Genomic DNA, 57671 nt, shown 5'->3' on the forward strand with positions numbered 1-57671 from the left:
CTGTAACTTCTAACGAGGCACTTGCTCAGCGCATAGGCTTTTTGCAAAATAGCATAGGCGGGGTGCTCGCGCCCTTTGATAGCTTCCTGCTTATACGCGGGATAAAGACTTTGGGGCTTAGAATGCAGCGGCATTGCGAAAACGCCCTGCAAATCGCGGAATTTTTGAGCACACATAGCGGCGTGCAGAGGGTGTATTACCCCGGACTAGCTAGCGATGAGGGCTACTCTATACACAAGGAGCAAGCGCGCGGCGGCGGGGGAATGATAAGCTTTGAGCTTAAAGAGGGCTATGATTATAGGGAGTTTTTTGCCTCCACGCGTTTGATCGCCCTAGCCGAGAGCCTTGGCGGGGTAGAATCCCTGCTCTGCCACCCAGCCTCGATGACGCACGCCTCTATCCCCGAGCAAATCCGCGCCAAAGTGGGTATCACAGAAAACCTCATACGCCTATCTGTGGGCATAGAATACGCTAACGATCTCATCGAGGATATCGCTCAAGCCATCGAGCGAGCCAAAAGATAGATTTTAGAGTAGATTCTATGCTATACCACAGCATCGCGCAGCTCATCGGCGACACGCCCCTGCTCGCGCTAAACAAACTCCCTATCCCAAACAACAACAAGATCCTTGCCAAATGCGAGTTTTTCAACCCCGCGGGCGGGATAAAAGATCGCGTGGCGTTGCATATATTGCGCAGATTAAAAAGCGAGGGGAGGTTGAGCGCGGATTCAGTCATCATCGAGGCGACTGCGGGCAATACCGGGCTTGGGATCGCGCTCGCAGCTATCGAGCTAGGGTGCCGCGCCCTGCTTATCGTGCCGCAGAATTTCTCGGTGGAAAAGCAGGTATTAATGCGCGCGCTTGGCGCAGAGGTGCTAAACACGCCAGAAAAAGAGGGTATGAAGGGTGCTATGCAAAAAGCCAAAGAGCTGCTTGAGAGCACGCCAAACGCCATAGCCTTTAATCAATTTGACAATCCCCACAACCCAGAGGCGCACTACCTCACCACTGCGCGCGAGATCTACACAGACACGGGGGGCGAGGTGGATTATTTCGTGTGTGGCGCGGGGAGTGGCGGGAGCTTCAGCGGTGTGGCGCGCTACCTAAAGGAGCGAGATCCTAGCATACAAGCCGTGCTAGCCGATCCGCTAGGCTCGCTCATTGGCGGCAACCAACACGAGGTAAAATCCCGCATAGAGGGCATTGGCAATACCTTCATTCCCCAAAGTATGGATACCACGCTCATTGACAAAGTCTATAAGATTAGCGATGAGCAAGCTTATGAGGGATTGCGCCTGCTTGCGCGCACAGAGGGCGTGCTCGCGGGGATCTCATCGGGAGCGTGTATCCACGCGTGCTTGGAGCTTGCCAAAGAAGTGCGAGATGCAACAATCGTAACGATTTTTGCCGATGGGTTTAGTCGCTATTTTAGCCGCGAGCTATTTTAACTATGAGCTTTCTAGCTACGAGCTTTCTAACTATAAGCTTTTTGGCGCGCCCCATTTTTTCTTTAAGGATTGTCTATGCCCACCAAGCCCTTTGTCTCTATCATTATCCCCGCGTATAATGTCCAAAACTACATAGCACAGACTTTGGAGAGCTGCCTAAAGCAGAGATTTGGCGATATAGAGATTATCGTTGTAGATGACTGTGGCAGTGATGGATCTATGGCTATAGCCCAGAGCTATGCCCGCAGCGATACGCGCGTGAAAATCGTGCGCAATAAAGAAAATATGAAGCTTTTTCAAACGCGCGGGGCGGGAGTGCGGGCTGCAAGCGGGCAGTATGTGATGTTTGTCGATGCTGATGATGTGCTAGAGCCCCACGCCGTGGGGCGTTGTGTAGAAGCGATGAAGTCTGTAGAATCTAAGCAGGCTAAGCGAGTGGATTCTAAAAATACAATAGGCTTTAGCTCGGTTTATAGCAAAGGTGTGAGCCCAAGCGGCGTGCCTGACGCGCAGGCACCAAATGGGGTTTTGGATTCTAGAGAATCTATTGTATGTTCGCGCAGCGGAGGCAATGGGGGCTTTGCCTCAAGCCCCGATAGCAATTTGCCAGAGACAAATTGCGATGAAACAATAATGGGGGGGGGGGCTATAGAGACAAGCGCGAGTGGCGTTGATATGATTGTGTTCAATCACAAGCTATGGTATAGCGATCATACGCGCGAGGTGCGCTGCTACAAGCACCGCTACTACCCCAATATCGATATGTTTTATTACTATCTCATCAATATTTCGGGCTTGTGCTGGAATATCTGGGGCAAGCTGATTAGGCGCGAGCTGTATCTGAGGGCGTTTGCGCTCATCGATACGGGGAGCAAGATAAATATGGCAGAGGACGCGCTCGCCTACTTTGCCTGCACGAGCCTAGCGCGCAGTGTCCTCACGCTCGATGAGCCGCTTTTGCTCTATCGTCAGCGGGAGGATTCTATCAGTCGCTTGCACACTCCCCAGCAGCGCGCCCAAAGCCTCCAAGATCACGAGATTGTGAGCCAAACCATCGCTAGCCTAAGTGCAGAGCTAGCCCCGCACGCTTCAGCTATGCAGCGACTTTATATGCGCAAATACCTTAGCAACGCGCTCCTATCCACCCAAAGTGCGCGACTCACACTCGAGAATGTCCCCGCTGATGAGCAATCCCGCCAACGCGCACGCTATCACAAACGCTTTATCCGCGCACACCGCGTGCGCAAGGCTCTCTCACACATCGTGTGGCTATGGGCGAGGCTAAAGGGCGCAGAGCACAGAATCTAGCCTCACACACTAGATGTAAAGCCCGCGTCACTCCCTTTTATTTTTTGTAAATTAAGGCGGGCAGCTAAGCACTCTTTACCTCCCCTCCCCCACCCTCGACTACGCTTTTTATCGGTGCGTCCCGCACGGGATTTTTATTGGATTTTTGCGCTGCAAAAATCAAAGAAAATATGTAGGTGCGATAGCACCAACCGACACTCGCCCTTGTCGTGTGTGGCAAAGCGTAAGCTTCTTTAGAAAAATCAGGAAAAAGGTGGCAGCAGTGCCACCGCTGATTTTTCTAAAGAAACTTCGTTGCACTCTCCCCGTTTGCCGAAAAAGACCCAACGGGTTGCAAGCGTAAGCCACAGCAAAAACGTGGCGCTTTATCTTTTTCGGGGCTAAGGGGAGCGGGGAAGGGATAACACCCCTTTTTCTTTTGCGCAAACAAGCGATTCTGTGAATCTAAACAATATCCGTGAGAATGTGAATCTAAGAAATTTAGAATCTAGCACAGATTCAGAATCTAGATTGTAAATCCATAGCAGATTCTGCTAACCCCTCTCTCTCACATACAGCGCGCTTTGGCTCTTTGGCACGCTTTTGGTTGTGGGGATTTCTAACACCTCGTAGGTTTTGGTGTGCTCGAGATAGGTAAGAGTGATGGTATCGCCCTTTTTGACTTCTTTTGAGCTCTTAGTGGGCTTGCCATTGAGTGCTACCACCCCGCTATCGCACATATCCTGCGCGATTGAGCGGCGTTTGAGGATATTTGTGGTATTGAGGAATTTATCGATTCTCATAACATCTCCTTTGTGGTGTTGTGGGCTTAGCGGATTTTTTGCTTTTTGTGTTTGCCAAGTCGCAAGATGACTGAAGGCTCACGCTCGCTCCAGCCTCTAGAATCTAGCACATACATAGCGCACATTTGCAGTGCATAGCTTAAGTCAAAACGCTTAGTGTGGCGGTTTGCCGATGAGGAAAAAAGCAGCGGGTAGTAGCCCAAAAGGCTTTGGTGTGGGCTCTCGCTCGCCACGACGCGCACGCCACAGCCATTTGGGTAGATAAAGCTAGTGCGTCTAGATCTACGCACAAAGCGTCTATGCGCCCTAGGGATACGCGTAATCGTGCGCAAAGTGGCAAAATCCCTAGCTTCTCTAAGCGTGTGGCGATGGCGATTTTTGGCTTTGTCTATGGGGGCTTGGTTCTCGCACAAAAAGCCGATGGTCGTGTCGGTTTGCGCGAGGATTAGTGGATTATTGGCAGTTGTAGCATTCAACGCTGCGATCCATTTTTTCTTCCACATCGGGGCTTTGGGAGCGGAGGTAATAGGTGGATTTGAGCCCCAGCTTCCACGCGAGCATATAGATATCATTGAGCAGCTTGCCGCCCGCGATTTCTAGGCGGATAAAGATATTTGTGCTTTGTCCTTGATCGATCCATTTTTGGCGCACTGCAGCGGCTTTGATGATTTTAGTCTGATCGATATCATAGGCTGAAGTGTAGTAATTCCACGTATCAAGGTTGAGATTTGGCACGACGACGGGGATGAGCCCGCTTAGGTTTTCCTCAAACCACTTGCGCTTATACACGGGCTCGATGGTTTGTGTCGTCCCCACGAGGATGGAGATCGAGCTCGTGGGCGCGATCGCCATCAGATAGCCATTGCGCATACCTTGCTGCGTGACTTTGGTTTTGAGCGCGCTCCAATCGCAAGTTTGGTTAAACAAATCGCGATTGACGAGCTTCAGGGCTTCTTTGTTAGCCAAGTCGATTGGGAAAATCCCCTTGCTCCAGTTTGAGCCCTCAAACTGCGGATACACGCCCTTTTCCTTTGCCAGATCGCTGCTTGCATTGATGGCGTTGTAGCTGATGAGCTCCATAATCTCATCGATTTTTGCCAAATGCGCATCAGAGCCCCACTCGATGCCCTGTGTCGCGAGCATCTCCGCTTCTCCCATCACGCCTAGCCCGATGGCGCGATTGAGCATATTGGTTACTTTGACTTTGCGATTTGGGTAAAAATTAAGATCAATCACATTATCAAGCATTCTAATAGCAATAGGGAGCACGCGCTCTATGTCCTCTTTGGTGTGGATTTTGCTCAGATTCACACTTGCGAGGTTGCACACGGCGGTATGCCCATCTTGGGCTTTGCGTGAAGTGATAAAAACCTTTTTGCCATTAAGAGAATCTATGCTTGTAATCTTATTTGCCTTCTTGCGCACACCACCATCGGTAAGCACTTCATCGTGCTCCTCAAACTCCGCGAAGCTCCCGTCCTCAAACTCCACTTCCACGATATAGTGATTGGGATTGGTGTTTTGAAAAATCTCGGTGCAGAGGTTGGAGCTGCGGATAATCCCGGCGTGGGCGTTTGGATTGCAGCGATTGGCATTGTCTTTAAAGCACAAAAAGGGCAAACCAGATTCAAAGTAATTAGTCAGAATCTTTTTCCACAATTCCTTGGCGTTGATATGCTCTTTGATGATATTTGGATCTTTTTCGTATTCCTCATAGCGTTTTTCAAACGCCTCGCCATAGAGCTCGGTTAGATCGCGGCATTGGTAGGGATCAAAGAGTGTCCAAAGCTCGTTTGCCTCCACGCGCTTCATAAAGAGATCGCAAATCCACAACGCCGGGAAAAGATCGTGTGTGCGTCGCCTCTCCTCGCCAGAATTTTTGCGCAAATCGATGAAGTCCCCCACATCGGTGTGCCACACTTCTAGGTAGGTAGCGATCGCGCCCTTGCGCGTGCCTAGCTGATCCACGGCAATCGCCACATCATTAGCGATTTTCAAAAACGGCACGACGCCACCCGCGGCATTTTTATGCCCATCGATAAAGCTCCCTAGCCCTCGCACTCGGCTTAGATCCCAGCCAATGCCCCCGCCGTATTTGCTAAGCAGTGCCATCTCTTTATACGCGTCAAAAATCCCCTCGATATTATCAGGCGTGCTACCCACATAGCACGAGCTTAGCTGATGGCGCGTGGTGCGCGCATTAGCCAGTGTGGGTGTGGCGCAGATGACTTCAAACTTAGAGATCATATCGTAGAATCTAATCGCCCACTCGTTTGGATTTTGCTCATTTTGTGCCAAAAACATCGCAATCGCCATAAACATATGTTGGGGCAGCTCTATGGGTTGGTTGTTTTTGTCTTTGAGCAAATAGCGATCATAGAGGGTTTTTATCCCTAGGTAATTAAACTGCAAATCGCGATTTGAATCGATTTTAGAATCTAGTAATTCTAAATCAAACTTTTCTTTTAAGCCTTTGAGAATTTTCCCCTCACTCTCGCCTAGCTCAAAGTAATCCTTGAGCTTTTTATAGCCTGTGTAGCCAGAGACTTTGTGATAGAGATCGTATAAAAACAAGCGTGCTGCGACAAAAGTCCAATTGGGCGCGTCAATATCGATTTTATCGACTGCGGTTTGGATAAGCGTCTTTTGAATCTGCTCCGTGGTGATTTTGTCTTTGAAGTGAATCTTTGCATCGACTTCTAGTTCGCTTTGATTGACGCCTTCTAGCCCCTCGACTGCATTTGCAGTGTATTTTTGAATCTTTGAGATATCAAGCGTTTCTATCCGCCCACTGCGCTTTACAACCGTGATTACATCTAGCATACACACTCCTTACTTATACTGCACAAACTCACTAAAATCAATCCTATATCGCTTGCTTTGGGGCTTAATGCGATAGCCAAAGGCTAGCAGGAGCGTGATTTGCTCCCTCTCTTTATCAAGTCCGAAATACGACTCGAGCTCTTGCTTCTCAAAGCCCTCAATCATACAAGTATCAATCCCCAAATATGAGGCATAATCCATCATAGAAGTAGCGATAATATAGCTCTGCAACGCCGCCCAGTAGCCTATCGTGTAGTCATCATACCCACGCGCTTGCAGATAGCTGCCATATCGCTTTTTATACGCTTCTATCTGCTCGGGTGTTTTTTGCTTGCGTGCAAAGGCGTTTTGCACATAGTTTGTGTGGGCGAGCAAATCGGTTTTGAGCGTTTTAAACACCACGAGTTCTGACGCGCTTGTGATTTGTCGCTGATCCCAGCATAGCGCGCGGATCTCCTCTCGTGCCTTTGTATCCCGCACCACCACTAGGCGCGTGGGCTCCATACCAAAGGAGCTTGGCGCGGCATAGCCCACCTCCAAAATCTCCTCAAACTGCTCTGTGGGGATTTTTTTGCCCTCATCAAACTCCTTGCACGCGTGGCGCATAGCCACACCCTCTAAAAATTTGTTTTTGCATACTGTGTTTTGTGTGTCCATAAATATCTCCTTAATGTGAATTTAGATTCTGTATATGCTATTTTCGTGCCATACGCCTACGCTCGGTAGGATCGAGGTATTTTTTGCGGATTCTGATATTTAGCGGCGTTACTTCTAAAATCTCATCATCCTCTATCCACTCTAGTGCGCGCTCTAGCGTGAGTTCCCGCGGTGGAGTGAGCTTAATGGCATCATCACTCCCGCTTGCGCGCATATTGGTTAAATGCTTTGCTTTAATGGGATTGACATCCAAGTCGTTGTCCCTGCTATGCTCGCCGATAATCATACCCACATAGACTTTTGTCTGTGGCGCAATGAAGAGCACGCCGCGCTCTTGGATATTAAAGAGTGAAAATCCTGTCGCCTCGCCATTTTCCATAGACACAAGCGCGCCATTTTTGCGAGACTCCACACTGCCGCTAAAGGCGCGAAACTCTAAAAATGAGTGATTCATCACGCCCTCGCCCTTGGTATCCGTCAAAAACTCGCTGCGATAGCCAATAAGCCCGCGTGCGGGTATCTCAAACTCTAGCCGCGTGTAGCCATCTCCCATAGGATTCATCGCCTTCATCTCGGCTTTGCGCTTGCCTAGCCGCTCGATAATCGCCCCGCTAAAGTCCTGTGGCGTATCGATGACTAAATGCTCAAAAGGCTCGAGTTTCACGCCATTTTCCTCTTTGATGATAACCTCGGGGCGCGATATGCTAAACTCAAAGCCCTCGCGCCGCAAATTTTCTGCCAAAATCGTGATTTGCAGCTCTCCACGCCCTGAAACGCGGAATTTCCCCTCGCCCATCTCCTCGCATTTCATCGCGATATTTGTCTGCATTTCTTTTAGCAGCCTATCTTTTAGCTTATTAGCCGTTACGTGCTTGCCCTCTAATCCGGCAAGCGGGCTGTCATTGACCGCAAAATACACGCTCATCGTGGGTTCCTCTAGGTGCATAGAATCTAGGGGCATAGGATTAGACGGATCGACGATAGAATCTCCCACATCGATGGTGTTAAATCCCGCTATGGCGACAATATCGCCAGCTTGTGCGGATTCTATCTCAGTGCGTGCAAGCCCTAAGAATCCAATGAGCTTAGTGATCCTGCCATTTTCTTTCTCGCCATCGCTTTTGGCGAGCATTACATTTTCGCCCTTTTTCACTCTGCCATTAAACACCCGCGCAATGCCGATTTTGCCCACATAGTTGTCATAATCAAGCGTAAAAATCTGCATTTGCAGCGGGGATTCACTGCTACCACTAGGTGCGGGGACATATTCTAGTATCGCTTCAAAGAGCGGCTCGAGGTTTTTTTTCTCATCTTCTAGATTTTTTATCGCATAGCCATCGCGTGCCGCGGCGTAGATTACCGGAAAATCGAGCTGATAATCACTCGCCTCCATCGCCACAAAGAGATCAAACACCTCATCAACCACCCTATCGGGCTCGGCAGCGGGCTTGTCTATCTTATTTACCACGACTATGGGGCGGATCCCAAAGCTTAGAGCCTTTTTGACGACAAACTTCGTCTGGGGCATCACGCCCTCTTGCGCATCCACGAGCAGTAGCACGCCATCGACCATTTTTAGCACTCGCTCGACTTCTCCGCCAAAATCCGCGTGTCCGGGCGTGTCTATGATATTGATTTTCGTGCCTTTGTAGTTGATAGCGGTGTTTTTGGAAAGGATCGTGATACCGCGCTCGCGCTCTAAGTCGTTAGAATCCATTACGCGCTCATCGATTTGCTCTCGCTCGCTAAAAGTGCCTGATTGGGTGAGTAGCCCATCGACTAGGGTTGTTTTGCCGTGATCGACGTGGGCGATAACTGCGATGTTTCGTATGTTTTGCATAGGTAGTCTTCTTTCGTTCTTGGAGTAAGTGAAAGCGCAATTGTATAAAACGCTCTCTTAAAATTTTCTACTTTTTTCTAAAGCTTTTGCAAATATTTTATCATTGCTTATCTGTATGGCGCACTTCACACCCATTTCACTTTTTTGCCCTACACTGCGCGCTAGATTCTATGGCTTTGAAGGAGTGGCTTTGAGGTGGTTTGTGGTATTAGGCGTGATGGCATTTTGTGCGTGCTCTACCAAGCTCCCCACTACTGAGGAATTGCAGAGCCAAACCCATATCCCCCAATCCTTTGCTAATCTCAAAAACCCCGACACCCACGCAAGCGACGCGCTCAAGCAGTATCTACAGGAGCACACGCCCATACAGAGATTTTACACGCTCTTTGACGATGCGCAGCTCCACGCGCTCCTAGATATCGCCCTAGAGCGCAATACCAATGTGCTCATTATGGCTTCACGCCTAAAGCAAGCCAAATCGCAAGTAAAAATCAACACCGCCTCAATGTTCCCAACCATAAACGGCAATATCGGCACAAACTACACCGACAGACGCACACAGAGCCAAAGCCTCCTTGTCCGTCCGGGCACAAACTCCACGAGCGCCAATCTCTCCCTAAGCTGGGAGCTCGATCTCTTTGGCAAGCTCAACGCCCTGCGTCAATCGAGCAAAAAAGACGAGCAAAGCGCGCAAGCCAACCTACAAAACGCCCAAATCTCGCTCCTAGCCGAGGTGAGCACGCTGTATTTTACCCTGCGAGATAATGCCTACAATATCGCGCTAAGCACCCAAATCCTTGAAAACCTACGCGAGATAGAATCTATTGGCGAGCAGCAATACCAAAAGGGCTTAATCGATATCAATACCTACAAAAGCCTCAAAGCCACGCTTATCACGCAGCAAAACACTCTAGAATCCCTGCGCTACACCTATGAGCAAAACAAAAACGCGCTATTGGTGCTGCTGGATATAAACGATGGGGATTTGCGCGAGATTGTGCAGTTTTTGGATACGCCCAAGGACTTGCCCACGATCGCGCGCTTTGATGTGCAGAGCATACCAAGCGAGGTGCTGCTAGAGCGTCCCGATGTACGCTCTAGCGTCTTTGCGCTCCACTCGCAGCTCTATAAGGTTACCAACGCCAAAGCCGCGCGCCTCCCTACCATCTCGCTCAATGGCTCCATAGGGCAGATTCTCTATAGCAATGTCGCGGCAAATTCGCTCGTGTTTCAAATCGCTAATTCCATCGCAGCACCGCTTTTAAACCGCGTGAGCCTGAGAGAAAACCAAAAGATTCAGCAAGAGCTTAGCAAGGAGGCATTTCACACACTCCAAAACACCATAAACACCGCGCTTAGCGAGATAGAAAACGCGCTTTTTGATAGGGATTCTAAACAGAGGCAAGTGCGCAATAATAAAGCCGTGCTGGAGCTTAGTAAGCAGGCTTATGAGAGCGATGTCGCGCAGTGGGAGCGCGGCGTGATAGATTTGAGCGCGTTTTTGACAAACAAAAATGCCCATCTCTCTACGCAGGCGCAGTATTTTAGCTCCCAAGTGAGTGAGATTTTGGCTATGGTGACGCTGTTTAAGGCGTTTGGGGGGGCGGTGTATGTGGGCGATTATTCTTTGCAAGAAGGGCATTCAGCTTTTAGCGATAAATCGTTGATTCTGCGCTCGGTGCTCGGTCACTACCGCTTAGGTAGCTCCCTGCACCCCTCGCTTGGCTCTGCTGATGTGAGCGTAGCGAAACGAAAAAACAACGATTTCTCATCCAAAATCTTAGAATGCCAAGGGGCAAGCCAAGATTCAAAGACAAATCTACAATCCCAAGAGGAAGGCACGCTCGGTTTGTCTGCTAACCTTCCAAAAAATCCGCAAAGCTTACACAGCCACACCGCGTTTGTTGCGATAGCAACCAACCCACACTTGCACATGACTAATTTTTTTGTTTGCAATAGCGAGCTCACACAATCCGCACAAGGCGGGACAAAGCCAAGCGTAGAATCTCAAGTAGATTCAGAATCTAAGGCGGAGAATTTAGGAAACACAGAATCTAGCCCAACAGATTCTAAAGGAATTACAGAATCTAAAGAGATTCTAAACAATGAACAAAGGCAAAGCCCAAGCGGCGTAGAACCTAGCACAGATTCAGAATCTAGATTCAAGGTTTTGGAGTTAGATTCAGAATCTAGTTCCACGGAATCTAACACAGATTCAAAACCACGCGCGCAATCCATTCCAAAAAACTCAAACCACAATCCACAAACACAAAGCTTGCAAAACCTCGCACTACACCACTAGGAGCTCACAATGAACGACATTTACACAACCCTCAATCCTCCCAAAAAATACCTAAACCCCAAGTGGCTCATCGCCTCTGCGTTTCTCATCGCCCTTGTTGCGGGCGTGGCTATATATTTTTGGAAATTCCACACGCCTGCTATCAAGTATGAAACCATCACGCCCACGCAAGGTGCGATCCAATCGAGCATATCAGCCTCTGGCTCGCTCTCGCCAACCAATGAAGTGGAGATAGGCAGCGTGATCTCGGGTATCGTGCTCGAAGTGCTCGTGGAGGAGAACGATCGTGTGCAAAAGGGGCAGATCCTCGCACGCATAAATCCCGAGACGATCAACCAAGAAATCGCGCGCTACAAGGCACAGCTAAACTCCGCCAAGGCGCAGCTTAGAGCGAGTGAGCAAACGCTTGTGGATAAAAAGTGGAATTATGACAGGCTGCTTGATGTGTATGAGAGCACAGGCGGCAAAGCCCCCTCCAAGCTCGAGCTCCAAAATGCCAAAACCGCCTACACTTCCGCGCGCTCGGATGTGGATATCAAAAAGGCTTCTATCATCGAGATAGAGACAAGCATACAAAGCGCGAGTATCGATCTCAAAAATTCCAATATCGTTACGCCCATTGATGGCGTGATTTTGACCAAAAGCGTGGAGGTAGGGCAAAGCGTGGCGGCGAGTTTCCAAGCCCCCGTGCTCTTTAAAGTCGCCGAGAAACTCGAAGAGATGGTGCTAAAGGCAAATATCTCAGAAGCAGACATAGGCAAGATTAAAGAGGGGCAGGAAGTGAGCTTTAGCGTAGATGCCTATCCCGATAGGACATTTAGAGCAAAGGTGAATAAAGTCAATTTTGGCTCGGGCGATGGGAGCTCTAGCTCCAGCTCTTCTAGCTCCTCAAGCAGCTCTAGCGCCTCATCAGAGATCGTGAGCTATATCGCAAGGATTGAGGTGGATAATAGGGATTTGTTATTGCGCCCCAATATGAGCGCGACTGCTGATATCATCATCGCCAAAGCCGAGAATGCCCTGCTTGTGCCAAGCAACGCGCTGTATTTTGATCTCAATAAAGCCCTGCAAAAGGCAATGCCTACAGAATCTAAGTCCATAAGCTCGCTCTTTGCCCCGCCTCGCCGCCCCAAGCCCCAAACACAAGGCAATAGAGCAAGTGCTAGCAAAGTGGGCACGCTATGGGTGCTAGAGGGCGGCACACCCCAAGCCGTGAGTGTGGAGGTGGGCATCTCTGATGGGCAATACACACAAATCCTAAGCGGGATTGACGCACAAAGCAAAATCATCACCGCTATCAAGGCAAAATAAGAGGGGGCGAGGTATGCAAGAGGGTATGCAAGAATTTATCGCGTTAGAGGATATACATAAGACTTATGGCAAGGGCGAAAATGCCTTTGAAGCCCTAAAGGGCGTGAGCCTAGAGATAAAACAGGGCGAGTTTATCGCGCTTATGGGACCTAGTGGCTCGGGCAAATCTAGCCTCGCAAATATCCTAGGCACGCTCGATGTGGGCACGCGAGGGCAGTATAGATTCTGTGGGGTGAGTGTGTTTGGGCTCACGCAAAACCAACGCGCCCTTTTGCGCAGGAACTACATAGGCTTTATCTTTCAGGGCTTTAATCTCCTCGCGCGCACCACCGCGCTTGAGAATGTCGAGCTCCCACTGATGTATCGCGGTATCAAAAAAGAGAGGCGCAAAGAAATCGCCCTGCAAGCACTAAAGCGCGTGGGGCTAGAAAAATGGGCAGATCATAGCAGTGCTAAGCTCAGCGGCGGGCAGCAGCAGCGCGTGGCGATTGCGCGTGCGATTGCCTCCAAACCCCTCTTTTTGCTCGCTGATGAGCCCACGGGCAATCTCGATACCAAGCGCAGCGTGGAGATTATGGAGATTCTCTGCGAGCTTAATACCGAGCTTGGGATTACAATCCTAATGGTAACGCACGAGCCCGATATGGCGCGCTATGCGAGCCGCGAGATTCACTGCCTTGATGGCAGGCTTGTGGTGTGAGGTTTGTGATGAGATTGCTATACAGATTCTATAAAGGTAGGTGGCGATGATACTCAATGCCTTTTTGCTAGCACTCCGACAGATTCAGCGCAACTTTTTGCGGGCGTTTCTCACGATGTTAGGCGTGATCATCGGTGTGGGCGCGGTAGTGATGATGATAAGCCTAGGCAATGGCGTAACCAAGCAAACAAGCGATACCTTCACTTCACTTGGGCGCAATCTCATTCTCATATTCCCCGCACGCGCGACGAATCCGGGTGGCTCTAACATACGGCGCAACTTCAACGCCCAAGAAGTCCGCGAGTTAGAATCTCGTATGCGCGAGTATGTCGCCGCGCTCGCCCCCATCTCACAGAGCTCGACGCTTTTGCAATTCCAATCCCAAAACACCACGACACAGGTGCAGGGCGTGGGTGCGAGTTTTTTTAAGGTTACGCAGTGGGATACCGCGCAGGGCAGGGCTTTTGAAGATACGGAATATAAGGTAGGGAGCAATGTCTGTGTGATTGGCGAGTCGGTGCGTAAAAATCTCTTTGGCGAGGAAAATCCACTAGGCAAAAAAATCCGCCTAAGCAATATCGTGTGCGAGTGCGTGGGCGTGCTAGAGACAAAGGGACAGGGTGGTATGGGCAACGATCAGGACGATGTGCTGCTGCTGCCTGCAAAAACCTTTGCGCGCTCCATCTCACGCAATGCCACGATGAATGCCTACAATCGCATTATGGTGCGCGCGCGCGATGATGTGGATTCTATGGAAATCAATCTCGCGCTTACAAGGGCACTGCGCGATATACGCAATGTCAAGGCGGGCGAGAGGGATTCTTTTGAGATTATGGATACTAAGCAAATCGCGCAAGCCTTTAGCGCAAATATCAGAATCTTGACGATGTTTTTGGGCTTTGTGGCGGGGGTGAGCCTGCTGGTGGGCGGCATAGGGATTATGAATATAATGCTCGTCTCGGTGACTGAACGCACTAAGGAAATTGGCACGAGAATGGCGATTGGGGCGCTGCAGAGCGAGGTGCTGCTGCAGTTTCTCATCGAGGCGGTTACGCTTAGCGCGCTTGGGGGGCTTATAGGGATTGTCGTGGCGTTTTTTGGCTCTTTGGGCTTTGCGTATGCTAAGGATTTGCCCTTTATCTTTGATATTCCCACCGCGATTGTGGCGTTTGTGTTTTCGGTATGTATCGGTGTGCTCTTTGGCTATCTCCCCGCACGCCGCGCCTCAAGGCTCAATCCCATCGACGCGCTGCGGCACGAGTAGGGATTGTGAGAATCTCACGTGGATTTGTGCTATAATGCGCACTCTCACTTTTTAAGGGGTTGAAAAGGCATTCGACAGGAAGTGTAGAATCTAAGTGCATGTGAGCCGGTAAGCTCTCAAACTGCCAACAGCAATAAACGCAAACAATACAAATTACGCTCCAGCTTACGCAAAAGTGGCGTAAGCCTCATTCCTTTTAGGAGCCGACACTCTAGGAGTTCTAGCCTCTTAGATTCTGTCGTCATCGCGCTAGATGCTTGCTAGGTGAAGTCTTTAGCCTAGCAAAAAGACAAAGAGACTGCTTGTCTTGTGGAGTTTGGGGGTTTTCTCGCAGGCAAAAAGACAAAAATCCTATCTAAACATGTAGAAGCTTAGTGGAAATGCTTTTTGGACTGGGGTTCGATTCCCCACAACTCCACCATTGCTTTTAATCCTCACTCGATTTTGCTGCTTTGTTATGTATTGATATTACTCCCTAGATTCATTATAATGCTTAGACAAATACCACTTGAAGGAGAGCGTTATGACTTTGGTTATAGAAAATGTCAAAGAAGAGTTTGTCCCAGCGTTTAAAGGATTGGCTAAAGGCGTGCAGGCTAAGGTGAGAGCAAAAAAGACGAGGGCGGAGATCATCGCAGAGATGGAGAGGGAAAGTGAAGAGATGACAAGGCTATACAAGGAGGGTAAGCTAAAAACCTTTAGTTCTATGGAAGAATATAGACAATATAGAGGCATAAAATGAAATACACCTTTCATTCAAGTAAAAGGTTTGATAAGGCGTATGATAAACTTATATGTCAAGGATAGAGAGCTTGTTGATACCATCATCGAGAGATTGTGTGATGATGAAATCCTAGAGCCAAAATACAGAGATCATAAGCTAAAGGGCTCGCTAAGAGGGCTTAGAGAATGCCACATAAAGCCGGATTTGCTCCTAATCTACAACAAACAAGAAGATGTGCTTATCTTAAACGCGCTCAATCTAGGCTCACATAGCGAGTTGTTTTAAACGCAATGTGGTAACTAGATGGAGCAGATAATCTGCTACATTGCCACCTAGATTCAATACATCTGCATACTCGCACAATGCAAACTCCCATGCCACTTGATGAGGCTTTTTGCCTTCACACCCACCACGCGCCGATTGGGCAGTGCCTCTTGCAGAATCTTCAGTGCTTTTTTGTCGTTTTTCTTATCGCCATAGGTTGGCACGATGAGCCCGCCATTGACAAACAAAAAATTCGCATAGCTCGCGGGCAAACGCTCCTTTTTGTGGTATATGGGCTTGGGGAATGGCAGCGCGACAAGCCTAAACGCCCTCCCCTCCAAATCCCTAAAGCCCTGCAATTCACGCTCCATCTCGCGCAACGCCTCATGATGCTCATCGTCCCTATCCTCGCATTTGACATAAGCAATCGTGCGCTCATCGATGAAGCGTGCGAGCATATCGATATGGCTATCTGTATCATCGCCACGCAAAAACCCGCTCTCCACCCACAAAATCTGCTTAAGCCCCAGCACGCGAAGGAGCGTAGATTCTATCTCCTGCTTATTTAGATGAGGATTGCGGTTTTTCTCTAGCAGGCAGGTAGTCGTAGTGAGCGCGATACCAGTGCCATTACTCTCGATACTCCCGCCCTCAAGCACGAGGGCTTGGGTATGGAGATTATCAAACACGCCCATCGCGTGCAGCGTGCCACTCATAGCGTTGTCATAATTAGCCCCAAACTTCAGCCCCCAACCATTAAAGCCAAAATCTAGCAAAAGATTCTGATGGTTTTTGCGTATCGTGAGCGGGGCAAAATCCCGCGCCCATATATCATTACTCCGCACATCAAAAATGCGTAAAAGCCCGTTTTTGAGCTCCTTTTTGCAGGCTTTGAGCAGGAGCTTTTTGGCGTCTTTATCGCGCGGATCCACGCACACCCACACGCATTCAAACTCCGCTATTTGCTTGATAAAGCCAATTATACATTCCTGCGCCTCTTTTAGCATAGGCTTCCAATCACTCTTTTTGTGCGGAAAGCCAACTAGCACCGCCTTTTGCTCTTCCCACTCTGCGCGTAGCATACTCTCTCCTTAAGTTAAAATAATCCCAATTATAATCTTTTATTTTTTAAAACCCAAACAAATGCTATAATCACGCCCTTTGCGTGGTATTTTGTATAAGGATAAGAGATGATTTTGAGCATAGAATCTAGCTGCGATGATAGCTCCCTAGCCCTCACGCGCCTTGCAGATTGCAAACTCCTCTTTCACACCAAGCTTTCCCAAGATTCACACCACAGCCCCTTTGGCGGGGTGGTGCCCGAGATCGCCTCGCGCCTGCACGCTGAGAATCTCCCCCTACTCCTCTCTAAGCTCACAGACTTTTTGCGCACGCTTACTCCAAGCGCGCCTCTCTCCCCGCTTAAAGCCATTGTCATTGCCAATCGCCCGGGACTAAGCGTAACGCTTAGCGAGGGTATGTGTATGGCAAACGCTCTCGCGCTAAGCCTCAATCTCCCACTGATATGCCTCAATCATCTCAAAGGGCACATCTACTCGCTTTTTATCGACACGCCGCACGCGCACATTAGCGGGGGGCTAGGCGTGCTGCTCGTCTCGGGCGGGCACACGCAGATTTTGCATATGCGCGATTATGAGCACATCACGCTTGTGGCACAGAGCCTTGATGACAGCTTTGGCGAGAGCTTTGATAAGGTAGCAAAAATGCTCTCCCTAGGCTATCCGGGCGGACCTATCGTAGAATCTTATGCCGCCAAGCATAGCGGCGCGCTGCTGCCTATGCCCATACCGCTTTTGCGTGATAAGCGGCTTAGCTTTAGCTTTTCAGGGCTCAAAAACGCGGTGCGGCTAGAGATACTCAAAGCACAGGGTATCACGGAGAATGGCGCGCAGAGTATCGTGGAGGGGGGCGCGCTAGAGGAGCTAAGAGCGCAAATCTGTGCGAGCTTCCAAGAGGCTGCTTGTGCGCATATCCTTAATAAGCTTAGAATCTACTTTGAGCGATATGGCGCGCATTTCACGCATTTTGGGGTGGTTGGCGGGGCGAGTGCCAATGCCTTTTTGCGCGCTAAGATAGAATCTCTATGCCACGAGTTTGACAAGAGGCTTATTCTGGCGCCGCTAGAGTTTTGCGCGGATAATGCCGCGATGATTGGGCGATTAGCCTGCGAGGCGTATGCGCGCAGGGACTTTAGCCCCCTCAATGATACCATCTCGCCCAAAAGTCTAGCGGAGGATTTTTTGCGAGATTGCGGAGTTGGGATTTAAAATCTTATATCTTTGCCACGCACTCAATGTCGTTTGTGCTTAAAAGTGAGGATTTTGCAATCTCCATTGATGAAAAGTCATACACAAGCGGCTATGTGAGAGGTGTGGTGCGGCTATGGGATTTGCGCATTTTGCTATCCTAATGCTTTTGCTTGAGGTGGGTGGGGTGTAAGCAAAGAGGTTTTAAGCGTTTAGAAAAGCACCTCTTTGCTTGTGTTAAAAGTCTCCATCATCGTCCTAATGCTCGCGTGCGCGATAATTTTTCGATTTTTATCACTCTTAGTGTGAGAGTGATAGTTTTTAAGCACTATCTCGGTGTCAGCGGCTCTGCAGTGATTCCACGCACGCCCGATGTAGGTGCAGATATTGGGCACTGTGATATGCCGCCACTTATCCGCCACATAGATATTTACCCACACGCCGATACTCTGTGGCTTGTGCGCTAACCTCCAATAGCCCACGGGATCCATCGTGACAAGCAGCGGAATGCTTGCAGGCGCGAGCGTGAGGCGCGAGAGGAGCTTGCAGATATTTCCCGCTCCCCAGCTATGCGCAAAAATATACAGATGATAACCGCTAGCGATGAGATGTGGGAGCCACGAGGCAAAAAGAGCCCTGTGATCAAAAGTCGTATAAATCTTGCCCACAAAGGGGATATGCGCCAACCTAGGATAGCTCCCCTGCCTAAAGCTCGCAAACTCCCTAAAGAGCACGCGATGATGGCTATCCATAAGCCCGCCGATGAATACGATGAGGTTTTTATCTCCCGCGGGCTGCGGGGATTGGGAGGATTGCGGGGGTGTGAGCTCGATGATGGTGCTAGATTCTGTGTTTGAGAAAAAGGGATTTGTCTGCGTATATGGGGCTTGTGGCGGGGGCACATCGCCGCTCCATAGGGCAATAGGGAGAAAGAGACTCATACAACTCCTTGTAGCAGACTTATGGCTGCGCGCTAGATCGCGCTAGATTCTGAGATTTGCCCGCTTCAAACTCTTTAGAGAGAATCTCCGCATTCTCTCGCGGATTACCATTCCACAGAGCACTTATCACAGCGCACATATCAGCATTTTTTAGCACTCTTATATTTTCTTTGCTAATCCCGCCGATGGCGCAAATGGGTATCTTTAGCGATTCTTCTGCGCGCTGCAGGATTTCTGCTCCCACACACGGGGCTTTTGGCTTGGTAGGTGAGGGAAACATCGCGCCAAATGCGACATAATCCGCGCCGCTAGATTCTGCCCTCTGCGCACGCGCCAAATCCCCATAGCTCGAAACCCCCAAGATTCCTCCAAATCTCTTGCGGACAAAGCGCAAATCCCCATCGTCCTTGCCGATATGCAGTGCCGGGACACCAAGCGCGATAGCGAGATCTATGCGATCATTAAGGACAAAGAGCACATCGGATTTAGCACAGAGCTCCATCAAGTGCAAAATAATCTCTACAATATCCTTATCTGGGCTATTTTTGTCCCTAAACTGAAAGATTTTCATACCGCCCGCTATGGCTTCTTGCACTTGATGGCTAAGAGTGCTAAAAGGTGTCAGAATCTCATCACTGATGCCATAAAGTCCGCTCAAAAACCGCGCATTATCCCTCATAAATCCTCCAATCTGGCACTTCAAACAAATCCGGAGCGTTGTGCAAATATTCAAAAGGCTGGAAACGCTCCTTGTAACCCATAGAATAGTGGTTTTTAATCCAATATCCCGGGTAAAAATACTTCAAGCCCTTTTGTTTGGCGATTTGGAGCTGCGTGAGGATATTAAATGTCCCTAGGCTCAAATGCCCAAAGTCGTGATCGTAGAAAAAATACACCGCGCTCACGCTATCCCCGAGTATATCCACTAGCCCCACGCCCACGAGCTTAGAATCCCGCACATACAAAAACTCATAGCCATACTCCTGATGTCCTTCTACAAACATTTCGTTATAGCTCTGATCGGTGATGGGCGTGTATTCCCACGATTTTTTGAGATTCATTATGCGATGGTATTTGTCATAAAGGCGGAGGTGCTCATTGCTCAAAGTCGGTTTTTGTATGTATATAGCAGTTTTTTCGTTGTTTTTTAGCACTCGCTTGTGATTTTTGCTAAGCTCAAAATCCCCCACCAATGTGCGCACCGAGACGCATTCCCTGCAAGCCTTGCAAACAGGCACGAAGAAGTATTTGCCAAATCGCCGCCAACCCCGCTCCAAAAGCCCCAGATAAAAGCTCTCCGAGCAATCTAAGATATGAAAATAGCGCATTGTGCTCTCGCGCTCGGCGATGTAGCTGCAATGCTTAGAATCTGAAAAAAACTCAAACAACTTCATCATAGCCCGACATACTGCCTTTTAAATGTCGTAACCTTTTGCACATAGCGACGCGCCTCATCTTGGCTAAGGCGCGTGGTTAGGCGTTTATACACCTGCTCTGGCGAGAGGGAATTGATGACATTAATGGCTTGCTTTCTATCACTATGAAAGGCGCGCAGCACATTGCCACTCCCCGTGTTGTAGGCGGCTATCACGCAGTATTCTTGCGATTTGGGATCCTTGATACCTTGCAAATAGCGGTTAAAAAGTATGTGCAGATACGCACTGCCATATTGGATATTCACCTCTGGTGTGAAAAGCATCGTCTTTGTTGGCACTCCCTTGCTCTTAGTGATAAATTCGTGCGAGTCTGCCCCTGCCGTGCTGGGGACAATCTGCATTAGCCCGTATGCTGGGATATGGCTCATCGCGTAAGGGTTGAAGTTGGATTCTGTATGGATTATCGCCATCACAAGCGCGGGATCGAGGTTGAACTCCTTGGCATAACGCTGCGCTAGGGCTTGGTAGCTATTGCCCGCAAGCTTTTGGTAATCCTCGCTCATCTGCAAATCCACATAATGCACCTTGTGCCCCTTGGCGTCCGTGCGCGTTTTGAGCTCATTTTGCACAAGGTGTTGCGCGTATTTTTTGGCGCGCCACTCATAGAGGATATCCTGCCCCTCATTGTCCTTGATGAGCCCTGCAAGGAAGGGCTTGCCATCGAATTTCACTTCAGAATCTGAATACAAATCCACGCCCCGCGGATCTTTGGGCGTGAGCAAAGTCGTAACAATCGCATTTTGCAAAGCCTGCGTGGGGTTTGCCGTGTCGATGGTTTCTACACGGATTTTGCCGCTTGAGAAGTCGATACTAGACTTTGAGCGGTAGTGATCGCTGTATTTTACGAGCTTGGAGGTGTCTGAGACTTCAAATTCATCATCCGCCCATTTTTTTGCGATGTTGCCACTAAGGTTTATGATCTCCTGCCTGTGGGCTTTGTGCGCCTTGCGGAGGCTTTCATTAGCCTGCTTAGAAAAGTCCGAATTGCTATGCAGCTCGCTCTCTAGGGCGATTTCAGACTGCTCTAAGATGCTATCGCGCGCAAAGAATGAGGTGGAGCGATTAGCCATTGAGGGCTTTTTGGGTTTTTGTGTTGCGCGGATATCCTCCTCATACGCACCCCACATTTTAGAATCCGCCCCCTCCATCAGGATTTGTCGCTTGAGTGCTGCATTATTACCATCGATATTGCAGCCACCAAGCCCACAGAGCAGACATATGCCAAACCAAAAATATTTCACGCCCAAACCTTGTTGTTTAAGTAGATTCTAAAATCCACGCTTTTAAAAGTCTTAAAGCTTTTTGGATTCTCTAAGTCGTGCTAAAGCAAAAAAAATTCCCTTATATTATTTTATTTAATGCAAGTTTTACGGAGTAAAACTTGCTATCGGCAATGAGGGCAAAGCCCCCATTGCCTCCGCTTACGCGAACATACACTGCATTTTCTGGCAAGTTTATAGAATCTCTTAGTGTAATCGCGTCAGGAACGCCCCTTGGGCTAGCACCTTTTTTATAAACCGAGCTAGAGCCTATTATTTAATGCAAGTTTGTTTCACAAACTTGATACCGCTTGCGGAGAGTAAATCTCCGCTCGCTCCGCTGCGCGAACATACACAGAATCTAAATGCGAGATTCTGTAGCTTCTTGGTGTGATCGCGTCAGGAACGCCCCTTGGGCTAACACCTTTTCTATAAACCGAGCCTAGATTCTAAGCAACTTACAGAATCTACTACTTCAAAAAACCTTTAATGAGGCTTTGCCAAATATCAACAATAGTGCGTGCGCAAGCACGAGGCCTAAGCGCAATTGCAAAATTGCGCCATTTTTGCGCAGCAAAAATCAAATCAATGTGTAGCGCGTCAGCGTATCCACTTGAGATTCTGTCTTTGCTCACTTCTTAGAATCTCTTTAGATTCTGTAAGTTGTGCGTCTTTTAGAATCTCCGTGCTAGATTCTGTAAATGTCTTAGAATCTATTGGACTAGATTCTGAATCTGCTTTAGATTCTATCTGTGTTAGAGATTCTGTAGATTCTATATTGCCTAGATTCTGTCTTTGTGCGTGTTATAGAATCTAGCGGGTTAGATTCTAAGTTTCTTTGAGTCGTGTTCTCACGGATATTTTCTAATTTTTCAAGTCGCTTGTTTGCGCAAAAAGAAAGGGGGTTTATCCCCTCCCCGCTCCTAAAGCCCCGAAAAAGAATAAAATGCCGCGTTTTTGCTGTGGCTTACGCTTGCAACCCGTTGGGTCTTTTTGCGCAGCCACAAAGTATATCTTTTGGCGGGAGAGCCTCGCTCTTTCCTTGTCTAGGCAAAAATGCTAAAAATGCACTACTGCATTTTTTTAACGCATTTTTAACACCACGACAAGGGCGAGAGGTGGTATGCGCTGACGCGCTACATATCTTATTTGATTTTTGCTGCGCAAAAATGGCGCAATTTTGCAATTGCGCTAGGCTCGTGCTAACGCACGCACTATCATTTATATTTGGCAAAGCCTCGCACAAGTTTTTTGAAGTGGCAGATTCTGTAATTGTTTTAGATTCTGTAAATACTTTTAAATCTAAACTTGTTTTAGTTTGTAAACTTGTTTTAGTTTGTAAGTTGTGCATTTTGTAGATTCCCTTTTGTGGATTGTGTGAGTTTTTTGGATTCTGAATCTAAGTTACTAAAGCTAGATTCTAAGCCCACACGAGATTCTGTATTTTCTTGAATCTCCGCGCGTGGCTTTGCCCGTAAAATTATCCTGTGCGGAGCACCCTAAATCTCGCCCGCTTCGTGGTGTGCAATCGTTGGAAAAAGGAGGCGCTACTGCCTCCGCAACGATTGCGCTAGAAGCGGATACAGCGAGGCTCTCTCCCCGTTTGCCGTGCCGAAGGCTTGCAAGCAAAGCGCAGCAAAAACAGCGGCGTGCGAAAAAACACAAGATTCTAAAAAATTAGAAAGTATTCGTGAGAAAAAGAATCTAAAAGGCTAGATTCTAAACTTTTGTTAGATTGTGTGTGCTCCTTAGATTCTGAATCTACTCGAGATTCTGCGCTTGGCTTGCCCGGGCATTCTAGGATTTGAGATGAGAAATGTGGGTTGCAAGAAAAAGTGCGAGGGAGTTACCTTAAGCGGTAATGACCGATGCACTTTTTCGCCGCTCCCGCATTTATCGCTCAAAGCCGAATGCCTAAATACAAACAGAGAAGCTAGATTCTATTAATCCACCGCTTGCTAAAAAATCTAGCAATCCCGCCACAGGGCGCTAAGAGCACTACCTGATATTGGCAAGCTTTAAGATAAACTCCACCTCGCCCTTCCCTAGCCGCATTTCCTTAGCGATAGAATCTATACTCCACCCGTCTCTAAAAAGCGCGCTAATACGCTTCTCATCGATACTATTGCCATTGGAGGGCATATAGTTGAGCTCGCGCAGCCTCTCCTCTAGCAGCAGGGTTTTTTCTTCCATATAGTCGTTTTGCTTGTTGATATCAGATTCTAAAATCTCTATTTGCCTCTGCACCTTGATAAGCCCATTACTAATGGCGTCGCGCACCTCTGCCTTTATTTTATTGCCTAGCGCGCTGCTGGTGTATTGGTTCTCTAGCTCGTTGTCTTTGATCCATTTTTTGATTTTATACATTTCTTTGTTGAGATCCTCTATGCCGCGCTCAAAACGCCTCAAACGCTTGTGTGTCTCCATACTGCGCAGATAGTTTGCCACCACGAGCACGATGACGACGAGCAGGCAGGCAATGCTACAAATGATATTGAGATTGCTAATGGATAATTCAAACATTGTGCGTCCTTTTGGCTTATTCCTTGAGGCTTTTTGCGTCTAGTATCATACTGCGCTCGCATTCGGCTACAAAGGTATCAAAATAAGTGCGGTTTTTGATATGGATATGCTCGATTTGGGCGATTTGTGGGTGCAGGACTTTGGCAAATATGCCCACTATCCGCTCGGGGAAAAGCGGCACAAACACGCGCGCATAGATTCTACCCCCAATCTCCCCAAAGCTCTGCCCTGCTCCCAGACACAGCGCATTATGCCCCACAAACGCCAGCCTACCCTCACGAGCTAGCGGTAGGAGATTTTCCTCCTTGTGTGTGAGGAGACGCTCTAGCTTATCGAGCTTTTTATACATTTCTGTGAGAATCTCCACGATCACCATACCCTCCTCGCTCAAAGTGTTCTTAGAGTGCATAGTCTTAATCCACTTGAGCATAGGGCTTTGCTCAAAGCCTGCCAGAGCGGCAAATTCCTCCTCATAGCTCTGCGCGCGCTGCTCATTAATATGCTCATACGCCACACTTAGGGAGCATTTCCCTAGCCTTGTTTGGATGCCTAGAGATTCTAAAAGTGCCTTATACTCCATACTGCCACACTCCATCGATACTCACAAACGCAAAAAACACAAAGCCCAAATAGCCATTAGTCGCAAAAAACGCCTTGGGGATATGGACAAAATCCCTATGCACGAGATACTGCTCATAGGCAAGCATCACAGCGCACACGCCTAGCCCCACATACGAGATCGCTCCTAGAATCTGCGTCTGATAGATAAACACTCCCCAAAACACCACCGCGCATAGATGAAACGCCCGCGAGATATAGAGCGTATTGCGCACGCCAAAGCGCGAGGGTATGGAATAGAGCTTGTGTTTGATATCAAACTCCACATCTTGGAGCGAATAGAGCAAATCAAACCCAGCCACCCAAAACATCACTGCGATACTCAATGCCACGCACCACAGCTCCAAGCTCCCTAGCACCGCGACACAGCCCGCAATGGGCGCGAGGGAGAGAGAGAGCCCAAGCACGAGGTGCGCGAGCGAGGAGAAGCGTTTCATAAACGAATATCCCCCCAAAATCACCAAAAAAGGCAAGGACATCCCAAAGGCAAGGGGATTAATGTAATACGACACGATGACAAAGACAATGGCATTGATAAGACAAAACGCGCTCAACGCCCCAAATCCCACTCTCCCATCGACACTCGGGCGCTTTGCGGTGCGTGGATTGAGCGCGTCTATATCGCGATCTACGAGGCGATTAAACCCCATAGCAAAATTACGCGCGCTCACAAGTGCCAACGCACACAAAAGCAATGTGGGCAGCCCCATCCACACGCCACCGCGCGCTTGCAGGCTCGCCACCACCATAGAGATGAGTATAAAAGCCGCGGAAAAAATCGTGTGTTCAAACATCACAAGTTCATTGAAGTTTTTTATCTTTTGTAGCACCATAGCTCCTAGAGTTATAAAAATTTTGTTTCTAGCACCAAAGACTTTTGGGAGTGACAAAGCCTAAAGCCCATAATGTGCCCTCTTGTGCCGCAAGAGCCCCATATCCATACCAAGCAAATCACTCACCTTTTGCAAATCCCCCTCAGCGCGACTTAGTGCCTGTGCCAAAAATCTGCGCTCTAGCTCCTCAAAATCCCCCGTGCTCTCCCCTGCACTCTCAATCGCAGTGCCAAAAACCCGCTGACGAGATTGCAAAAACAAATCCTGTGGCGTGATATGCTCGCCCTCACTGAGTATCACTGCGCGTTCAATCACTGAGAGCAGCTCGCGCACATTCCCATACCACGGGTAGTTTAGCAGTGCCTCCTCGCTCTCCTTGCTCAAAAGTTTAGGGGCAAAGCCGTATTTTTGCGCCGTCTCTTGGAGCTTGTAGCGCGCGATTTCTAGGATCTCCTCCCTGCGCTCTTTGAGTGGGGGCACAAAGATGGGGATTGTCTGCAGACGAAAAAACAAATCCTCCCTAAAGCCGCCCTGTGCGATTTTTTGGCTGATATTGGCGTTGGTTGCGGAGATAAAGCGCACATCGATGGGGATTTTTTTGGAGCTTCCTAGTCGCGTGAGCGTTTTTTCCTGCAGCACGCGCAGGAGCTTGGCTTGGAGCGCGATTGGCATCTCGCCTATCTCGTCTAAAAACACACTGCCCCCATTAGCGTCCTCCAAAATCCCGGGTTTGGCAGCCGTGGCGTCAGTGAATGCGCCCTTCTCATAGCCAAAGAGCTCAGATTCTAAGAGGTGCTCGGGGATTGCTGCCATATTGATAGCGATAAAGGGCGCGTGGGCGCGCTTAGAATGCGCGTGTATGAAGTTGGCAAACACATCTTTACCCACCCCACTCTGCCCCATCAAAAACACATTAGCATCAGTTGGCGCGACTTTGAGCGCGATGGCTTTGGCAGATTCTAGCGCAGGGGAAGACGCGATGAAAAACTTTGCCTTAGTCTTACGCGCGCCTTTGGGCTCTTTTTTAGATTCTCTACTCTCAATCTTAGTATCCTCTCTCGCCCCTATCGTCTCTGTTGCGTGTCCTCCTAGGATTTTTCGCTCTTTTTTGAGATTTTCTAGCGTCTGTATGAGCTCCTCAAAGCCAAAGCCCTTGACCAAAAAATCTTTCACGCCCAAGCGAATGGCTTTGATCGCATTTTGCACAGACGCATTGCCCGTGATGACGATACTTGTGTATTTGCCCTCTAGTTGGCGCAAAAACTCCAAGCCGTCCATTTGGGGCATATTAATATCCGTGATAATCACATCAAAATCCTCTGGCGTGTGTGCAAATGTGTGGATTGCCTTGAGGGCTTCTTTAGCATTTTTAAAGCTTTTAATCTCATAATCTGGATAGTCGTGAAACGCGATTTCTAGGGATTTGCGGTAGTTTATATCATCTTCTACGATACAGAGTTTCATTGTATTCCTTAAGTTGGCTTATAGAATCTACAAGTTAAAATTATAGTTATTTTGTGCTTAAAGTAAAGGCGATGATGACACACCCCGCTACCCAACCCCCCGCTTTTCAAACCATAGGGAGCTCCACAGAAGGTTTCACAGAGAGATTCACACACACCCCCTCCGATCTCACTCATCTCCCACAAAGCGCGGGAGTGTATCAGTATTTTGATAGCAATGGACGGCTGCTCTATGTGGGCAAGGCAAAAAATCTCAAAAAACGCGTCAAAAGTTACTTCCTCCCAAGCGCTAGACTGAGCCCGCGCATAGCCTCTATGGTGGCGCAGGTACGCGAGATAAAGACTTTTGTAACCCCTAGCGAGCAGGACGCGCTCATCCTAGAAAATTCCCTCATAAAAAGCCTCAAGCCCAAATACAATATCCTCCTGCGCGATGACAAAACCTATCCCTACATTTATATCGATTATAGCGAGGACTTCCCCACGCTAGACATCACGCGCGCTTTGCTCAAAAAGCGTGATATCGCCTATTTTGGTCCATTTAGCACTGGGGCGCGTGATCTGCTAGAAAGTATCCTGCAATCCCTGCCCTTGGTGCAAAAGAAATCTTGCCTTAGGGGTAAAAAGGCGTGTTTGTTTTACCAAATCCGCCGCTGCCTCGCTCCCTGTGAAGGCAAAGTGAGCAGGGAGGAATACGCACAGATTCTCACCCAAGCCATTGAGTTTTTGCACAACAAAAAAAAGCTCCTCTCTCAATTAGAATCTAAAATGCACGCCCTTGCTGAGCACTGCGCGTTTGAAGAAGCGGCAAAAATCCGCGACACTATCGCTAAAATCGCGCAAATGCAAGCCTCCTCAAGCATCGACTTGCTCGATGGGAGCAACCTCGATGTGTTTGTCTTTTGTGCTAATGGGCGGCATAGCGGCGTGATGATGAAGCTTTTTGTGCGCAATGGACGCATAAGCTCGAGTGACGCGCTGCGCATACACGATGAGTCGCTAGATTCTCTAGAATCTGTGCAAAATATAGAATCTATGCAATCTAGCACGCCCGCCCAAGGCGCGCACTCCACACAATCTCCCGCCAAAGCCCTAGAGTCCCCCGCCAAAGCCCTGCACTCGCTCTACACCCAAGCCCTGCTTAACCACTACAAATCCCCCTCGCCCCTGCTGCCAGATTCTATCCTGCTGCCCTATGAAATCGGCGCGCTAGAGGATAGGACGCGCCTAGAGGAGATCTTAAAAACGCGCGTGGGCAAAAAAATCACAATCCTCCAACCCCAAAGGGGCAAAAAACGCGAGCTCATCGCGCTTGCGCAAACCAACGCTAGGGAGCTTATGCAGCTAGAAAGGGAGCAAAGTCTCCATTACGAGCAGAATCTGCAAGCCGTGCGCGAAGTCTTTGGGCTCTTTAATCTGCCCTATCGTATAGAGGTTTTTGACACCTCGCACCATAGCGGGAGCGCGTGCGTGGGGGGAATGATCGTGTATGAAAATGATAGCTTTATAAAGGAGTCCTATCGGCATTATCACCTCCAAGGCAGTGATGAATACGCACAAATGCGCGAAATGCTCACGCGCCGCGCACTTGACTTTGAATCTAACCCGCCCCCCGATCTTTGGCTGCTTGATGGCGGCGCGGGGCAAATCGCTATAGCCAGAGAAATCCTAGAGAGCACGGGCGCGCAAGTGGATGTGCTAGGGATTGCCAAGCATAAGCTAAATGGACGCGCACACCGCGCTAAGGGGAGCGCGGATGATGTGATTTATAGGCTAGATTCTGAAAAAATAGAGCAGGCTATAGAATCTAAAAAACCAAAATCCCAAAACCCCCGCGCAGATTCTGTGGATTTTGTAGATTTTACAGATTCTGAGGATTTTATAGAATCTGCAAAATCCACAGAATCTGCGCGCGCGCTAGAGGGGCAGCCCCGCGGGGATTTTCACGCCTCCCACGCCCTTGGCGATTCCCACACCCCTCACACCCCCCACACTTTTCACACCTCTTACACGCCCAAAGCCCTTGAAGTGCGGCTTTTGCCTAGCGATAAGCGATTGCAGTTTTTGCAAAAACTCCGCGATGAGGCGCATCGCTATGCCATTAGCTTCCATCGTAGCCAAAAGCTCAAAAAACTCACGCAAGCCAAAATCCTCGGCACGCAAAAAAACCTAAGCCCCGCGCAGGTAGATAAGCTGCTTAGAATCTATGGGGATTTTGCGCATATACGCGCGCTCACGCCTAAGCAGATAGCCCAAGCCCTGCGCAAGCCCACCACATAGGGCAAGTTAGACGCAAGCCCACCAAAAAGGAAACCTATGCTCAAATCTATCCAAAACAAGCTCCAAAAAGTTACCATAGAGGGCAAAACCCATATCCTGCTCTATCTCATCGGCATTATCTTTTTGCTCTGCTGGGCTACGGGGTTTTTGGCTCTTGCGGGGCTCAAGGCAGATTATGATAGCAACTACCCCACGCAAAAAATCAGTATGCTCCATGTGAGCGAGATTCAAAACTCATTGCTAGATTCACACACCCAAGATGCCAAGATACAACTCCTTTGGCAGGCGTATAAAAGCGATTTGGAGGAAAAGGCAAGTCGTTATAAATTCCTAAAAATCGTGCGCCAATGGTATCAAAGCACCTTTTTGGGCGAGCAAAAAGAGCAGATAACAAGGCTTTTAGAAGTGCAAAAAAATCTCATCGCAAGCATTGATAGCACGCTCTTAGCGCGCGATAAGATTCGCTACAATCTTTTCACCCAACTCGTGCAGGTAAATATCAATCTCGCCACAATTAATAAAGAAGTGAGCGACTCGCTCTATGGCTTTAGCCTAAAGATTCTAGGATTTTTTCTCTTTGTGCTAGCGTGTATGTTTCTCATTCTCTCTAAAGCCATTACGGATTCTATTAATAGCGCGTATAACTCGCTAGAAAACCTCGTCGCGCAAAAGACTACCGAGCTCCAAAGCCTCAATGACAACCTCCAAAAATCCATAGAATACGAAGTCAAACAAAACCAACAAAAAGATCTCTTTCTCTATCAGCAAGCGCGCCTAGCCTCGATGGGAGAGATGATACACAATATCGCTCACCAATGGCGACAGCCCCTAAACTCCCTCACACTGCTCATACAGAGCTTTAAGACTAAATACGATCAGGGCAAGCTCGATGAGGCATTTCTCTATGCACAGACGGAATACGGGCTCAAAATCGCCAAAAATATGTCTGAGACTATCGAGAGCTTTAGCACATTTTTCCACCCCGATAGGGAAAAAACCTATTTTAGTATCAAAAAGGCTCTGCTAGATTCTCTCGAGCTGCTCTCTGGTGTGCTTTATGAAGAATCTATCCAAGTGCGCACCAACGCGCAGGAGGATTTTGAGATATTAGGGTATGAAAATGCCTTCACACAAGTGGTATTTGTTTTGCTTAATAACGCCATAGACGCGTTTAAAGAATCTAAGCAAAAGCTACAAGAAGCACGCTCAATTAAGATTAGTATCACGCCTTGTGATGAGCATCTTAGCATTATGGTGCGAGACAATGCGGGGGGCATACAGCTTGAGGATATACAAAAGATTTTTGAGCCCTACTTCACCACCAAGCACAAATCCGTGGGCACGGGCATAGGGCTCTATATGGCAAAGCAAATCATCGAAAAGCAGTTTTTTGGGAGGATTGAGGTGCAAAACATCACTTTTGCTCAAACTTTGGATAGCGCGAAAAATTCCGATATTAGCCATAGCAAAGGCAGTGCGTTTAGTATCATCATCCCTTATAGTGCCAATATCCTAAGGCGCATTACAGAATCTAGCGCGCCCAAATCCAAAAAGGAGAGCTAATGAATCGCGTCAATCGTAGCCTAAAAGATCTCACAATCCTCTACGCAGAGGACGATCCAGATACGCTCAATCTCACTGCTATGGTGCTAGAGGATTATGTCGGGCGATTGATACTTGCCAAAAATGGGCAGGAGGCTTGGCATCTCTTTAACCAACACAGAATCGATGCGGTAATCACAGATATCCTAATGCCAAAGCTTAGTGGGCTCGATCTCGTGGGGCTTATCCGCCACTCCACCCAGCCAAATGTCCCCATCATCATCACTTCTGCCCACACAGAGGTGAAATACCTCCTAGAAGCCATCAGCCTCAAAGTCGATAACTACATTCTAAAGCCTATCGAGATAGATTCTCTGCTCAAAGTCCTGCAGCGCGCGATCCTGCCTATGGTGCAAGCCAAGGAAATCGAGGCACAAAATCTCCTCATCAAAGCCATCTCGACTTTTGTGGGCGGGAAAAAAATCGAGATTGTCAAGTTTCTCATCGAGCATTGCGATGAGGATAAGGTGTTTCACGGCTCGTATGAGGATATTTTGGTGCATCTTAATGTCAGCAAACCAACCATTGTCAAGACTTTTAAGCAATTAATGAACGCCGGGATACTCATCAAGGTGCGCAACAAAGTCTATCGCTTCCATCAAGATTTTTTGCTTGAAAATATGCAGCTCTAGGCGGTGGCAGGGCGCGTATTTACACGGATTTAAGCTAAAAGCCGCTACAATCGCGCCTTTTGCTACTTTTACACTTCAATCCACTTCACTAAGGACTTATTAAATGGCTAATGAAAAAATCCGAACACACACGCCTGTGGAAGGCTACAAAATAGAAGATCTCAAGGCAAAGCCCGTCGCCCAACTTATCCAAATCGCTACCAAACTCGGGGTTGAAAACCCCCAAGAATACCTCCGCCAAGATCTCATCTTTGAGATTCTAAAAACCCAAGTAACGCAAGGCGGCTATATGCTCTTTACCGGGATTTTGGAGATTACTCCCGATGGGCACGGGTTTTTGCGCGCTTCAAGCGTGGGCAATAGCCAAAACGATACCTATGTCTCACAGAGCCAAATCCGCCGATTTGCGCTAAGAAATGGCGATATCGTGATGGGACAGGTGCGCCCGCCAAAAGATCAGGAGCGATATTATGCTTTGCTTAAAATCGAGGCGGTAAATTTTATCTCGCTTGATGAGATCAAAAACCGCCCGCTTTTTGACAACCTCACGCCGCTCTTCCCTAGCGAACAACTCAAGCTCGAATACAAATCCGATATGGTGACAGGCAGAATGCTCGATCTCTTTACCCCCATAGGCAAGGGGCAGCGCGCGCTCATCGTCGCCCCGCCCCGCACGGGTAAAACCGAACTGATGAAAGAACTCGCCCACGGCATCGCCAAAAACCACCCCGAAGTCGAACTGATGGTGCTCCTAGTAGATGAACGCCCCGAGGAGGTAACCGATATGGAGCGCAGCGTGAAAGGGCAAGTGTTTAGCTCGACTTTTGATCTGCCCGCCACGAACCATATCCGCGTCGCCGAACTCGTGATAGAGGGAGCAAAGCGCAAGGTGGAGATGGGCAAGGATGTCGTGATACTGCTAGATTCTATCACGCGCCTAGCACGCGCGTATAACGCCGCCACACCCTCTAGTGGCAAGGTGCTAAGCGGCGGGGTGGATGCCAACGCCCTGCATAAGCCAAAGCGATTTTTTGGCGCAGCGCGCAATATCGAGCAGGGCGGAAGTCTCACGATCATCGCTACCGCGCTCATTGACACAGGCTCGCGAATGGATGAGGTGATTTTTGAGGAGTTCAAAGGCACGGGCAATAGCGAAATCGTGCTCGCGCGCAATATCGCCGATCGCAGAATCTACCCCGCGCTTGATATTCTCAAGTCCGGCACGCGCAAAGACGAACTGCTCCTTGGCAAAGACAAGCTCACCAAAGTATGGATGCTGCGCAATGTAATGCACACGATGGATGATGTGGAGGCACTAAGCTTTATCTACAACAAGATGAAACAGACACAGGATAATGAAGAATTCCTCAACGCTATGAATCCCCAAGAGTAGCCATAGGCGGGCGTGATGAAAGTGGGCGTATTTGATAGCGGCGTGGGGGGGCTTAGTGTGCTAAAGAGCCTCCTAGAAGCGAGGCTTTTTGAATCTATCGTGTATTATGGCGATACCGCGCGCGTGCCCTATGGGAGCAAGGATAGGCAGACGATTATCCGATTTTCCCTCCAAGCCCTAGAGTTTTTTACCTCTCATCGCGTAGATATGCTTGTCGTGGCGTGCAATACCGCGAGCGCATACGCGCTAGATTCTCTAAGCGCGCAGGCACCATTCCCCGTGATAGGCGTCATCACGCCCGGCGTGCTCGCTACGCAAAACAAGCTAGATTCTAAAGACGCCTCTATCCTCGTCATCGCCACAAAAGCCACGATCGCTTCCAATCTCTACGCCACCAAGCTCCAAGAATGCGGGTTTCATAATATCCAAAGCCTCGCAACGGGGCTTTTTGTGCCATTTGTCGAGGAGGGAATCTATGAGGGCAAGCCTATGCAAGCCCTGCTTGAGCATTACTTCACAGGCTACAAATCCCCAAATGCGCTGATTTTGGGCTGCACGCACTTCCCGCTTATCGCCCCTGCCCTAAGCGCGTATTTTGGCAAAGATACGATTTTGATCCATAGCGGCGAGGCGATCGTGGAGTATATCCAAAACACTTACCAACTCCCCGCACGCAGCGCCTTGCGATCACTAAAATTTTTCGCAAGCGATGATGTCAATGCCCTCAAGCACACCGCAAAAATGTGGCTTGGTAGCCTCTATATGCCCTAAGAGTGAGCGATGAGAAGTGCGGGGTTTGGGGCGTGTGTGATGGTGGCTATGCTACTGCTATGCGCGTGCTCGCCAAGCCCCAAGCCAAGCAGCCTCTCGAGCAAAGAGTGGAAGGCAAATCGCCTAAGTATCGATACCAGAGTGCTTTTTGCCCCCCAAGATACCACGATGATTTTTGATACCGATCAGAATAGAATCTATGGCAATGCTGGGTGCAACAACTACACGGCAAACATCGAGATAGAGGGCAATGCGCTGCTTATCAAAAGGCGCACTTTCACGCGCAAGCTTTGTGAATCCCAAGAAGTGATGGAATATGAGTTTGAGTTTTTGCGCGGTCTTGAGGGCGAGTATGAGATCATCACGCTCAAGGAATACAAGGAGCGGCTAAGCACCTATGGGCAGATCACAAATCCCGATTTGTATGATAGCAATGTCGCGCAGGGTATGCTCGTGCTCTTTAATAGATTCAAAGCCTATTTTCTCACGCAATGAGGCAGACACAATGAAGCAGTGCAATGAAACAATGCAATGAGGCAGGAGAGACGATGAGCACACAAGAGCAGCTTTTTACCCTACAGCCCGGGCAGTGCATAGAGGGCAGATTTGAATCTAAGGGCTCGAAGTTCCTTGCCTATTTGTTTGCGCTCGATCTTAGTGAGAAGTGCCCCACGCCTAAGGCGGCGTTGCAAAGGCATATAGAGGGGTTGAAAAAGGAGCACACAAAGGCGGTGCATTTTGTGAGTGCGGTGAGGTTTTTAGATTTTGCAAACTTCTCTTATGAGGGGCATTCAGTCTTGAGCGATAAAGCGGGGAGTTTGATTGTCGGCGGCGGTTACTACCGCTTAGGTAGCTCCCTTGCCTCCAATCTGCACAACCCCACTTTCTCATCTCAATCCCTAGAATGCCCGGGCAAGCCACGCACGGAGATTCAAGAAAATACAGAATCTCGTGTGGGCTTAGATTCTAGATTCAACAATTCAGATTCAGAATCTAGCTTTACAGATTCTAAAACAATCACAGAATCTACCATGCCAATAGATTCTGCCATTTTTGCAACGCAAAAATCACATAAAATATGTAGCGCGTCAGCGCATACCGCCCCTCGCCCGCTTCGTGGTGTGCAATCGTTGGAGCAAGGAGGCAGTAGTGCCTCCGCAACGATTGCGCTAGAAGCGGATAAGCGAGGCTCTCCCCTTGATTGCCGAAAAAGCGGCGGCTTTTTCGGGGCTAAGGGGAGCGGGGAGGGGATAACACCCCTTTTTGCGAAAAAACAAAACGATTTTGAGAATCTAGGAAGTATTCGTGAGAACACGACTCTAAGAAACTTAGAATCAGATTCAGAATCTAAGGCGGAGAATCTGGGAAGCACAGAATCTAAGACATTTACAGAATCTAGTCCAACAGATTCTAAAGTAATTACAGAATCTAAAGAGATTCTAAACAATGAACAAAGGCAAAGCCCAAGCGGCGTAGAACCTAGATTCAAGGTTTTGGAGTTAGATTCAGAATCTAGCTCCACAGATTCCAAAACCCTCACACAATCCACAAACACCAAAAAGCACAATCCAACAAACAAAAAGCGAGATTCTAAAAAATCATCAACACACCTAAGGAGCGCAAAAACCAACCACACACACGATGAGAGCACCAAGCAACCTAGCTACCAAATCCTAGAATCCTCTAGCGATGATGGCGAGCCAAAGGGCAGCTCGGGCGTGCCCTGCCTCAATGTCCTAAGGGGCGAGAAACTCATCAATGTAGCCTGCGTAGTCGTGCGGTATTTTGGGGGCACGCTGCTGGGAGTGGGGGGATTGGTGCGCGCCTACACCGCCGCCACACACGACGCGATAGCCAATGCCAAAGCCACGCACGCCCTCATTCCCTTCACGCAGCAGCACACCATCGCGCTTTTTGTCCCCTATGCGCACTTCTCTAGAGCAGAATATCTCGCCAAGAGCCTATCCCTCACGATTGTCAAACAGGACTTTAGGGAATCTGGCGTAGAAATTTTGTGCCAAGGGACACAAAAAGCACTAGAGACATTCAAAAATAAGTTATAATACCGCTTTTTTAAGGAGCCAAAATGGAATTTTTTGCCACGCATTATTTGGGGTTCAAAGCCCTGCATTTAGTCGCGCTCATCTCGTGGATGGCGATGCTTTTTTATCTCCCGCGGCTTTTTGTCTATCACGCCGAAAATAAAGACAACCAAGACTTCATCGCCATTGTCAAGCTCCAAGAGCGGCGATTGTATGTCTATATCGGTATGCCAGCCTTTGTGCTCACTATCCTTAGCGGCGTGGCACTCATTCTAGCAAACACAGGGATTTTCCGCGATGGCGGGTGGTTTCACGCTAAGCTTTTGTTTGTGGTGCTGCTTGTTGTGTATCACTTTTTGTGCGGGTATTTTGTCAAGGCACTAGGTGATGGAGGCTGCCAAAGAAGTGGCAAATTTTTTAGAATTTACAATGAATTCCCCACAATCTGCCTCATTGCGATTGTGATTTTTGTCGTGATAAAGCCCTTTTAGGAGTGTGCAATGGCGAAGTTGTGGAGCGGGCGATTTGAGAGTGAATCTAGCAAGCTTTTGGAGGACTTTAACGCCTCCATTGGCTTTGATTGGCAGCTGTGGCGCGAGGACATACAGGGATCCAAAGCCCACGCCAAAATGCTTGCAAAGATTGGGGTTTTAAGCCATAGCGAGCTAGATTCTATCCTAGGTGGCTTGGAGCAAATCGCGGCGATGATAGAATCTAATCAGTTTGTATTTAGCAATAGTGATGAGGATATCCATATGGCGATAGAATCTAAGCTCACCCAACTCATTGGCGAGAGTGGCAAAAAGCTCCACACCGCGCGCAGTAGGAACGATCAAGTCGCGCTAGATTTTCGGCTTTTTACCCTTAGGGCAAACGCCTCCATCACGCGCGCTATCTTAGAGCTTATGCAGACTTTGCTCCATATCGCGCGCGAGCACACACACACGATTATGCCCGGTATGACACACCTCCAGCACGCCCAACCTGTGAATCTAGGCTTCCATATCGTGGCGTGGTGCTGCTCCCTGCAGCGTGATGTGCAGAGATTCCAAGATAGCTTAGAGCGCAACAACCTCTGCCCGCTAGGCTCTGGCGCGCTCGCGGGCACGCCTTATGGCAACGACAGGGATTTTTTGGCGCGTGAGCTAGGATTTCGCGCACCCACGCTCAATGCGATGGATTCTGTGAGCGATAGGGACTTCGCGCTGGATTTGCTCTATGATATCGCGATGCTGATGATGCATATCTCGCGTATCAGCGAGGAGCTCGTGCTCTGGAGTAGCGCGGAGTTTGGGTTCATCACGCTTTCAGATAGCTATAGCACGGGCAGCTCGATTATGCCGCAAAAGAAAAATCCCGATGTCCCCGAGCTGCTGCGCGGGAAAAGCGGGAGGAGCTTTGGCAATCTTATGGCACTCCTAAGCGTGATGAAATCCCTCCCCCTTGCTTATAATAAAGACACGCAAGAGGACAAAGAAAGCGTGTTTGATAGCGTGCGCACCGCACAAATCTCGCTAGAGATTCTGCGGGAGTGCCTCGCCACCGCGCACTTTAACGCCGAGAATATGCGCAAAATGGCGATGGTTGGGCATTTGAGTGCCACGGATTTGGCGGATTTTTTGGTGCGTGAGTGCGGGGTGCCCTTTAGGGATTCACACCATATCACGGGCAAAGTCGTGGCGTATGCAGAAAAAAAGGGCGTAGATATCAGCACACTCACCCAAGAAGAGCTCCAAAGCATAGATTCGCGTATCAAAGAGGGCGCGAGCGCGGTGCTTAGTATAGAATCTAGTATGCAAGCGCGCAACTCCCTAGGCGGGACTGCGAGCGTGCGCACCATTGAGCAGATTGAGAGCCTTGAGGCGTTTATCACGCGGGCAAAAGAGGCTATGGAGTGAGCTATGCAGGATAAGCAACGCCAGATTATCGATATGTTTGATTCCATCGCGCCCAAATACGATATGGCAAATCGCGCGATGAGCTTAGGGATTGACAAAGCGTGGCGCAGGGAAGCCTGCCGCCTCGCCTTTAAAGAGCTCCAAAACCCCCAAAACATCGTGATAGCCGACATTGCGTGTGGGAGTGGCGATATGATCACTGCGTGGATTCACAACGCCCCCCAAAATGCGCATATAGGGCAAATCTATGGCTACGATCCCTCCCAAGAAATGCTCAAAGTCGCGCACGAAAAGCTACGCGCTTTTAGCACTCCAAAAATCGAGCTGCTAAAAGGTGAGGCAAAAGCCCTGCCCTTTGGGAATGCAAGCATTGATATCCTCTCCATCTCTTTTGGACTGCGCAATGTCCTAGAATACAAGCAGGCACTTGATGAGTTTGTGCGTGTGCTAAAGCCCGGCGGGATTATCGTGATTTTGGAGTTTTTCAAGCCCCAAAACACAACGCTACTGCAAAAACTTATGGGCTTTTATACGGCTAAGATTCTGCCGTTTGTGGGTGGGCTCATCTCCTCAAACCTCAAAGCCTATCGCTATCTGCCCCAATCAATGCAAAATTTTGTGAGTGTGAGCGAGCTAGAGGAGCTTATGAAAGAGTGCGGTATGCGCACCCTCCACCTCAAAGGCTATAGTGCCAATGTCGCCACGCTATATATGGGAGCAAAACAATGAATACAAACCTAAAACACACTCCATCATCGCAGCCATATTCACGACTGCAATCCACTTTTGAATTTTTTGTCACTAGCTTTTGTTATCTCACTTTGATGTTTAGCACGCCTATCGCGTTTTTTACGAGCTCTATTGCGCTCTTTGTGCTAGCATTTTTTTATCCCAGCAATGCCACGCGATATGCCTTGGGAATATGTATCATCATCAGTGGTTGTATTAGCTTTGGCGATGTGCCTTTTATATCGGATGTTGTTGGGTATTATGGCGCATACCAAAGACTGCTCTATGATGACTTGTTTAATGCAATCTTTAGTTTTAATAGTGGTATTGAGTTTATTGTTCCTCTGTATTGGACATTATGGACATTTATTTTTGGGGATATGGATTCACTAAGTTTTATGTTTTTAAATGCTCTTAGCATTGCCTCGCTTTTTTATCTTTGGCTTGAGATGTATGAAGTCAAAAAATTTGACAAAAAAGAAGCGGCATTTTGCGTTTTTTTAGCACTTTTTATGTTTTATTATTACATGTCCACTCATTTGCTTCGCCAGCTTTACTCCACGATTTTTATCCTCTTTGCCCTTAGCCAAACCAGCAAGCCAAAAATGCTCATATTTGTAGCAATAGGCTTTTGCTGCCATGTTACTGCGCCGATTTTTTTTGCTATCTTTTACCTACTTCGCTACCACTATAAGATTGGGCTATGGATTATAGGATTAGGATGTGTGCTACTAAGCACAGGTTCGTTTTTACCCCTTGTTTTTTCTTATGTTTCATTTATACCCGACTTTTTGACTAGCAAACTTCCGTATTATGTGGGATATGTTGAAAAATTTAGTCCATACAATATTAAGACAATTATTCTCATAGGAATCATTCTAGTGGGACTGCATTATCGTCACAAAATCGATCCGGCTTGGCGATGGATTATTATAGGTTATGCGATGTTTTTGCTCTGTGCGCAGATTGGGCTTGTCCATCTTTTGCATCGCTTCAGTTCGATTTATCTCTATATCCCTCTTGGATATTTTTTGTTTTTGGTTCTACGCACTGATAAGCACCTTCTGATCTTAGGTTCTTTAATCGCTATTGTCTCCAAAATGTATGTATTCTATCTCCAACTCAAAAGGGACTATCCAGAAAGGGAGTGGTCTTTATTTAACCATGGCTTTGGTGGCGAGTGGTTTTATTATCTTTTGCAGTAGGACAAGATCAAATGCGCGTTGATTTGCACAACCACACGCCGCTATGCCACCACGCTAGCGGCACGCCCGAGGAGTATTTGCAGAGGGCTATCGCGCTTGGGATTGATATCTATGGCTTTTCCTGCCACGCGCCGATGGCGTTTGATCCAAAATATCGTATGGCACTGAGCGAGCTTCCGGAGTATCTCTCCACGATTAGAGGCTTGCGGGCGCGCTATAGCGGGCAGATTGATGTGCGCGTGGGCTTGGAGGTGGATTTTATCAAAGGCAGAGAAAACCTCATAGAATCTGCCGTGCTAGATTCACAAGTGGATTATCTCATCGGCTCGGTGCATTTTTTAAACGATTGGGGCTTTGATAATCCCGAGTTTATCGGGTACTACAAGCACACCGATATCGCGCAGTGTTGGAGTGATTATCTCGATTCTATCATCGCGATGGCACAAAGCGGGCATTTCCAAATCATCGGGCATTTTGACTTGCTCAAAATCTTTAACAACCCTCCCCCGCCCTCCCTACTCCCCAAACTCCGCCAAAGTCTAGAATCTATCAAGGACAACGCTTGCGCGCTAGAGATAAATAGTGCGGGGCTGCGCAAGCCCTGTGCGGAGCAATACCCATCGCGCGAGATTCTAAAGATAGCTAGAGAGCTAGAAATCCCCATCACTCTCTCTTCAGACGCCCATAGCATCAATCACATAGGCGCGGGATATGAGGCTTGCAGGGATCTCGCCCTAAGCCTTGGCTACACACATATCTGCGCGTTCAAAAACAAAGAGCGCGAGAGCTTCGCCCTCACTTAGCAAAGTTTTACATAAATGTTGTTAGAATCTTTGCATAAAATATTTGTATCCTCTCTAAAAGGGCGAGTTTGGCAGACACCATCCAAAGAGTTTTATCACAAAAGATTATGCCTTTTGCGCGCACGCTGATGGGTTCCAAAGATCTGAGTATCGTGCTTTTTATCGTCGTGATTATGGCGATTATCATCGTGCCGCTGCCTAGCCACATATTAGACTTTTTGCTTAGCATTTCTCTCGCACTCTCGGTGCTTATTATCCTAATGGCACTCTACATCGACAAGCCCACGGAGTTTTGGGCATTCCCCACGATTTTGCTCATCGTCACCCTCTATCGCCTCGCGCTCAATGTCGCCACCACGCGTATGATTCTCGCAGAGGGCTATAATGGCGCGGACAATGTGAGCAGTATCATCAACGCCTTTGGGCGCTTTGTCGCGGAGGGCAATTATGTAATCGGGATTATCGTCTTTAGCATTCTTGTGATTGTCAATCTCATCGTGATCACCAATGGTGCGACGCGCGTAACCGAGGTGCGAGCGAGATTCACACTCGATGCGATGCCCGGTAAGCAAATGGCGATCGACGCGGATTTAAACGCAGGGCTTATCAATCAAGAGGAAGCGCGCGCAAGGCGAGAATCCCTCCAGCAGGAAGCGGATTTTTATGGCACGATGGATGGAGCGAGTAAATTCGTCAAAGGCGATGCGATCGCCTCTATCATCATCACGCTTGTAAATATCATCGGCGGCTTTCTCATCGGCGTGTTTGAATACAACCTCAGCATCGCCCAAAGCGCGCAGACTTTCACGATCCTCACCATCGGCGATGGCTTAGTGGGGCAGATCCCCGCACTCATCATCGCCACCGCCACGGGTATCATCACCACGCGCGCGGCAAAAAATAGCGATAAGAGCTTTGCAAACGACATCGTTACCCAAATCATTGGCAATTCTAAGATTTTGCTCATCGTTGGCTTTATCCTCTGTATGTTTGCGCTCGTGCCCGGATTGCCCATCTCGCTTGGGTTTGTGGGGGTGTTCTTTTTTGTCATCGCGTGGCTTGGCAGCAGGGAAGATTCTAAAAGTTTTTTCCATATCATAGAATCTTGGCTCAATAAATACTTAAAGCTAAAAACTCCAGAATCTCCCAAGCCCACCGCCACTCCCGAAGACATAGAGCGACACAAAAGACAAAAAGAGCAAAAAAGCGAGGAGGAAATCCGCGAGCAAGAAGAGGCAATGCTCAATGAAGCCCTCAAAGTCGAGGTGCTAGAGATCCACCTCGGCTATAGCCTCATCAAGCTCGTTGATGTGCGTCAAAACGGCGATTTGCTAGAGCGCATACGCTCTATGCGTAAAAAAGTCGCGAGTGATTATGGATTTTTGATCCCACAAGTGCGGATAAAGGACAATCTCAATCTCGATCCCAACACCTACAATATCATCTTAAAAAGCGTCGTGATAGGCAGCGGCAGCGTGATGCCAGACAAAATGCTCGCGATGGACGCGGGTATGGTGGTGGATAAAGAGAGTATCGAGGGTATCCCGACTAAAGAACCTGTGTTTGGTATGGACGCGCTATGGGTGGATATATCCCAAAAAGACGAAGCGGCGATACAGGGCTACACGATTATCGATCCTGCCAATGTCATCACCACGCACCTAACCGAGCTTATCAAAGAATACGCCGAGGAGTTTATCACTATCGATGAGGTTAAGACGCTGATGAACAAACTCTCCAACAAATACCCCACCATCGTTTCAGAGGCGCAAAATATCTCACTTAGCACGATTAAAAAAGTGCTCCAAAGCCTCCTACACGAGGGTATCCCTATCCGCGATATGATAACTATCCTAGAGAGCCTTGTTGATGCCTATCCCGTGCTACAAAACGATATAGATTCACTCGTGGAGCAGGTGCGCGCTCGGCTTTCTAGGACGATTACGGATTTGTATAAATCCGATGACAATATCCTAAAAGCAATGATCCTCTCTGCGCGCATAGAGCAATTCCTCTTTGGCAAGCTCAAAGACAGAGCCCTGCTGCTCAATGCCGATGAGAGTGAATCCCTAAGCACTGCCATAGCCTCAGAAGCCCAAAAGCTTAGCGATCGTGGTATCGTGCCTGTGGTGCTGCTCGTGGATTATCGATTGCGCAAAGGGATTGCTAATCTCATAGAGCAGTATCGCTTTAAATTTAGCAATCTGGGCAATGTTGCGGTGCTAAGCAATGCCGAGATCGACTCGCATATCAGATACGAGCTACTCTCTGAGATTGATGCGACGCTATAAGGAGTTTTATGAAAGTTTTTCATCTCTCACACACCGATTTGGACGGCTACACTTGCCAATTTATCGCCAAGGAGTTTTTTAAAGATATTGTGTTTTTTAACGCCAACTACGGCAAGGAGGTGGGCGTGCGGCTAGATTCTATCTTAGAATCTATCCGCTCAGACTTCACCCAAAGGCTTAGCGCGAAGTTTGAGCTCCACAATCCCCTCTCTTATCTCATCCTAATCACGGATTTAAACCTCACGCTTACAGAATCTATGAACCTAAACCAAAAAGTCCAAGATCTAAAAGAGCAAGGCTATGAAATAGAGCTTTTGCTCCTAGATCATCATATCAGCGGGCAGGAATGCGCTAACAAATATCCGTGGTATTTTTTAGATTCTACGCGGTGTGCGAGCAAAATCACTTGGGAGTATCTCCTAGAGCACTACACGCTACAAACCCCCGCTAATAAGCCGTGGCTACACAATCTCGTGGAGATGACAAACTCGGTGGATATTTGGCTAGAGGATGGCTACAACTTCGAGTTTGGCAAAGTCGCTATGGGTATGATTAGCTCTAGCAATGAGCTCAATCGCTTTATGTTTGAACGCGAGCATAGATTCTATAAATTTCGCCTCATAGAATCCACCAAAGACTTCCTAGAGCGAGAAAATGGCGCAGTGGAGTTTGACAACGCGCTTTTTTGTCTCAAAAAGCAAATCCTAGGCGGCGATCCGCACACACAAACAATGGATTCTATCACTTCACAAGCCCAAGTGAGGCTACTGCAGGACAAAAAGCAAGAGTGCTCCATCCACTTCCAAGACAGGCTAGGATTTTTGAGCTATAGTATGGGCGGGATTAGCGTGCTGGCTAATCTCTTTTTGCGCGCCAATGCTGAGTATGATTTCTACCTTGATGTCAATAGCAAGGGCAATGTGAGCCTACGCGCCAATGGCAAATGCGATGTGAGCGCGCTTAGCAAGGAGTATTTTAATGGTGGCGGACACAAAAACGCTGCTGGTGGCAAGATCGATGGTTTTAGAGAGAGCTTTTGCTACGCAGAGATTAAAAAACAAGTCCTCCAAAAGCTACAAATTCTATAAATCCTAAAAAGGAGTGCGCAATGAGCAAACCACACACAAAAGATTCACAAATCTCTATCCAAGAGCTCGCCACGCAGCTTATCGATACGCTTAGTGTCGCGCTGTATTATGCCGGGGTAAAAAAAGAGAGGCTAGAGGATGCGCTAGAGTGCTATGAGGCGTTATTAGATTCACTAGAATATGATGATGAGAGCCCCTATGGTGTGGAAGAGATGATAAAGAGTATAGAATCCCTGCGCCAAACCCACGCCGAGCTTTTTGCCCAAAATCCCCCAAAGAATTAGCCTATGAAGACAATCCGAGTTTGTATCCTCTTTAGCGGCACAGGGAGCAATATGCTAAACCTCATCCGCACCCTGCATTTGCGCGAGTTTGTCGATGAGGAGGATCGCGTGTGTCGCCTCGAGGTAGTCGCCACGCTGTGTAATAATCCACAAGCTAAGGGCATACAAGCCCTGCAGGAGTTTCATATCCCCTGCCTCGTGCTCTCTCACAAGGGCTTAGAGCGTGAGGAGTATGACGCGCTGCTCGTGCGCGAGATCGCGCGCTATGAGCCTAGTTTGTGCGTGCTCAGTGGCTTTATGCGGATTCTCACGCCTATCTTTACCCGCCACATACGCGCTATCAATATCCACCCCTCATTCCTGCCGCACCACAAGGGCGCGCACGCTATTAGAGATAGCTTTTATTCCACGCAGGATTTTGGTGGCGTGAGCGTGCATTGGGTGAGCGATGAGCTAGATTCTGGCGCGCTCATCGCCCAAGAAAAGCTCCCAAAAATTGCCGGAGAATCCTTGCAATCTTTTGAGAGTAGAATCCACGAGCTAGAATACAGGCTTTTCCCACAGGCACTTTTGCGCGCGCTCAATCTCCGCACTAAGGGCTAAAATGATGGAATCTATCGCCCCACTTCTGCCCTTTGTCACTATCGCGATTCTCATCACTATCGCTGTGCCCCTAAGCACCGCGACAAAAATCCCCATCGTAGTTACCGAGATTTTGCTAGGCATTGCGGGGCGGTATTTTGGGCTTATAGATTCAGAGAATGCCTATATCCCGATTGTGGCAAATATCGGCTTATTGTTTTTGATGTTTTTGTGCGGGCTTGAGGTGGATTTGAAGTCCTTCCTCTCTATGGGGCGCACATTCCTCTATCAAGCACTTTTTTACTTTCTGAGCCTCTATGCGCTTTCAAGCGCGGCAGTGGTGCTACTCAAATTGCCACTTATCTTTATCGCGCTTTTGCCCGTGATGAGCTTAGGTATGATTATGGCGCTTATCCGCGATTATGGCAAGCACAGGCCTTGGCTCAATCTCGCGCTAAAAATCGGAATCCTAGGCGAAGTCGTGAGTATAGCCGTGCTTGTCACGCTTGAGGGTGTATATCGCTATGGTTTTAATTGGCAGCTAGGCGAAAACCTCTTAATCCTTGGCATATTTTTGGTGTGCATTGTGGGGGTTTTTAAGCTTGCTAATATCTTATTTTGGTGGTTTCCTAATCTCAAGCTCCTCCTCCTCCCCCACGATGATACCAACTCCCAAGATTTGCGCTTTGTGTTTATGCTCCTGCTTGTCTTTATCGTGCTCACTACCGGCATACATTTAGAAAAGGTGCTAGGGGCGTTTATCGCAGGGGTGATCCTCTCGACTTATTTTAAATACAAGCACACTCTGCCCCAGAAGCTAAACGATATGGGCTTTGGCTTTTTTGTGCCATTTTTTTTCGTGTATGTGGGCACGACGATCGATATACCCAGCGTGCTGCAATCCCCCGCTATCCTGCTGCACGCGCTTTTTATCATCTTTGGTATGCTTGCTATCCGTATCAGCGCGTCTATGCTCGTGTTTTTGCGCTTTTTTAAAAGTCTCAAAAACACCCTGCTCTTTGCCCTTAGTGATTGTATGCCGCTCACATTTTTGGTTATCACAGCGAGTATGGGACTGCAATTTGGCGTTATCTCACAATCCCTGTATATCTCGTGCATTTTTGGCGCGATCTTTGAGGGGATATTTTTTAGTATCGCCATAAAGCTCATCTACACTTGGCAAAAGCCTCACAAGCAGGATATGCTATAATGTTTAAAAACACATAAGGAGCTAGCAATGACAATATTTGAAAAAATCGTCGCGGGCGAGATCCCCTGCAAAAAAGTGCTAGAAAATGAGAAATTTTTGGCGTTTTATGATATCGCCCCAAAAGCAGCGATCCATATCCTTGCAATCCCCAAAAAATGTGTCAAGGACTTCCAAGAGGCAGATTCTGTATTGCTAGGGGAGCTTAGCGGCTTTATCCAAGAAGTCGTGAGGACTCTAGGCATAGACAAAAGCGGCTATAGAATCCTAAGCAACATAGGCACAGATGGCGGGCAGGAGGTGCCACATTTGCATTTTCACATACTCGGCGGCGAGAAACTCGGCAGCTTTTGAGGACAACTCTAGCAAATTTATAGTAAAATACCCGCCCAAATCACTCCAAACTAAGAAAAAGGATAGCAATGAAACAAGTAGCCGGTATCCAGCTTATGCAAGGTGTCAAAAGTATCCGCGATATAGATGTGCGCGATAAACGCGTGCTTATCCGTGTGGATTTCAATGTCCCGATGGACGAGGACTTTAATATCTCTGATGATACGCGTATCCGCGAGGCATTGCCCACGATAAATTATTGCATTGACAATGGAGCCAAAAATATCACACTTGTGAGCCACCTAGGGCGTCCCAAAGGGCACGCGCCAGAGTTTTCGCTCAAGCATATCCTAAAGCGTGTGGAGCGACTGCTAGGCAAGGAAGTGGCGTTTGCTGATAGTATAGAATCTGTCAAAGTCCTGCAAGAGAGCATCAGCACCACAAATGCCGTGATACTGCTAGAAAATATCCGCTACTACGAGGGCGAGGAAAAAAATAGTGATGAGCTCTCTGCTAAGCTTGGCGCACTCTGTGATGTGTATGTCAATGACGCCTTTGGCACGAGCCACAGAGCACACGCCAGCACCTATGGTATCGCCAAATATACCAAAGAAAAAGTCGCAGGAATCCTGCTCAAAAAAGAAATCGACTCCTTTGCCAAAGCCCTAGCCAATCCCCTTAAACCCGTGCTACTCATCGTAGGCGGGAGCAAGGTAAGCTCCAAGCTCACTCTACTTTATAATATCCTAGATTCAATCGACAAAATCATCATCGGCGGCGCGATGAGCAATACTTTCTTAAAAGCGCGCGGATTTGATATGCAAAAATCCCTCGTAGAGGACGATCTCGTGCCTGAAGCGCGCAAGATCCTCGATACTGCCAAAGAAAAAAAAGTCAAAATCTACCTACCCGTGGATGTCGTGAGCACCGATGATATCAAAAAACACGAGCATATCAAGGTTACTCCCGCTCAAGATATACCCGAGGGCTATATGGCAGTGGATATAGGACCAGCGACGACAAGGCTTTTTGGCGAGGTGGTGCGGGATTCACAAACGATTATATGGAATGGACCCTTGGGGATTTATGAAATCGGCGCGTTCTCACGCGGGACATTTAGCCTCGCGCACGCCGTGAGTGATACCTACGCCTTTAGCCTCATCGGTGGAGGCGACACTGCCGATGCGATTGATAAGGCAGGCGAGCGGGATAATATGAGCTTTATCTCCACAGGCGGTGGGGCGAGCTTGGAATTGCTAGAGGGCGAAGTGCTGCCAGCGTTTGAAGTGCTAGATAAAAAGGATTGATAGCGACTTGTCGTAAGCGTTTTTCAAAGATTTATCACAAAGGAGCGTTATGCCAGAGCATACATATCATATCAATAGCACCCCCGAGCTCAAAACCGCTAGGAGCTTAATGCTATGGGGCATTGGTATCTATATCGTAGGAAACTTATTTGGAATCGTGAGCGACGCGCTTGGCGGGCTAGCTATGCTCGTTGGTATCGTTGTAGGGCTTATAGGATTATACAAATTCTCCAAACTCACGCAATCTCGGGTTTTTAAATACTACTTTCTTTTATTTATCACGCCTTTTGTCGCGCTCTTTGTGGGCGTTATATTTGCTTTGCAAGGGATATTGACATCCTTGCAAACCCCGCTTCTCATCATATTCGCTATTGCCTATGCTATCGCCTACATCTACTATGCGCGCAAGATGAGCCACATTATGGCATACCTCACGGGCAACCGGGAGTTCCTCACCGCGTGGAAAATCTTTAAAATCGCGCTGATAGCCTCATTGATACTAGGGGGAGTTATCGGCTTTAGCGCGGGCTTTGGGGATTATTCCGTAGATTCTGGCGGGGCGTTTGCGTTTATCCTCCTTATTGTTGGCTTTATCGTAGGGATAGTGTTTCTCATCTCCCAGATCTTTGTGCTTATGGGCGTGTATAAGATACGCGAGGCAAAAGTCCTAGAGCCCAATGCACTCACTATCTAAGGCAGCGCGCATGTATCCTTTTATCACGCCTTTTGTGAGCTATGGTGCCAAATCCGCTCCCTGTAGTGCCAAATCCAAAATAAAGCAGAATCTATGAGCCACGCGCCGACTTTTTCTATCATTATCCCTACTTATAACGCGCAAAGCTCCATCGCACGCGCATTAGAATCTTGTATCAAGCAAAGCTTTAACGATATTGAGATTCTCGTGATTGATGATTGCGGGAGTGATGATTCTGTGCGCATAGCACAGGCTTACGCCCTTAGAGATTGCAGAATCTCAATCCACCGCAATCCCCGCAACCTCGGGCTATTCCAAACGCGCCTAGCAGGAGAGAGAGTCGCCAAGGGAGCGTATATCCTCTGCCTTGATGCCGATGATTATCTCACGCCCACTGCGTGCGAGCGAGCCTATGAAGCAGCGCAAAAAAGCGTTAGCGACGCAACCACGCTCCAAAGCCTCCCCGATATTGTGCATTTTAAAGCCCGCTACCAAGGGAGCAAAAATGCTAGCCTGCTAGAAAATCTCAAACACAAAGCGCGCTATATCCTCCCCACCCAATGGAGTGCCAAGCCACTACGAGATTCAGAAATCGCGTATAACTTTTTCCTAAAAAGCAAGCATTTTCCTAAATTTACCCTTTGGGATAAATGCTATAAAGCTTCCCTTATCAAGCAAGCTCTGCCTTATTTTGAAGATATTCCCACTTCGCTCAATATGGCAGAGGATATGCTCAAGTTTTTTGTGCTCGCTAGTCTTGCTAGGAGCTATGTGAGTGTGGATTCTAGGCTGTATGTGTATTGTCTCAATGCCACTTCTATCACCCAAAATCCAGATGCGCACACGAAAAAAATCCGCGATATGCACCACATTATCAAGGCACTGAAAAATCTAAGCGAGGAGATTCGCGCGCCATACGCACGCGAGATCGCCCACACGATGAGCGATCATCTCCGCGCCCTCATCGTGCTAGAATCCCGCTTTGATAGCTGCATAAGCACGGAGGGGGGGGGCAGCACAGGATTTAGAGAATCTAGCGCGACAGAATCTAACACAGCCACCAACGCGACAGAATCTAGCGCATTCATCGCACACGCCGCACGACACCTCACGCTCCTCGCGAGATTCTGCGTCGCACTCCTCGCACACCTCGCGCTCTCTAGATTCTCTACGGCGCATACGGCGCGTCTCGTGCTTGCGAGATTCTCTATGCCGTGCCTCGCCATATCTGCGCGCTTGTGTGGATTCTCTGCGATTTTGGGATCGCTCTCTTACCTATGTGCGTATCCTTATCTATATCCTAAGTTTTGGCAGGCTCAAGCTCTAGATTCTAGCCCCCTAAGGCGTGCCAACCTCTCTAGGGAGGTTGCCTAATGCACGCCCCCAAAGTCAGTATCATCACCGCCACGCTCAATGCCGCCCACACCCTACCACACACGCTAGATTCTATCCTAGAACAAGACTACGCCCATATCGAGCACATCATCATCGATGGCAAAAGCAGCGATAGCACGCTTGATCTCATAGAATCTTATCGCCCCAAATACCGCGCCAAAGGCTACGAACTACGCGTTTCTAGCGATAAAGACAATGGCATTTATGACGCGATGAATAAGGGGCTCGCCCTCGCAAGCGGGGAGATTGTAGGATTTCTAAACGCTGATGACTTTTTTGCCAAAGATTGTGTCGTGAGCCTCATCGTGTGGGGCTTTGCCAAACCAAGTGAGAATGTGCAAATCGTCTATGCCGATATCCTCTATGTCGATGAGCACCTAGCCCCTATCAGGGATTTTACAGCCAAGCCCTATGCCAAAAACGCCTTTTACTTTGGCTTCCACCCGCCACACCCAAGCTTTTATGCCAAAAGAGAACTCTACCAAACCTATGGCGGATTCAATCTCAAATACAAAATCGCCAGCGACTATGATCTAATGCTACGCCTGCTTGAGCGATACCGCCTAAAAAGCCTCTATATCCACGAGTGCTTTGTCAAAATGCGCACAGGTGGCACCTCAAACGCGAGCCTTAAAAACATCCTGCGCGCCAACCTCGAGTGTTTTGCGAGCTTTCGCGACAATCATCTAGCGCGCTTCCCCCTCTTTGTCGCGCTAAAACCCCTTAGCAAACTCGCCAATGTGCGCTATGCGCGCGTGATAAAAAAACTAATAAGGGGGGGGGAATATAGAATCCTCCTCGTGGCAAGCCACGAGCCTAGCCACTCGCCCCTATACCCCACACCTCTCCGCGCCCAAGCAGCCGCGCTAAGCCCACGCATTTGCGAGATGACAGAGGCAAGGAGGCACTATGCCTAGCCCTCTTTTCTCCCTCATCATCCCTGTTTATAATGTGCAAGCCTACATTGCGCGTTGTTTAGAATCCTGCATACACCAAAGCTTTAGCGATATTGAGATTCTCGTGATTGATGATTGCGGGAGCGATGAGAGCATACACATAGCGCAGGCTTACGCTGCGCAAGATTGTAGAATCTCCATCATACACAACGCGACAAACCTAGGCACGCTGCACTCACACATGGAGGGCATAAAAATCGCAAGGGGCGCGTATGTGTTGTTTGTCGATGCTGATGATTATCTCACGCCCACTGCGTGCGCGACGCTTTGCCCATATCTTGCTAAAAATCCCGATATTATCCATTTTAAAGCCCGCTACCAAGGAGAGCAAACCGCCCCACTACTTGCCAATCTCGCCCACAAAACGCGTTATATCCTCCCCACCCAATGGAGTGCCAAGCCACTGCGAGATTCAGAGATAGCTCATAATTTTTTCCTAAAAAGCAAGCACTTCCCCAAATTTACTATTTGGGATAAATGCTACAAAACAGAGCTTTTGCGAGAATCCTTGCTCTATCTCCGACATATCAGCACCCCCATTTGTATTGTTGATGATATGGTGCTCTTTTTTGTCATCGCTAGCCTAGCCAAAAGCTACACAAGCACGCGAAAGCGTCTTATCTGCTATTGTCTCAACCAAACATCCATAAGTCAAGATGCGCGCAAAAAACAAAGGCGTATAGACGAAATGCGCAACGCCATAGAAGCATTTGAAATCCTCTCAAAAATGCTTGAAACTCGAGATTCTAAACAAATCGCCCACACGATGAGCGATCATCTCCGCGCGCTCATACTCTTAGAATCCCGCTTTGACAAAAGCTGTATAAGCAATGAGGGGGGGAGGCAAACCACAAGATTCTGTAACGAATGTATGGCGCACCTCACACACCTCGCAAGATTCTGCGCGGCACACCTCGCGCTCCTCGCGAGATTCTGCCTCGCGCTCTCTAGATTCTCTGCGGCGCATACGGCGCGTCTCGCCCTTGCGAGATTCTCTATGGCGCGCCTCACCCTACCTGCGCGCTTGTGTGGATTCTCTGCGGTTTTGGGATCGTTTCCTTACCTATGTGCGTATCCTTATCTATATCCTAAGCTTTGGCAAACTCAAGCTCTAGATCCTGCCCTCACGGAGCGTGCCAACCTCTCTAGGGAGGTTGCCTAATGCTACGCTTCCTCCTCCTTGGGGCGAGTGATTGCGCCAATCCATCAGCAATCACAAAAGAGCAGCTAAAGACTTGGGAATCACAAGCCCTCATTACCTACCTAGGCGAATCTAGCGAGGTGCGCGATCATATAGGATCGTGCTCCTGCGTGGTGCTACCGAGCTACTACAAAGAGGGCGTGCCGCGTGTGTTGCTCGAGGCGATGAGTATGGGCAAACCCATCATCACAACCAATGTCAGCGGCTGCAAGGAATGTATCAAGCCACCATTTGCTAGCGAGGGCGAACTCCTCATCGGAGAAAATGGAATCCTCATACCACCAAAAGATCCAACCGCCCTCGCACACGCCTTGCAAGCCCTAGCAGCCCTCCCCCGCACGCAGCTTCTCAAAATGGGCGAGGCGGGCAGGCAGTATGCCAAGGAGCGATTTGATATCACGCGCGTGATCGCCTCCTATCACGACGCCATCGCCTCTTATCACGATACCACCGCCTCCTATCATCGCACCCCTGCCCTCCACAAGGACGCCCCCGCACCTACAGAATCTATAGATTCTAAAAAATCCATAGAATCTACACAATCCAAAAAATCCACACAATCCAAAAAGGCGCGCCTAGCCTTTGTGTCCAATACCGCGTTTGCGATGCTCTGCTTCCGGCGCAATGTCTTAGAATCTCTGCATAAGGCAGGCTATGAGATCCACATCATCGCGCCCCTAGATTCTCACGCCCTAGCCCTGCGTGAATGTGGGTTTTACACACACCATATAGAGATAGATTCTAAAGGGCTAAATCCGCTCAAAGACTTCCGCACCGCTCTGCATTTGCGCAAAATCCTACAATCCCTCAAGCCTGCTATGGTGTTTAACTATACAATCAAGCCCGCGATCTATGGCTCTCTGGTGGCAAATGCTCTGCATATCCCAAATATCGCGGTTATCACAGGGCTTGGCTATGTGTTTATCGATGGTGGGCGCAAGCGCGCGATGTTGCGTGTCCTCGTGTGTGCGATGTATAAAATCGCGCTAAAAACCACCAAGCAAGTGTGGTTTCTCAACTCCGATGACAAGGCGCAGTTTTTAGAATCCAATCTCATCACACCCGCCCAAGCCTTTTTGCTCGATAGTGAGGGCGTGGATACACGCTACTTTAGCCCACACTATGGCACGCACGGGGCTATAGAGCGCACGCACAAGGCACACACAAGCCCCGCCCAAAAGCCAGATTGCGCGCATTGTGTAGCTGATATGACAGAATCTAGCGCACCCACGCCGAGCACCCCAAGCACACTCGCCAAAAGCACGCTAGAGGCAACCACTCTGAACGCACCCGCGCCAAACACGCCCACCACAAGCACCCCAAATGCGCTCGGCGCACCAACGCCTAGCACACTCGCGCCGAGCGCGCAGGATTTTCGCGCCCTGCTCATCGCTAGAATGCTTTGGGATAAGGGCGTGGGCGAGTTTGTAGAAGCCGCTAGAATCCTACTAGATACCAATAAGGGGGGGGGATATAGGCTAGAGTTTTTCATCTCATTACACGATTTTTCTCTCCCCACACCGCAACGCACACATTTCCCATTTCTTTGCACCACTGCACCACACACAACGCCTAAGCGAGATCCCCTGCTCGCGCGATCTCACAAGGCTTGCCCTAGCCCTCTTAACCACTCTCTCTATCCCCACACCACAAGGACTGCTGTATGAAACAACTCCCCAAAATCCTCCAAGTAGGCAAATTCTATCCGCCCGATCTAGGCGGGATTGAGCGCGTTATGCAAGATATTTGCGACGCCTTCAACGCCCAAGGCTTCATCTGCGATGTGCTCTGCTCCAATTCTGGCAAATATTTCAAACTCGATATTTTAGATTCTAAAGCTAGAATCTACCGCACCAAAAGCTATGGCAAGCTCGCTAGCACCTCCGTCACGCCACAGATGATCTACTTTCTTAGAAACCTCGCCCGCTCTTATGATATTTTGCATTTGCACCTGCCCGATCCGATGGCAAACCTCGCACTAATATGTGCGAACCTGCGCGATAAAAAAATCATTTTGCATTGGCATTCTGATATTATCAAACAAAAACATCTCCTAAAGCTCTACAAGCCCCTGCAGTCGTGGCTGCTAAAGCGCGCCGATACGATCATAGGCACGAGCCCAAAATACATCGAGCAATCAAAAACCCTGCAAGCCTACAGGCACAAATGCATCTCCATACCGCTTGGCACGACACCATTTGCGCCACAAAGCTTAGCACCCCAAAGCCTCACACCCAAAAACCCAAAGAGACTCCTAGCAATGGGGCGATTTGTGAGGTATAAGGGCTTTGAATACGCCATTAGGGCGATGGAGTTTTTGCCAGAGGATTATCATCTCTCCATCAATGGCGATGGGGCACTAAAGCAAGAATTACACAATCTCATAACCGCGCTTAGACTTGAAAACAGAGTGAGTATCAACAATCCCGGATTTCTCTCAAGCAAGCAGCTTTGCCAAAAATACGCCAAACACGGGATTCTCGTGCTACCCTCTTTTAGCAAAAATGAATCTTTTGGACTCGTGCAAATCGAGGCGATGAGCTATGGCGTGCCCGTGGTATCGTGTGCGATAGAGGGCTCGGGCGTGGATTGGGTAAATGAGCACGGCTATAGTGGCATAGTCGTGCCTCCAAAAGATCCTAGAGCCCTCGCGCGCGCGGTGGAGCAAATCGTCAAGAACTACGAGTTTTACTCCGCTAACGCGCTGCGGCGTTTTCAAGCGCATTTCACTAAAGAAAAAATGATAGATTCACTAAAAGAGCTTTATATACGACTGTTAAGGGGGGGGGCATATGAAAAACTAATCTCTATTTTTCTCGCCGCGCACCCTGCTCCCATAGCCCACCCCTACACCCACCGCGCAAAGCCACCTCTCGCACACATCATACGCCCAAACACAAAATCCACAGAATCTAAAGCCCTCGCTATAGATTCTCTCTCATCGTGCGCCTACCACATAGGCTATATCCGCACGCCCCCTCTACACTCATCTAACCCCACCACAAGGACTGCCGTATGAAAAAAGCAAAAATCCTCCTTTTAGGCAAATTCTATCCCCCCACCATCGGAGGCATAGAAACCACTATGCAAGATATTTGCGAGGGGCTAAATGCTAGCGGGTTTGTCTGCGATGTGCTCTGCTCGCACACGCGCTGGCATTTTGGCTATGAGATTGCCCAATCTGGCGCGAGAATCTATCGCACCAAAAGCTATGGCAAGCTCGCTAGCACCTCCATCACGCCACAGATGATTTTCACACTGCGCCGCCTTGCTCAAGGCTATGACATTATCCATTTACACCTGCCCGATCCGATGGCAAACCTCGCGCTAATGTGTGCAAATTTGCGCGATAAAAAAATCATTTTGCATTGGCACTCTGATATCATCAAACAAAAACATCTCCTAAAGCTCTACATGCCCCTACAGTCGTGGCTGCTAAGGCGCGCAAACCTCATCATAGGCACGAGCCCAAAATACCTTGAGCAATCTCCATTTTTGCAAGCCTACAAGCACAAATGCGTCGCAATCCCCTCTGGCGTGCAGCTCCCCGCTCAAATAACCCCACCGCCTAAGCGCAACCTCACACAACTCTTTGCGCTCGGACGCCTCGTGCCATACAAGGGCTTTGAATACGCTATCAAAATGATGCAACACCTCCCCAAAGAGTATCGCCTCTGTATCGGGGGCAAGGGCGAGCTAGAATCTAGCCTAAAGCAGCTCGTGGCAAGCCTCAAACTCCAAGATAGCGTGGAGTTTTTGGGCTTTATCGCCGATGAGAGTCTGCCTAGATTCTATCAGGAATGCGGGATTTTCATCTTCTCATCTATCAGCAAAAACGAAGCCTTTGGACTCGTGCAAGTCGAGGCGATGAGCTATGGTATGCCCGTGGTATCGTGCGCGATAGAGGGCTCGGGCGTGGATTGGGTAAATGAGCACGGCTATAGTGGCATAGTCGTGCCTCCAAAAGATCCTAGAGCCCTTGCGCGCGCCGTGGAGCAAATCGCCAAAGACTATGCGCGCTTCTCCCAAAACGCCAAAGCCCGATATTACGAGCATTTCACTAAAGAAAAAATGATAGATTCTCTAAAAGATCTCTATACGCGACTCCTAATGGGGGGGGGGGCAGCCCTAAAGTCTCTATCACGCACTACACCAAGGGGTAGGCTATGTCGTGCTTACTCCTTATCGTATGTGTCGTGTGTGCCGCTCTCCTCCTATGGGAGGGCGGTATGAGAGAGAGTCTCCTATTTATCGCCTCGCGCTTCCCCTATCCGCTCGTAGGTGGAGATAGGATCACAAACTACAATATTTTGCGATTCCTCTCACGACACTACGATGTGCATTTTGTCGCCATCACGCACACGCCCCTAGAAAGAGATGCCCTAGATTCTATCGCGCCCTTTTGCAAAACCTGCAAGGTGTTTTATAAATCCAAATACCGCTCGGCGTTTCAGAGCCTTCTAACACTTTTTGGCAAAGAGCCTCTGCAAGTGGGGTATTATTACTTCCACGATGTGCAGCACTACGCACAAGAGATCGTGCGCACGCATAAGATTCAAAAACTCCTATGCGCGCTTGTGCGCACTGCCAAATACGCCAACGCCCTGCCCATACCCACAAAAGCCATCAATATGGCAGATTCACTAGCCCATCATTACCAACACGCCATCGCCAACACACACTCCCTCATATGGAAGACAATCTACAAAATCGAGTATAAACGCCTGCAACGCTTTGAATCTCAGTGTGTGCGGGAGTTTGGGGCAAGCCTCTTTTTTAACCACAAAGAGCAGCAAATGTATGAGCACCTCGGCAATGCCCTGCTCGCGCCACACGGAGTAAATCCCGCGCTATTTAGTATGGCATACGATGATACGCGCTACAAGCACACGATATGCTTTTTTGGCAAGATGGACTATCGTCCCAATATCGAGGCGGTGCGGTGGTTTGTCAAACACGCAATGCCCCTGCTTAGCGAGCGTATAAATCTCATCGTGCTAGGGGCAAATCCCACCAAAGAGCTCACAAAGCTCCAAAGCGCGCGCATACATATCTCGGGTTATGTGGAAAACCCCTATGAGATTCTGTGCTCGTGCCTGTGCGTCATCGCCCCTATGCAAAGCGGCGCGGGCATACAAAACAAAATCCTAGAATCTATGGCATTAGGGCAAATCGTGCTCACCAATCCCCTTGGGGCAAATCCTATCAAAGAGGCGCGGCACAATGAGCATTTGCTAATCGCCCATAGCGCGCAAGAATTCGCCCACTACATACACGACATAGCGCACAACACACAAGGCTACCAACACCTAAAAGCCAACGCCAAGGCACTTGTGCGCGCCCACTACACTTGGGAGGCTTATGGCGCAGTGCTCCAAAAAGCCCTAAAATCCAACGCACCCACTCACAAGGAGGCATTATGCTAAAAATCCGCTCCAAAGCCCCACTGCGACTAGGACTCTGCGGGGGCGGCACTGACATAGAAGCCTATAGCGCGCGCTATGGGGGATTGGTGCTAAATAGCACGATTTCTTTGTATGTGCATTGCACAATCCTTGAGCGCGCAGATTCACACATTTACTTTGAGATTGCTGACACTAAAGAGAGCCTTTTGCTCCCCTCTAGCTCTCATTTAGGACATATAGGGGGGGGGGGCAGGAGATAAGTTTGCGCTCTATAAGCAGATTTACAACAAACTTTGTGCGATGTTTGCCCTGCCACCGCTTAGCTTTAGTCTCTACACTTATTCTGATGTGCCTAGTGGTAGCGGGCTTGGGGGGAGCTCCACGCTCGTGGTGGCGATACTCAAAGCCTTTTGTGAATGGCTCAATCTCCCGCTAGGAGAATACGACATAGCTAAGCTCGCCTATGAGATAGAGCGCGAGGAAGTGGGCATAGTGGGCGGCGCGCAGGATCAATACGCCGCGACTTTTGGCGGATTCAACTTTATGGAATTCTATGAGGATAAAAAAGTCATCGTCAATCCCCTGCGTATCAAGCGATTTATCATCAATGAGCTTGAAGAGTCTATGGTGCTCTACTTTACTAATATCACGCGCAGCGCGAGCCTCATCGAGGAGGAAAAAATCAATATCCTGCACCAAGAAAAAAGCCTTGAGGCGATGCACAGAGTGAAGCGGGATTCTGTAATAATGAAAGAGCATCTGCTAAAAGGCGAGCTGGGGGCGTTTGCCAAGGTGCTTGGCAAATCGT

General features: G+C 48.7%; 51 protein-coding genes, 1 other RNA gene and 3 pseudogenes (2 of these 55 only partly in view). 40 read left to right on the forward strand and 15 right to left on the reverse strand.

Annotated features, from left to right (window positions below; all coding sequences use genetic code 11):
* The 3 genes from ACH2BK_RS00590 to ACH2BK_RS00600 all read left to right on the forward strand — a co-directional run.
* On the forward strand, nt 1-524 hold the final stretch of the coding sequence (locus ACH2BK_RS00590; RefSeq protein WP_395001691.1) for a trans-sulfuration enzyme family protein. 628 nt of this gene lie to the left of the window's left edge; the window shows 524 of its 1152 coding nt (coding positions 629-1152); the start codon falls outside the window, past its left edge; its stop codon occupies nt 522-524.
* Between the two features lie 17 nt (nt 525-541).
* A complete protein-coding gene (locus ACH2BK_RS00595; RefSeq protein WP_395001692.1) occupies nt 542-1450 on the forward strand; it encodes a PLP-dependent cysteine synthase family protein in 909 nt (302 codons plus the stop codon).
* A 75-nt stretch (nt 1451-1525) separates the two neighbouring features.
* Nucleotides 1526-2758: a glycosyltransferase family 2 protein gene (locus ACH2BK_RS00600; RefSeq protein ID WP_395001693.1), complete on the forward strand. Its 1233-nt coding sequence runs from the start codon at nt 1526-1528 to the stop codon at nt 2756-2758.
* A gap of 533 nt (nt 2759-3291) precedes the next feature.
* On the opposite strand, the gene ACH2BK_RS00605 is transcribed toward ACH2BK_RS00600, so the two are convergent.
* From ACH2BK_RS00605 to typA, 5 genes are read right to left on the reverse strand one after another with little or no spacing between them, the layout of a single operon-like run.
* Nucleotides 3292-3540, reverse strand: a complete 249-nt coding sequence (locus tag ACH2BK_RS00605) for an RNA-binding S4 domain-containing protein (protein ID WP_395001694.1) — start codon at nt 3538-3540, stop codon at nt 3292-3294.
* 26 nt (nt 3541-3566) lie between these two features.
* A complete protein-coding gene (locus ACH2BK_RS00610) occupies nt 3567-4016 on the reverse strand; it encodes a Sua5 YciO YrdC YwlC family protein (protein WP_395001695.1) in 450 nt (149 codons plus the stop codon).
* Nucleotides 3994-6363, reverse strand: a complete 2370-nt coding sequence (locus tag ACH2BK_RS00615; protein WP_395001696.1) for a ribonucleoside-diphosphate reductase subunit alpha — start codon at nt 6361-6363, stop codon at nt 3994-3996. The genes ACH2BK_RS00610 and ACH2BK_RS00615 overlap by 23 nt, the downstream gene beginning before the upstream one ends.
* 9 nt (nt 6364-6372) lie before the next feature.
* Nucleotides 6373-7020: an NAD(P)H-dependent oxidoreductase gene (locus ACH2BK_RS00620; RefSeq protein ID WP_395001697.1), complete on the reverse strand. Its 648-nt coding sequence runs from the start codon at nt 7018-7020 to the stop codon at nt 6373-6375.
* Nucleotides 7021-7057: 37 nt separating this feature from the next.
* Nucleotides 7058-8860, reverse strand: a complete 1803-nt coding sequence (gene typA, locus ACH2BK_RS00625) for a translational GTPase TypA (RefSeq protein ID WP_395001698.1) — start codon at nt 8858-8860, stop codon at nt 7058-7060.
* Between the two features lie 190 nt (nt 8861-9050).
* On the opposite strand from typA, the gene ACH2BK_RS00630 reads away from it, so the two are divergent.
* The 7 genes and pseudogenes from ACH2BK_RS00630 to ACH2BK_RS00660 all read left to right on the forward strand — a co-directional run bounded on the left by ACH2BK_RS00630 (nt 9051) and on the right by ACH2BK_RS00660 (nt 15446).
* Entirely contained in the window at nt 9051-11162 is a 2112-nt protein-coding gene (locus tag ACH2BK_RS00630; RefSeq protein ID WP_395001699.1) for a TolC family protein, read from the forward strand.
* Nucleotides 11163-11171: 9 nt separating this feature from the next.
* Complete coding sequence (locus tag ACH2BK_RS00635) at nt 11172-12473, forward strand: efflux RND transporter periplasmic adaptor subunit (RefSeq protein WP_394995940.1); 1302 nt, start codon at nt 11172-11174, stop codon at nt 12471-12473.
* 13 nt (nt 12474-12486) lie between these two features.
* Nucleotides 12487-13173, forward strand: coding sequence for an ABC transporter ATP-binding protein (locus tag ACH2BK_RS00640; RefSeq protein ID WP_394995937.1), 687 nt, complete (start codon nt 12487-12489; stop codon nt 13171-13173).
* Between the two features lie 46 nt (nt 13174-13219).
* Nucleotides 13220-14437 (forward strand): ABC transporter permease, encoded by a 1218-nt coding sequence (locus ACH2BK_RS00645; RefSeq protein ID WP_395001700.1) that lies wholly within the window; start codon nt 13220-13222, stop codon nt 14435-14437.
* 55 nt (nt 14438-14492) lie between these two features.
* Nucleotides 14493-14858: a transfer-messenger RNA gene (gene ssrA, locus ACH2BK_RS00650) on the forward strand.
* 102 nt (nt 14859-14960) lie between these two features.
* On the forward strand, nt 14961-15179 hold the full coding sequence (locus tag ACH2BK_RS00655) for a hypothetical protein (RefSeq protein WP_394995932.1): 219 nt from the start codon (nt 14961-14963) through the stop codon (nt 15177-15179).
* Nucleotides 15176-15446 (forward strand): annotated as a pseudogene (locus ACH2BK_RS00660) (type II toxin-antitoxin system YafQ family toxin). Before ACH2BK_RS00655 ends, ACH2BK_RS00660 begins: the two are co-directional and overlap by 4 nt.
* A gap of 53 nt (nt 15447-15499) precedes the next feature.
* On the opposite strand, the gene ACH2BK_RS00665 reads toward ACH2BK_RS00660, so the two are convergent.
* Nucleotides 15500-16507, reverse strand: coding sequence for an agmatine deiminase family protein (locus ACH2BK_RS00665; RefSeq protein ID WP_395001701.1), 1008 nt, complete (start codon nt 16505-16507; stop codon nt 15500-15502).
* Between the two features lie 108 nt (nt 16508-16615).
* Between ACH2BK_RS00665 and tsaD the strand changes: the two genes are divergently transcribed.
* On the forward strand, nt 16616-17713 hold the full coding sequence (tsaD, locus tag ACH2BK_RS00670) for a tRNA (adenosine(37)-N6)-threonylcarbamoyltransferase complex transferase subunit TsaD (RefSeq protein WP_395001702.1): 1098 nt from the start codon (nt 16616-16618) through the stop codon (nt 17711-17713).
* A gap of 191 nt (nt 17714-17904) precedes the next feature.
* Here tsaD and ACH2BK_RS00675 read toward each other — a convergent pair whose 3' ends face one another.
* The 4 genes from ACH2BK_RS00675 to ACH2BK_RS00690 are packed head-to-tail and all read right to left on the reverse strand — an operon-like array spanning nt 17905 to nt 21310.
* Entirely contained in the window at nt 17905-18633 is a 729-nt protein-coding gene (locus ACH2BK_RS00675) for a hypothetical protein (protein ID WP_395001703.1), read from the reverse strand.
* Nucleotides 18634-18652: 19 nt separating this feature from the next.
* Nucleotides 18653-19312 (reverse strand): thiamine phosphate synthase, encoded by a 660-nt coding sequence (gene thiE, locus ACH2BK_RS00680; protein WP_395001704.1) that lies wholly within the window; start codon nt 19310-19312, stop codon nt 18653-18655.
* Nucleotides 19302-20027 carry an arginyltransferase gene (locus tag ACH2BK_RS00685; protein ID WP_395001870.1) on the reverse strand — a complete coding sequence of 242 codons (726 nt, stop codon included), beginning with the start codon at nt 20025-20027 and terminating at the stop codon, nt 19302-19304. Before ACH2BK_RS00685 ends, thiE begins: the two co-directional genes overlap by 11 nt.
* The gene (locus tag ACH2BK_RS00690) at nt 20027-21310 is read right to left on the reverse strand and encodes a murein transglycosylase domain-containing protein (RefSeq protein ID WP_395001705.1); all 1284 of its coding nucleotides are present in this window, start codon (nt 21308-21310) and stop codon (nt 20027-20029) included. The genes ACH2BK_RS00685 and ACH2BK_RS00690 overlap by 1 nt, the downstream gene beginning before the upstream one ends.
* A gap of 565 nt (nt 21311-21875) precedes the next feature.
* Between ACH2BK_RS00690 and ACH2BK_RS00695 the strand changes: the two genes are divergently transcribed.
* Nucleotides 21876-22145 carry a hypothetical protein gene (locus ACH2BK_RS00695; protein WP_394995913.1) on the forward strand — a complete coding sequence of 90 codons (270 nt, stop codon included), beginning with the start codon at nt 21876-21878 and terminating at the stop codon, nt 22143-22145.
* Nucleotides 22146-23076: 931 nt separating this feature from the next.
* Here ACH2BK_RS00695 and ACH2BK_RS00700 read toward each other — a convergent pair.
* From ACH2BK_RS00700 to ACH2BK_RS00720, 5 genes are all read right to left on the reverse strand, one after another.
* Complete coding sequence (locus ACH2BK_RS00700) at nt 23077-23232, reverse strand: hypothetical protein (RefSeq protein WP_395001706.1); 156 nt, start codon at nt 23230-23232, stop codon at nt 23077-23079.
* 94 nt (nt 23233-23326) lie between these two features.
* Nucleotides 23327-23851: a hypothetical protein gene (locus ACH2BK_RS00705; RefSeq protein WP_395001707.1), complete on the reverse strand. Its 525-nt coding sequence runs from the start codon at nt 23849-23851 to the stop codon at nt 23327-23329.
* 16 nt (nt 23852-23867) lie between these two features.
* Nucleotides 23868-24431 (reverse strand): hypothetical protein, encoded by a 564-nt coding sequence (locus ACH2BK_RS00710; RefSeq protein WP_395001708.1) that lies wholly within the window; start codon nt 24429-24431, stop codon nt 23868-23870.
* On the reverse strand, nt 24421-25302 hold the full coding sequence (mqnP, locus tag ACH2BK_RS00715) for a menaquinone biosynthesis prenyltransferase MqnP (protein WP_395001709.1): 882 nt from the start codon (nt 25300-25302) through the stop codon (nt 24421-24423). The genes ACH2BK_RS00710 and mqnP overlap by 11 nt, the downstream gene beginning before the upstream one ends.
* A gap of 60 nt (nt 25303-25362) precedes the next feature.
* A complete protein-coding gene (locus ACH2BK_RS00720; RefSeq protein WP_395001710.1) occupies nt 25363-26766 on the reverse strand; it encodes a sigma-54-dependent transcriptional regulator in 1404 nt (467 codons plus the stop codon).
* Nucleotides 26767-26840: 74 nt separating this feature from the next.
* Here ACH2BK_RS00720 and uvrC point away from each other — a divergent pair.
* The 28 genes and pseudogenes from uvrC to ACH2BK_RS00860 all read left to right on the forward strand — a co-directional run.
* A pseudogene (gene uvrC, locus ACH2BK_RS00725) lies at nt 26841-28523 on the forward strand (excinuclease ABC subunit UvrC); the annotation flags it as partial.
* A 558-nt stretch (nt 28524-29081) separates the two neighbouring features.
* Nucleotides 29082-30608, forward strand: a complete 1527-nt coding sequence (locus tag ACH2BK_RS00730; protein ID WP_395001711.1) for a sensor histidine kinase — start codon at nt 29082-29084, stop codon at nt 30606-30608.
* The gene (locus tag ACH2BK_RS00735) at nt 30608-31279 is read left to right on the forward strand and encodes a response regulator (protein ID WP_394995892.1); all 672 of its coding nucleotides are present in this window, start codon (nt 30608-30610) and stop codon (nt 31277-31279) included. Before ACH2BK_RS00730 ends, ACH2BK_RS00735 begins: the two co-directional genes overlap by 1 nt.
* 103 nt (nt 31280-31382) lie before the next feature.
* A complete protein-coding gene (rho, locus tag ACH2BK_RS00740; RefSeq protein ID WP_394995890.1) occupies nt 31383-32672 on the forward strand; it encodes a transcription termination factor Rho in 1290 nt (429 codons plus the stop codon).
* Between the two features lie 15 nt (nt 32673-32687).
* A complete protein-coding gene (murI, locus tag ACH2BK_RS00745; RefSeq protein ID WP_395001712.1) occupies nt 32688-33443 on the forward strand; it encodes a glutamate racemase in 756 nt (251 codons plus the stop codon).
* 9 nt (nt 33444-33452) lie between these two features.
* Nucleotides 33453-33938 carry an META domain-containing protein gene (locus ACH2BK_RS00750; protein WP_395001713.1) on the forward strand — a complete coding sequence of 162 codons (486 nt, stop codon included), beginning with the start codon at nt 33453-33455 and terminating at the stop codon, nt 33936-33938.
* 23 nt (nt 33939-33961) lie between these two features.
* On the forward strand, nt 33962-35506 hold the full coding sequence (locus ACH2BK_RS00755) for a YigZ family protein (RefSeq protein WP_395001714.1): 1545 nt from the start codon (nt 33962-33964) through the stop codon (nt 35504-35506).
* Nucleotides 35507-35529: 23 nt separating this feature from the next.
* Nucleotides 35530-35976 (forward strand): protoporphyrinogen oxidase HemJ, encoded by a 447-nt coding sequence (hemJ, locus tag ACH2BK_RS00760; protein ID WP_394994677.1) that lies wholly within the window; start codon nt 35530-35532, stop codon nt 35974-35976.
* Between the two features lie 9 nt (nt 35977-35985).
* Nucleotides 35986-37383 carry an argininosuccinate lyase gene (gene argH, locus ACH2BK_RS00765; RefSeq protein WP_395001715.1) on the forward strand — a complete coding sequence of 466 codons (1398 nt, stop codon included), beginning with the start codon at nt 35986-35988 and terminating at the stop codon, nt 37381-37383.
* A gap of 3 nt (nt 37384-37386) precedes the next feature.
* Complete coding sequence (ubiE, locus tag ACH2BK_RS00770) at nt 37387-38112, forward strand: bifunctional demethylmenaquinone methyltransferase/2-methoxy-6-polyprenyl-1,4-benzoquinol methylase UbiE (protein ID WP_394994671.1); 726 nt, start codon at nt 37387-37389, stop codon at nt 38110-38112.
* Nucleotides 38109-39317: a hypothetical protein gene (locus ACH2BK_RS00775; protein WP_394994668.1), complete on the forward strand. Its 1209-nt coding sequence runs from the start codon at nt 38109-38111 to the stop codon at nt 39315-39317. The genes ubiE and ACH2BK_RS00775 overlap by 4 nt, the downstream gene beginning before the upstream one ends.
* 11 nt (nt 39318-39328) lie before the next feature.
* Nucleotides 39329-40120, forward strand: coding sequence for a histidinol-phosphatase HisJ (gene hisJ / locus ACH2BK_RS00780; protein ID WP_395001716.1), 792 nt, complete (start codon nt 39329-39331; stop codon nt 40118-40120).
* 68 nt (nt 40121-40188) lie between these two features.
* Nucleotides 40189-42411 (forward strand): flagellar biosynthesis protein FlhA, encoded by a 2223-nt coding sequence (gene flhA / locus ACH2BK_RS00785; protein WP_395001717.1) that lies wholly within the window; start codon nt 40189-40191, stop codon nt 42409-42411.
* Between the two features lie 8 nt (nt 42412-42419).
* Nucleotides 42420-43499: a DHH family phosphoesterase gene (locus ACH2BK_RS00790; protein ID WP_395001718.1), complete on the forward strand. Its 1080-nt coding sequence runs from the start codon at nt 42420-42422 to the stop codon at nt 43497-43499.
* A 20-nt stretch (nt 43500-43519) separates the two neighbouring features.
* Complete coding sequence (locus ACH2BK_RS00795; protein WP_394994658.1) at nt 43520-43783, forward strand: hypothetical protein; 264 nt, start codon at nt 43520-43522, stop codon at nt 43781-43783.
* Between the two features lie 3 nt (nt 43784-43786).
* Nucleotides 43787-44386, forward strand: coding sequence for a formyltransferase family protein (locus ACH2BK_RS00800; RefSeq protein ID WP_394994655.1), 600 nt, complete (start codon nt 43787-43789; stop codon nt 44384-44386).
* A gap of 1 nt (nt 44387) precedes the next feature.
* A complete protein-coding gene (locus tag ACH2BK_RS00805) occupies nt 44388-45575 on the forward strand; it encodes a cation:proton antiporter (RefSeq protein ID WP_395001719.1) in 1188 nt (395 codons plus the stop codon).
* Nucleotides 45576-45602: 27 nt separating this feature from the next.
* Entirely contained in the window at nt 45603-45926 is a 324-nt protein-coding gene (locus ACH2BK_RS00810) for a histidine triad nucleotide-binding protein (protein WP_394994650.1), read from the forward strand.
* A 68-nt stretch (nt 45927-45994) separates the two neighbouring features.
* A complete protein-coding gene (locus tag ACH2BK_RS00815) occupies nt 45995-47212 on the forward strand; it encodes a phosphoglycerate kinase (RefSeq protein ID WP_395001720.1) in 1218 nt (405 codons plus the stop codon).
* 49 nt (nt 47213-47261) lie between these two features.
* The gene (locus ACH2BK_RS00820; RefSeq protein ID WP_394994644.1) at nt 47262-47906 is read left to right on the forward strand and encodes a hypothetical protein; all 645 of its coding nucleotides are present in this window, start codon (nt 47262-47264) and stop codon (nt 47904-47906) included.
* 93 nt (nt 47907-47999) lie between these two features.
* Entirely contained in the window at nt 48000-49280 is a 1281-nt protein-coding gene (locus ACH2BK_RS00825) for a glycosyltransferase family 2 protein (RefSeq protein WP_395001721.1), read from the forward strand.
* Complete coding sequence (locus ACH2BK_RS00830; RefSeq protein WP_395001722.1) at nt 49280-50218, forward strand: glycosyltransferase family 2 protein; 939 nt, start codon at nt 49280-49282, stop codon at nt 50216-50218. Before ACH2BK_RS00825 ends, ACH2BK_RS00830 begins: the two co-directional genes overlap by 1 nt.
* Nucleotides 50211-51419: a glycosyltransferase family 2 protein gene (locus ACH2BK_RS00835; RefSeq protein WP_395001723.1), complete on the forward strand. Its 1209-nt coding sequence runs from the start codon at nt 50211-50213 to the stop codon at nt 51417-51419. Before ACH2BK_RS00830 ends, ACH2BK_RS00835 begins: the two co-directional genes overlap by 8 nt.
* Nucleotides 51419-53125, forward strand: coding sequence for a glycosyltransferase (locus ACH2BK_RS00840; RefSeq protein WP_395001724.1), 1707 nt, complete (start codon nt 51419-51421; stop codon nt 53123-53125). The genes ACH2BK_RS00835 and ACH2BK_RS00840 overlap by 1 nt, the downstream gene beginning before the upstream one ends.
* Nucleotides 53122-54477 carry a glycosyltransferase gene (locus ACH2BK_RS00845; protein WP_395001725.1) on the forward strand — a complete coding sequence of 452 codons (1356 nt, stop codon included), beginning with the start codon at nt 53122-53124 and terminating at the stop codon, nt 54475-54477. Before ACH2BK_RS00840 ends, ACH2BK_RS00845 begins: the two co-directional genes overlap by 4 nt.
* Nucleotides 54474-55691 carry a glycosyltransferase gene (locus ACH2BK_RS00850; RefSeq protein WP_395001726.1) on the forward strand — a complete coding sequence of 406 codons (1218 nt, stop codon included), beginning with the start codon at nt 54474-54476 and terminating at the stop codon, nt 55689-55691. Before ACH2BK_RS00845 ends, ACH2BK_RS00850 begins: the two co-directional genes overlap by 4 nt.
* Nucleotides 55625-56884 carry a glycosyltransferase gene (locus ACH2BK_RS00855; protein WP_395001727.1) on the forward strand — a complete coding sequence of 420 codons (1260 nt, stop codon included), beginning with the start codon at nt 55625-55627 and terminating at the stop codon, nt 56882-56884. The genes ACH2BK_RS00850 and ACH2BK_RS00855 overlap by 67 nt, the downstream gene beginning before the upstream one ends.
* Nucleotides 56878-57671, forward strand: a pseudogene (locus tag ACH2BK_RS00860) (dehydrogenase) (it continues 248 nt past the right edge of the window). The gene ACH2BK_RS00855 and the pseudogene ACH2BK_RS00860 overlap by 7 nt, the downstream one beginning before the upstream one ends.

It is taken from the genome of uncultured Helicobacter sp. (genome assembly GCF_949282165.1).
Lineage (GTDB): Bacteria > Campylobacterota > Campylobacteria > Campylobacterales > Helicobacteraceae > Helicobacter_F.

Bases quoted from the DNA above. Each gene is read 5' to 3' on its own strand.
- ACH2BK_RS00640 (WP_394995937.1), top strand. From the start codon at position 12,487: ATGCAAGAGGGTATGCAAGAATTTATCGCGTTAGAGGATATACATAAG.
- ACH2BK_RS00615 (WP_395001696.1), bottom strand. From the start codon at position 6,363: ATGCTAGATGTAATCACGGTTGTAAAGCGCAGTGGGCGGATAGAAACG.
- ACH2BK_RS00835 (WP_395001723.1), top strand. From the start codon at position 50,211: ATGCCTAGCCCTCTTTTCTCCCTCATCATCCCTGTTTATAATGTGCAA.
- ACH2BK_RS00730 (WP_395001711.1), top strand. From the start codon at position 29,082: ATGCTCAAATCTATCCAAAACAAGCTCCAAAAAGTTACCATAGAGGGC.
- thiE (WP_395001704.1), bottom strand. From the start codon at position 19,312: ATGAGGGATAATGCGCGGTTTTTGAGCGGACTTTATGGCATCAGTGAT.
- argH (WP_395001715.1), top strand. From the start codon at position 35,986: ATGGCGAAGTTGTGGAGCGGGCGATTTGAGAGTGAATCTAGCAAGCTT.
- ACH2BK_RS00845 (WP_395001725.1), top strand. From the start codon at position 53,122: ATGAAACAACTCCCCAAAATCCTCCAAGTAGGCAAATTCTATCCGCCC.
- ACH2BK_RS00790 (WP_395001718.1), top strand. From the start codon at position 42,420: ATGAAAGTTTTTCATCTCTCACACACCGATTTGGACGGCTACACTTGC.
- ACH2BK_RS00830 (WP_395001722.1), top strand. From the start codon at position 49,280: ATGCACGCCCCCAAAGTCAGTATCATCACCGCCACGCTCAATGCCGCC.
- hisJ (WP_395001716.1), top strand. From the start codon at position 39,329: ATGCGCGTTGATTTGCACAACCACACGCCGCTATGCCACCACGCTAGC.
- murI (WP_395001712.1), top strand. From the start codon at position 32,688: ATGAAAGTGGGCGTATTTGATAGCGGCGTGGGGGGGCTTAGTGTGCTA.
- hemJ (WP_394994677.1), top strand. From the start codon at position 35,530: ATGGAATTTTTTGCCACGCATTATTTGGGGTTCAAAGCCCTGCATTTA.
- ACH2BK_RS00800 (WP_394994655.1), top strand. From the start codon at position 43,787: ATGAAGACAATCCGAGTTTGTATCCTCTTTAGCGGCACAGGGAGCAAT.
- ACH2BK_RS00825 (WP_395001721.1), top strand. From the start codon at position 48,000: ATGAGCCACGCGCCGACTTTTTCTATCATTATCCCTACTTATAACGCG.
- ACH2BK_RS00735 (WP_394995892.1), top strand. From the start codon at position 30,608: ATGAATCGCGTCAATCGTAGCCTAAAAGATCTCACAATCCTCTACGCA.
- rho (WP_394995890.1), top strand. From the start codon at position 31,383: ATGGCTAATGAAAAAATCCGAACACACACGCCTGTGGAAGGCTACAAA.
- ACH2BK_RS00595 (WP_395001692.1), top strand. From the start codon at position 542: ATGCTATACCACAGCATCGCGCAGCTCATCGGCGACACGCCCCTGCTC.
- ACH2BK_RS00605 (WP_395001694.1), bottom strand. From the start codon at position 3,540: ATGAGAATCGATAAATTCCTCAATACCACAAATATCCTCAAACGCCGC.
- tsaD (WP_395001702.1), top strand. From the start codon at position 16,616: ATGATTTTGAGCATAGAATCTAGCTGCGATGATAGCTCCCTAGCCCTC.
- ACH2BK_RS00775 (WP_394994668.1), top strand. From the start codon at position 38,109: ATGAATACAAACCTAAAACACACTCCATCATCGCAGCCATATTCACGA.
- typA (WP_395001698.1), bottom strand. From the start codon at position 8,860: ATGCAAAACATACGAAACATCGCAGTTATCGCCCACGTCGATCACGGC.
- ACH2BK_RS00685 (WP_395001870.1), bottom strand. From the start codon at position 20,027: ATGAAGTTGTTTGAGTTTTTTTCAGATTCTAAGCATTGCAGCTACATC.
- ACH2BK_RS00720 (WP_395001710.1), bottom strand. From the start codon at position 26,766: ATGAAACTCTGTATCGTAGAAGATGATATAAACTACCGCAAATCCCTA.
- ACH2BK_RS00665 (WP_395001701.1), bottom strand. From the start codon at position 16,507: ATGCTACGCGCAGAGTGGGAAGAGCAAAAGGCGGTGCTAGTTGGCTTT.
- ACH2BK_RS00675 (WP_395001703.1), bottom strand. From the start codon at position 18,633: ATGAGTCTCTTTCTCCCTATTGCCCTATGGAGCGGCGATGTGCCCCCG.
- ACH2BK_RS00600 (WP_395001693.1), top strand. From the start codon at position 1,526: ATGCCCACCAAGCCCTTTGTCTCTATCATTATCCCCGCGTATAATGTC.
- ACH2BK_RS00815 (WP_395001720.1), top strand. From the start codon at position 45,995: ATGAAACAAGTAGCCGGTATCCAGCTTATGCAAGGTGTCAAAAGTATC.
- ubiE (WP_394994671.1), top strand. From the start codon at position 37,387: ATGCAGGATAAGCAACGCCAGATTATCGATATGTTTGATTCCATCGCG.
- ACH2BK_RS00705 (WP_395001707.1), bottom strand. From the start codon at position 23,851: ATGTTTGAATTATCCATTAGCAATCTCAATATCATTTGTAGCATTGCC.
- mqnP (WP_395001709.1), bottom strand. From the start codon at position 25,302: ATGGTGCTACAAAAGATAAAAAACTTCAATGAACTTGTGATGTTTGAA.
- ACH2BK_RS00850 (WP_395001726.1), top strand. From the start codon at position 54,474: ATGAAAAAAGCAAAAATCCTCCTTTTAGGCAAATTCTATCCCCCCACC.
- ACH2BK_RS00840 (WP_395001724.1), top strand. From the start codon at position 51,419: ATGCTACGCTTCCTCCTCCTTGGGGCGAGTGATTGCGCCAATCCATCA.
- ACH2BK_RS00710 (WP_395001708.1), bottom strand. From the start codon at position 24,431: ATGGAGTATAAGGCACTTTTAGAATCTCTAGGCATCCAAACAAGGCTA.
- ACH2BK_RS00620 (WP_395001697.1), bottom strand. From the start codon at position 7,020: ATGGACACACAAAACACAGTATGCAAAAACAAATTTTTAGAGGGTGTG.
- ACH2BK_RS00645 (WP_395001700.1), top strand. From the start codon at position 13,220: ATGATACTCAATGCCTTTTTGCTAGCACTCCGACAGATTCAGCGCAAC.
- ACH2BK_RS00655 (WP_394995932.1), top strand. From the start codon at position 14,961: ATGACTTTGGTTATAGAAAATGTCAAAGAAGAGTTTGTCCCAGCGTTT.
- ACH2BK_RS00820 (WP_394994644.1), top strand. From the start codon at position 47,262: ATGCCAGAGCATACATATCATATCAATAGCACCCCCGAGCTCAAAACC.
- ACH2BK_RS00755 (WP_395001714.1), top strand. From the start codon at position 33,962: ATGAAACAATGCAATGAGGCAGGAGAGACGATGAGCACACAAGAGCAG.
- ACH2BK_RS00795 (WP_394994658.1), top strand. From the start codon at position 43,520: ATGAGCAAACCACACACAAAAGATTCACAAATCTCTATCCAAGAGCTC.
- ACH2BK_RS00750 (WP_395001713.1), top strand. From the start codon at position 33,453: ATGAGAAGTGCGGGGTTTGGGGCGTGTGTGATGGTGGCTATGCTACTG.
- ACH2BK_RS00810 (WP_394994650.1), top strand. From the start codon at position 45,603: ATGACAATATTTGAAAAAATCGTCGCGGGCGAGATCCCCTGCAAAAAA.
- ACH2BK_RS00805 (WP_395001719.1), top strand. From the start codon at position 44,388: ATGATGGAATCTATCGCCCCACTTCTGCCCTTTGTCACTATCGCGATT.
- ACH2BK_RS00855 (WP_395001727.1), top strand. From the start codon at position 55,625: ATGTCGTGCTTACTCCTTATCGTATGTGTCGTGTGTGCCGCTCTCCTC.
- ACH2BK_RS00635 (WP_394995940.1), top strand. From the start codon at position 11,172: ATGAACGACATTTACACAACCCTCAATCCTCCCAAAAAATACCTAAAC.